Here is a 53,226-nt window from a genome sequence, read left to right as displayed (position 1 = left end):
GGTGGCAGTGATGTTCCATTACGGCAGGTTAAACATGGGGTTATGAGTCTCCCACCATGATCGAGGAAGACCCTGCCGAACCAGTCGTCGTGATGTTCGGTATCTCGCTGTGTGTCAGACGGGCAGGGAGGTATCCCTGCCTGCGCTTCTATCTGGTTCCTCAAAAAAATGAAGCGGTAAAAGTCTGTAACGGCAAAGGGTTATATTTTTTTATCATAGATAAATGTTATGGAACTGTAAAAAACGCTTGCCAACGCAGGGCATTTTATTGCAATGTCATCTTACTGACATCAACCTGCGTTATTTTCTCGGGGTGATGAACGGGAGTTCTAATACGGTCAATAATTATTCCGTGGAATAGTGGAATAGTTGTTGCCACAGTGAGGAACGCACATGGTAATGTCCTTTTGGGGACCCAATCAGCAACTTCTGACATGTCGTTTTCAATATCACCTCTGCTGTCGCCGTCATCAAACGCGATGGTTGATAAAGGGAGGTGAGGGGCTAACTCCCCGTGTGAATTTCTCCCGCAATTCGTCTTGTCTTTATTCTTCTCTATCGCTTCACCGTTTTTTATCCCTCGCGCCCACTTTGCGGGACGATATTATCGTCCGCCGCTGTTATTGGCGGTACGCTACTCATGTCTCCAGTATCGACTTAATAAGGAAGCCAACCTCGTTTGTGAGTGAAACGTCACGCACAGTGGTTATGTGCGGTAAGTGAAACAAACTGTAAGGTGCCATTATGGGAAAACAAAAAGCAGTGATCAAAGCGCGTCGTGAAGCTAAACGCGTTATTCGTCGTGATTCACGCAGTCATCGTCAGCGTGAAGAAGAATCGGTCACTTCTCTGGTTCAGATGGGGGGAATTGAGGCTATCGGTATGGCGCGAGAAAATCGCGATACGTCACCGATCGCCGCGCGTACTATCTCCCAGGAGCATTACTTGTCTGCGATAGAAAATAAACAGTTAATCTTTGCCACCGGTGAGGCGGGGTGTGGCAAAACGTTTCTCAGTGCGGCCAAAGCGGCTGAAGCGCTGATTCATAAAGAGGTTGAAAGGATAATTGTTACCCGGCCGGTGTTACAGGCTGATGAGGATCTTGATTTTTTACCTGGTGACATTACTGAGAAGTTCGCTCCCTATTTCCGCCCGGTATATGACGTATTGCAGCGGCGTCTTGGCGCATCGTTTTTGCAATACTGTTTACGCCCGGAGATCGGAAAAGTGGAAATAGCACCGTTTGCCTATATGCGAGTGCGCACATTTGAAAATGCCGTGGTAATTCTTGATGAAGCACAGAATGTCACGGTAAATCAGATGAAGATGTTCCTGACCCGTCTGGATGAAAATGTCACGGTGATTGTCAACGGGGATATTACGCAATGTGATTCACCCGTTGGGGTGAAATCCGGTTTGCAGGATGCATTGGATCGTTTTCAGGACGATGACATGATTGGCATTGTTTCTTTCCGCACATCGGATTGCGTCCGCTCGCCATTGTGCCAGCGCACTCTGTTCGCCTATAACTGATACCTTCTGCCGTCAATGTAGTGGCTTACGCTGACGGCAGTTTTTCCTCTCTCGCTATTCGGTCATCCGCTCCTACGCTGATACACCTGTACGTCTGAAACGCCAGCGTCTTTTTTCTGTCATCACGCCGTCGCATTGCTTTCTTACCCTACGGATTCCGATATAAAGTCCCAAAGAGGATGCCCGTATGTTTCTGTCTTTCCTGCTTTATTGGCAGGCAGTTTTTACACGCCTGTCCTCCCCACTGTGCTATCTCACGTTGCTGCTATGGCCACGCCGGGTTGCACAAAACGTCTCTCGTGTATTGCGTGGAGCGGAGCGATGAACCGCTCGGTTGATATCACGGTTAGCGGCCTTTGCTTTCACATTGCGCAGCAACCGATTCTGCGTGACATCGATCTGAACGCTCCTGCCGGCACGGTACTTGCGTTGCTAGGCCCATCCGGTTGTGGCAAAAGCACGCTGCTTAAACTGCTGGCAGGGCTACTGCAACCGACGGGTGGCAGCATTGTCTTCGGTGGCGTTCGGGTCGCCGAGGCGCGTTTTAGCGCACCGCCGGAGCAACGTGATTTAGGGATGTTGTTTCAGGACTATGCGTTGTGGCCGCATATGGCGGTGCGTGAGAACGTTGCCTTTCCGCTGAAGATGCGCAGCCTCAATGCGGCGCGCCGTAAAGAGAAAACGGATGCCGCTTTGAAGCGTGTTGGGCTGCACTCCTTGGCCGATCGCTACCCCTCCGCATTGCCGGGCGCTCAACAGCAGCGTGTCGCTTTGGCGCGCGCGGTGGTGGCCGAGCCGCGGATTCTGCTGTTCGATGAACCGCTTTCCAATCTTGATCGCGATCTGCGTGAGTCACTCAGTAAAGAGATGTCGGCATTACTTCGCCAGTTAGGTACGACCACGGTATATGTCACGCACGATCGCGAAGAAGCGAACACCATGGCAGATGCGATTGCCACGTTATCCACAGGCCAACTGGTCTCTGTTTCCACCTTAAATGCAGAGTAGGGGAGTTATACGATGAACATGAACACAGTAAATCTCAGTACAGTTTACCCCAGTAAAAAGTTAACATCAGGAGTATTAACAGGTATGGCGCTTTCTTTGGTCATGGCAAGCAGCAGTGCGCTGGCATTGACGGTGTATACCGCAGGGCCAGGATCGTTAAGCAGCAAGCTGGCTGCCGGATTTGAAAAGAAAACCGGCGTTAAAGTTGATATTTTTCAAGCCACCAGCGGCAAAGTAATGGCCAGGCTGGACGCCGAACAAGCGAACCCGCGTGCGGATGTGTTGATCTCCGCCTCCTGGGATACTGCCACGGATTTGCAGCAGCGTGGCTGGCTGCTGGCCTATTAAAGTAAAAATGCAGCTCAGGTACCTGCACCGTTTAAAACCCCTTATTACGTCGCTCAGGGCATTTCTGCGTTGGGGATTGTGTGGAACAGCAAAAGTGGTACTCCAGAGCCGAAGGATTGGCAGGATTTGGCTCAGCCTGCATTCAAAGATAAGGTGACAATGCCCGATCCGGCACTCTCAGGTGCTTCGCTAGATCTGATTATCGGTTTACAAAATGCACAAGGTGAGAACGCCTGGAAGCTGTTTGATGCCTTGAAGAACAAAGGGATGATCGTGGCGGGCCCTAACGCGCAAGCGTTGACGCCGGTATTGCAGGGGGCCAAGGCTGCCGTGTTTGGCGCGGTGGATTACGTGGCCTATAACAGAGTTGAGCAAGGTGAATCGATCAAGGTGATTTTTCCCACCAGCGGTACGGCGATTGCGCCGCGTCCGATGATGATCCTGAAAAGCAGTCAGCATCAGGAGCAGGCAAAAGCGTTTGTCGATTATGTGCTCTCACCCGCAGGGCAAGAGGCGGTTGCAGAGGCCTGGTTGATGCCTGCGCGTCAGGATATTGATGCCAAACGTCCCCTGTTTAAATCCCTGACATTACTCCCGGAAGGGGATGCCGCCAGCACTTCACGTAACGCTATTCTGGCGCGTTTTGCGAGCCAGTTCGGGCAACGTTAAGGATTAACAGCGCCAGCGCAATGCTGGCGCAGGAGAAAACATGAGAGGTTTTGCATTATTGCCACTGGTTACGGTGGCAATACTTTTCGTGCTGGTGGGTATTCCCGTTATCTTTGTCGTGCTGCAAGCGGTTTTTCCGGGGCTGGGTGAAGGCTCAATGCGTGAACCAATGAGTGCATTTATCGCCGTGGCGCAGGATCCCCGCCTTGGCCGGTTGATCTCTAATACTTTCGGCATTGGTATTGATGTTGCATTGCTAAGTGGCTTATTGGGGATAACGTTGGGAACCTTACGCGGGTTGTTCCATATTCCCTGTGCCCGAGTGTGGGATTTGTTATTTCTGATCCCCTTTTTGATCCCTCCGTATATTTCGGCCCTGTCATGGATGCTTGCACTGCAAGCGCGCGGTTATCTGGAACAGATTTTCTCGTTCAAGTTTAATGCGCTGCTGTTCTCATTACCGGGTATGGCGATAGTGATGGCATTAAATATTTTCCCTGTGGTCTATTTTGCCGTCTCGCGCAGCATGGCGAGTCACGGTGGGCGTATTGCGGATGTTGCCCGGGTACATGGCGCGGGTCCGTGGGCGGCATTTTTCCGTGTTACATTGCCGCTGGCATTGCCTGCGATTGCGGCCAGTTGTCTGCTGGCGTTCGCGCTGGCAATCGAGGAGTACGGCGTGCCTGCTGCGATAGGCCTGCATGCGGGGATTCAGGCATTGACCACCGGGATTGAGCAAAGCCTTGCAGATTGGCCTATCGATCTTTTAGGTGCAGCGGTGCTGTCGTTGTTGTTGGTTGCATTGGCATTGACGGCCTACACCGTTCAGCGCGCACTCACTGCGGGAAAAGACGTTGGCACCATTACCGTGAAGCCAGCGGCTATTGTGATTTGCGATCCGGGGCGCTGGACGCTGCCCTTCGTGACGCTGTTCTCCAGCGTGGCGGTGATTGCTGTAGGCATTCCGGTGAGCACCATGCTGGTAACCGCCTTTTCCGGCACCCTATCCGGTGGGTTATCTGCGGACAATGTGACACTAAGACATTTTAGTGAAGTGCTGAACAATCAAAATCAGGCGCTAAGTGCGCTCTTAAGCAGAATGGGGTTAGCCAGCGACACTGCATTACTGACGGGGATTGTTGGAACGCTGGTGGCCTGGCTGGTGACGGTAAGGCGTGTCCGCGGTGCGGCGCTACTGGATGGCCTCTCGCTATTACCTGTGGCGCTTCCCGGCATTGTGGTTGGCGTGGGGCTGATATTGGCCTGGAACCGAAGCTTTTGGCCGATTACGCCCTACAACTCATGGGCGATTCTCCTGTTGGCGTACAGTTGCTTGTTGTTGCCTTATCCCATCCGCTATGTGAGTGCGGCATTGCGTCAACTTGGCCCCAACCTGGAAGCTGCCGCCCGCGTTCACGGCGCCTCGACGTTAAGGGCATTGCGCTAGGTGGTGGCACCGCTTGTCTTCCCCAGCTTGCTGGCGGCGATGCTGCTGGTGTTTGCCGTTGCCGTTCGTGAGCTGGTGACCTCATTGCTCTTGGCTCCGGCGGGTGTGCAAACCACAGCGATCTTTATATGGCGACAGTTTGAGCAAGGGTCTGTAGGGCAGGGAATGGCGATGGCAACGGTGGCAATGACGGTAAGTCTTGCAACCATGCTATTGGGGATTCATCTGCATCAGCGTTTTCAGCCGGGAGAATGAGAATCTGGCTGTAAGCTAAAAGCAAAAACGCCCCTGATTGCTCAGGGGCGTTCTTTTATATGGCGGTGAGAGAGGGGTTCGAACCCTCGATACGCTTTCACGTATACACACTTTCCAGGCGTGCTCCTTCAGCCACTCAGACACCTCACCGGGGTTGCCGTTCAAGGGCAACGGGGCGGTACTATAGGGAGTCGGCCGCTTTCGGTCAAGCAGAATTTTATGGATTTCACGCATCTGATTACACAGTGAACGCCTGAGGTGATACGGGCTGAATGGAATGCGATAACTCGGTGACTGACGCGCGAAAAGTGCAGATTGACGCATAAAAAAACCGCAGGTGTTTCCACCCGCGGCTGATAAATCGACACTGTAACTTTCCCTATAGGGAAATTATGCCAGCAGCGATTTGATAAAGCTGGTCAGCGCTGCATCTTTGCTGTTGGCAAAGAAGTATTCCTGGAATTTAGGACCAGAAATAGCACCTTTAACCAGATCCTGATCCAGACCTTTCAGGATGGATATCAGATCGTTATAGGTAACTTCTTTCACTGCGTCCAGGATCTTCTTGTTACGCTGTTGAGGAACAACGTGGTCGCTCGGGTAGCCACGGCCACCTTCTTCTTTGAACAGTTGAGTGAACAGGTTTTCCAGGTTCAGCTCAGCGCCCCAACCGAAGCCTTTGGCATACGGCAGAGAAACGGCGTTACCGTTGTTGATCTGGGAGAACAGGTACGCATCGGACGGGTCAACAACCAGACCACAGATCACGCCCGGGAAAGAGTTACAGGCCAGCATCTCGCCCTGACCAGTACCGCAACCGGTTACCACGAAATCAGCAGCACCAGAGTTCAGCAGGATAGCTGCCAGAATACCGTTCTGGATGTAGGTCAGTTGTGCAGCGTCATCAACGGTGTACTGACCGTAGTTGTATACGGTGTGACCTTGCGGTACAACGGCTTTAGTCAGCGCTTCGGCAATGATAGCGTTCTTGGCAGCCTGGCTGTTCTCGTTAATCAATGCAATTTTCATGTTCGTTTCTTTATTGTGACGGACAAACACAAATAATAAAACACTATTTCACTTAGATGTGTGCAGTATACCTTGTCAAAATAAAGCGCAAACCATCCCAGCGCAGAATTGCCTTTGCAGTGGTAAAACCGAGCCTAGGCCACATTTTCATTGTTATACATTACCTGACAAACAACGGGCAGAAGAGGCTCTACTATGCATAGATACAGGTAATGTTCGCCTGACGTGCACTGATGATAATGATACCGACAACGATAACGGGGAGACGGCAATGAGCCAATGGATGCAGCAGATACAAACGCTCCTGGGGGCTGCGAGAGCAAAAGCGGGTTCGGCAGCGAGCAGCGCTAAAAATGGCAATCTGGGCGATATGCTCAAACCTGCGGCGTTTAGTGGCTTGGCAGGGGTGCTGTTGGCGAACAAATCAACAAGAAAGATGCTGGGGTCTCTGGGCAAAAATGCCTTGATCATTGGTGGAAGCGCTGCTGCTGGCGTCATGCTGTGGAACCAATACAAAAAGCGTGTACGCGATACTCACATCGAGAATGCTGATTTTGGCGTTCAGTCATCCAGCGACAACATGCGCGCCTGTCGTTTGATCATGGCATTGGTGTTTGCGGCCAAGAGTGATGGGCATATTGATGCCACAGAACAGCAACGCATAAAAGAGAACGTTCATGAACTTCAACTGGGTGCAGAAGCTGAAACCTGAATACAAGACGCTATCGACCAACCGCTGGATCCTGCACTGTTAGCGAATGGGGTTAAGAATGAGGAAGAAGCGCTGGAGGTCTACTTTTTAAGCTGTGCGGTGATTGATGTCGACCACTTTATGGAGAAAAGCTACCTCAATGCTCTGGCACAGGAACTGAAAATTCCGGCAGACGTTTGCGCGTCGATCGGTAATGAAGTGCAGACAACACGAGCCGCATTGTAGCTGCGCGGAGAGAACGTGGACGGCGGGAAAACCGTCCACATGTAGCGATTAGAACGCGGTGGTATCTTTGAACAGGCCCACTTTTAATTCGTCAGCGGTATAGATCTGCTTTCCATCAACCAACACTTCACCATCGGCAATTCCCATCACCAAACGGCGATTGATAAAGCGCTTGAAGTGAATACGGTAGGTGACTTTTTTAGCCGTTAGCAATACCTGACCGGTGAATTTCACTTCACCTACCCCCAGCGCACGGCCTTTACCTTCACCGCCCAGCCAGCCCAGATAGAACCCGACCAGCTGCCACATGGCATCCAATCCCAGGCAGCCTGGCATCACCGGATCGCCGATAAAGTGGCAACCAAAGAACCACAGGTCAGGCGTAATATCCAATTCTGCTTCGACATAGCCTTTGCCATGATTACCGCCGTCTTCCGTCATTTTGACGACACGGTCCATCATCAACATGTTCGGGGCAGGCAACTGTGGGCCTTGAGGGCCGAACAGTTCACCACGGCTAGAGGCAAGAAGGTCTTCTTTCGTATAAGATTCGAGTTTATCTACCATATTCTCAGTAAGCCTTATTCTAGTTAAGCACGCAGGTTAGCTTACACCTGTAAGCTGAGCAACCCAGAAATATCTGGTTAAACCAGTTTCTCACCGAAAAAACCACGGGAAGCGGCGTCGCTCCGGCGGTGAGAATTGCGCAATACGTTCTTTGATCAAGCCTAACAGATTCGGCTGTTGTTCATCGTCATAGAGCATATTGGTTAATAACGTGATGGCTTCCGGCACCGTTTCCACTGGAATGATGTGGAATTGTCCGGCTCGAACGGCCTCAACCACATCAGCATTCAGACTCAAGTGACGAAGATTGGCCGCTGGAATAATGACACCCTGATTGCCAGTGAGTTCTCGTCGCTGACAAATTTCAAAGAAGCCTTCAATCTTCTCATTGACGCCGCCAATGGGTTGCACGCGGCCAAACTGATCGACCGAACCGGTGATCGCGAGTTGCTGATTAATCGGTTGCAGTGATAATGCACTGATTAATAAGCACAGTTCTGCCAGCGACGCACTGTCACCATCAACTTCACTGTAGGATTGCTCAAACACCAGCGATGCAGAGAAGGGCAACTGTTGTTCCAGCTCCAGTTCGGAAATCAGAAATGCCTGCATGATCATCATGCCCTTGGAGTGTAAATTACCTGCCAGTTCTGCTTTGCGATCGACATCGGTAAATTCGCCATCGCCAGGGTGAACCACACAGCTAATGCGAGTGGGCTCACCAAATGCCACCGGATGACCAGGATATTCGAGTACCGAGAGTCCGTTAATTTGACCAACGACTTCGCCCTCAGTTTCTATCACTATCTGTCCCAGCTCAATTTCGTCATGCATACGCTTTGCCAGATAGCCTTCTCGCCAGCGTTGGGCGGCGATCGCCTCCGTGATGGTTTGAGCGGTGATATGCGCTTCCTGAGCGTAAATGGCAATGTGCTTGAGCTGATGCGTAAGCCATTGCGGACAAAGCGGCAGGCTGCCCTGATCGCCACTGTAACGCACGGCTAATTGCAGCAATGAAGGCCAGGCATCTGCCGTGAGCAAGGGGAGATGATTGGCGGTGCATAATGCATTAATGTATGCACACCAGCGCGACATATCATCTTCGTCAATCAGCGGCAATTCGGATTCAAATTCACCGTAAACGGCCAGGTCACGCAGGTCGGGTTCAATATCGTGTAGATCGCCAAGGCTTTCGCGATCGCCGACCACGATCAGCCGAATGTTCATAGGCATCGGCGGAATGGTGAGGGGTAAAGGACGCCTTTCATCAGGTGAAAACCAATGATATTGGCCTTCTGCAATAATTTGTTTCAGGCGTAACCACAGTAATGGCTGTGCTAACAAGGTTCGTGCGGTCAGGATCAACGTGCCGCCATTGATACGATGTAATAAGCCGGGTTGCAGGCTGATGCGTTCCTTAAAATAACGGACACAGCCGAATAACTGTTCTGCTTCGATCCATGCCTGGAATTCGCATGCCTGCTGGGCCGCGAAATTATCGTCAAGTTGCTGCGCCGGTTGAATCTCAACCCGATCGTGCTCAATACGATAACGGCTACCGTGAGGGGCTGAGATCGGTGGGCACAGATGCCTTACCGCCCCTGTAATAAGTGCGAGGTAATCATGGGTCTCTTCTGCCTTCACCAACATATAGGGCGACGGTGAGCGCGGATGGCAAAATACCTTCAGGCTATCCGCCAGTCGGGGCTGAAGCGCAGCAAAATCCAGCGATTCAAGCTTGTCTGCCCGATCGAACAGAGACTGGTAAGGCGTATGGTCGGGCAGCAGATGCTGCCATGCAAGTTGGTTACTGGTCAAAGTATCAAAGGTAGTTGTCTGAATGAAGAGCGTGATTATACAAGAATAATACCTGCTGCACAGACGAAGTGTTGGAACGTTATGGAAATAGATAATTGATGTGTGATGACGCCACCTCTTGACGTTGATGGCAAAAACGCGAGCCTTGAGAGGAAAATTGACTAAAAACTGTTATGCTAAGGTAAGCGTTATACGATCACTGAAGAATTTATCATGAAATATCAATACTTAGAGAATCTTGAGTGCGGTTGGAAATGGAAATACCTGGTGAAAAAACACCGGGAAGGTGAAGCCATCACACGCTTCATTGAGCAAAGTGCGGCTGATGATGCGGTAGACGCGTTGCTAAAAATGGCGAACCAACCGGTGCTGGTGCTTGCCTGGATTAAACAGTGCATGAACCCTGCGTTGGAAAATCGTCTCAAGCAAACGATACGCGCACGCCGCAAGCGCCATTTCAATGCCGAAAGCCAGCTCACGCGCAAAAAATCTATCGATCTTGAATATCTGGTTTGGCAACGGCTGGCGGCATTGGCAACCCGTCGTAATGCGACGCTGTCAGAAACCGTAGTGCAATTGATTGAAGATGCTGAGTCAAAAGAACGTTATGCGAATCAAATGTCATTGCTAAAACAGGATCTGAAAGCGATCTTGTCTCAAGACGATGGCAACATAAAAAACAGCTGATCGAAAAAGAATTCTTCAAAAAGGAAGTAAAAAAAACCTCGCAATCGCGAGGTTTTTTATCAATATAAGATTATTCAGAAACGAATAACTTAAGACTGAGAAACGACGTCTTTGATGCCTTTAACTTCGATCTCAACGCGACGATCCGGTGCCAGGCAGTCGATCAACGCTGCACGCGGTTTCGTGTTATCGCAGGTAGAGCCGGTAACCGGGTTGGATTTACCCATGCCACGCCTAGAGATCTTATTAGCCGGGATACCCTTGGATACCAGGTAAGACACGACGTTCTGAGCACGGCGTTCAGACAGCGCTTGGTTAGTTTCTACAGAACCGATGCGGTCGGTGAAGCCCAGAACAACAACAGAACCGTCTTTAGGATCCAGATTGCTCAGTTGGCTGTACAGTTGGTCCAGAGACTGACGACCTTCTGGTTTCAGAGTATCTTTACCGAAGTTGAACAGAACGTCAGAACGCAGTGTGAAACGCTTGGTTTCTACAACTGGTGCTGGTGCTGCAACCGGTGCCGGAGCATCGCCCTGACCGAAACGGTAGGAAACGCCAACGCTCATCAGCAGGTTATCAGGACGTGCACCAACGGTGCCAGCATCGCCAATGTTGTTGGTCCACTGGTAGTCAACGCGAGCAGCCCAGTCACGATCGAAAGCATATTCGATACCGACAGCAGCCAGTGGGGACACGCCAGTGTCGCTGTCGCTCAACTGAGTAGTGCCATTTTTGCCGTTTGCGTCAACACGCCATACCATACCGCCCAGACGAGTATATACCTCCAGATCTTGCATTACCGGGTAGCTTAATTTCGCAGCCAACTGAACGCCATGAGCTTTGAAAGCGGCACTGTCAGTTGCACTGTTCTGAGAGCCTGAATATTTCAAACGGCCCAGCCAGTCATAACCTAATTCAAAGCTCAGATATTGGTTTGCCTGATAGCCGACGAATGCGCCTGCGCCCAGTTTGCTCTTGATTGGGTTATTGTTAATGCCGTCGAAGCCATTACCGTAGAAACCGGTGTCGTGGAACTGAGAAACACCCAGTTTACCACCAACGTACCAGGTTTCTTCTTTGGGGGCTGCTTGTGCTACTGTAGCAAAGCCAGCCAGTGCCACTGCAATTGCGATAGCTGTTTTTTTCATTTACGCCTCATTATCATCCAAACCGGCAATCAGCATTAATGCCAATAGGCCTCTGGTTAAATCCTTGACTGAAGCCACTGCTCTTAATTTATAACTTACTGCCAGCCAACTGGCATTATGCAAAGAGCAACTCCAGCGCATTAAAGTCTACAACGTGATACGAAAGTTACAAGTACGATATGATCTGCCTTGTAGAAAAAACCGCGTTTCATACATACTTTCTAACAAATAATAGTTTATTTTGGCGAATTGCAACTTTTATCCGTAATGGTCGACGCGCATCACACCTGCTTATCCGTGGTTTTAGCCTCAAGCAAACCAGGATGACGACACGCAGATGAGAAAACTCTTAATTTACTTAATGGTACAGCGTTGAATGAATTTTTAGGCGAGAAAATAGTCCATCGCCTTCTCCATTTATACACTGTGGTCTCATGATAAATCCGTAGGTGTTTCCTTTTTGAGCAGCTTGCCTCAAACGCACACTTTCTTTTCTGTCAAATGGTGCTCAAGCCAGCATAGGACAACGCTGTAATTTCCCGTTAACAGTGCTTTTTCCATTGCATCCACGGTTTCATTGGGGTTGAGGTGATAAGGTTGAATCACTTTATCTAAGGGCAAACCCGATTGCTGTAACCAGTGGCGGCTAAGTTTTTGTTGTGGGGCCAGCCATAGTAGCCAGCGTGATTGCGCGGCTAATTGTTGCAAAAAAGGAAGTAACAGAAGCGTTGTCATTGGGTGCTCAACACTGTAGTCGATTTCGCTGCCGTATCCTGCAACCGTGTGCCGTGGCATCGGGGCGCTGTGCAGTGAGGCTGGCTGATGACGTTCTGAACGAATAGAGTGCGCACGCATGATGGGTTTCATCCTTAGTGTTACTGAATGCATATACAGTATATCGGCTATGAATGAAAATCAACCTGTTTTTTTTGGAAGCGCTTCGCATAATTGGCATGGCAGTGGGCGGAGATCACATTTTGTGTTTGAAGCCTTACCAACCTTGTGATTAATTACTTTAACACGTTAAGAACACATATACAGACAGAGGATTGATTTTCAATACTAAAGGGTGTTGTATGAATCAGTTATGCAAAAAAAGGATTTTGCAATCAAAAGTTTCTTTCTCCTCATTGGGAGAAATTACCACCCGTTCTCAATTTGGCGGTTATAGCATCGCGGCAAATAAAACGATCTTTGGCCTTATCTCCAACGGAGAGCTTTATTTACGTGCTAACAAGCGCTGTGAGCCTCATTTGCTTTCACTGAATATGCCGCACCTGGTTTATACCAAACGAGGCATGCCCGTTCCGTTGAGTTACTATCTGGTGGGGGAGGTCTTATGGGAGGAACCGACTCAGCTGCTACAATTGGCCAAAATGTCGCTTGAGGGCGCAGAGCAGGATAAATCAGAGCGTGAGCACTGCACACGGTTAAAGGATTTGCCCAATCTGAATCACGATCTTGAGCGAATGTTATGGAAGGCGGGAATCAGAAATGCTGACGAGCTGCAACAATACGGCGCAAAGGAGAGCTACTTGAAGTTAAAAGCTGTCAGTAAACATGCCAGTGTGAATATTTTACTGGCGTTGGCGGGCGCGATTTGTAGAACGCATCAGGCCGCTTTGCCAAAAGGGGTAAGAAACGAGCTGATTGAATGGTATAAACACCATTCAGCGCCGTTGCCTAAAACCTGAAACGTCAACTTGCGCGGTATCTTCAAAGGCAATGATGCCGCGCTATATGTTTTTATGCTTCGCGTCTTCTCTGCACCATTTTGACAGTGCGTAATATCACCGGATAGCTTCTTTCAACGGAGGCCGCTTCAACTGCGTCATTTCTGGCAAAACATCGGTGATCAGACCAATTTGCTGCAAGACCAGTTGCTCCTTGCTGTCTGGATCGGGGGGCAAGTTGCTGTAACTGCTGTTGACGTGTCAACAACCCTTCTCGCTGTGTTTGTACGTCAATGTCAGGATGGTGCAGTGCTGCATCAATATAGCAAATAGCGTCATCCAGCAGTTGTAGCGTCTGCGGCATCACCAGATTTTCTCGGTGGGCACCGAGCGTAGAAATATAGCTCAGCAGCGTATGGTTAAGACACATAAAGCGAAACGCATCATCGAGCGTATTTCTGATGGCATGGGGCTCAGAAGACATATTCGCGACAACAGAGGCCAGCTCCGCATCGCTGTTGTGCGCATCGCGGCGCGCGATTCAGTAACGCAAACTGTTGCTTTTACCTTGATGATATTGTTCAAGAATGGCATCCAGATAACGGCAGTTGGCATTGATGGTTTTATCGATGACCGCAGGTAAACCGCGAAAGCGCCAGTCCGGCCAGATAAAAGTGACGGCAGCCCAGGCAATGGCGCAGCCAATCAGCGTATCCAGAATGCGTGGCCCTGCCACTTCGAAACCCTCACCCAGCAAGTTAAAGCAGAGCAAAACCAATAGGGTAATAAACAGGGTGGCATGTGCATATTGTCAGTTGCGAAAGGCAAAGAACAGCACACCGCTGATAACAATCAGCGTGAGTTGTCCTTAAAGTGAGGGAACAAAATAGAGTACCGGTATCCCAATCAGGATGCCTGCCAGCGTCCCGATGATACGCAGCGCCAAACGCCGCCGCGTTGCATTGTAGTTTGGCTGACACACAAACAGGCTGGTGAGCAGAATCCAATAGCCGTGCTGCATGTGCGTCAGTTGAATAAGCGCATAACCCCCGCAGAGCAGGGCAGACATACGGATAGCGTGGCGAAACAAGGCTGAACGAGGTGTAAGATGACGACTGATGCGCAGCCGAATGTCACTCCAACCGGTCAGCCCATCATCAGCCAGACTTTTTTCCATCTGCTGCTGCGATTCCAGCCATTGCTCTGATTCAATATTCATTAACTGAGCATCAATGGCGCGCAGATTATTCAGCAGATGGCGCAGTGCTTTTCCTTGGACTGTATTTGCGCCATCTTTGGTAAAAAAAGCATGCAGTGCAGCATCTAGATAAACAAACGCCCGCTCGATACGTCCATCGTGCTGATATTTTTGCTGTAACAGAATGGATTGCGCCAATTGGCGACAGGCGCGTGCCTGCATCGTCAATAAACGTTGAAAGCGAAAAAGAATATCACTGTGGCGAAAGGTTTCTCGTAACTGAGCATATTGCACGTGTGAGGAACTGGCGCGTTCGTGAATATCTTGTGCTGCAAAATAGTAGTGCAGTGTGCGGCGGGTGCCACGCTGTCCGCGATCGCCGCGTAGCCGGGTTAACAAAGAGGCTTTGGCTTGATTGAGCGTTGCCACCACATCACTGTTAACCAGTGCCACATCGATTAATGGGTTATCGGTCGAATCATCAATATCGGGATCAAACAGTGTCGCCTTGGCATCCAGATAGTGGGAAAGCTGCTCAAAGCACCGCGCCAGACTGTCCTGCAAAGGACGAATGGGAAAGACAACATGCCCCAACAATGTAAGCAGGTTGTACCACAACGCACCCGCGAGCAGCAAAAGCGGCTGTTGATACCAATTGTCATACAGGGACACGCCCAGCATGGTATAAATGGCAATGAGCAGAGCGCCAAAAGCAATCGTGGCGTAGCGCTGACCCAATGCACCGAGCAGAATAAAACCTGCCGTTGAAAAGGCCAGACCGATGCCGAATAACCACGGGTAAGGAAAAAGCAGTTCTATGGATACCGACGCGATAAAGAAACAAAGTAGCGTAATAAACAAATTGCGTAATCTGCCGGTTAGCCGATCGTCGAGATCGGTCAGCGCAGCAGCCGCCACCCCGAGCGTTAACGGAATGGTAGTGGTTGGTTGACCCATCCACCAGGGCAGTAACGCAGTGCCGGCTAAGGCAATAAAAATACGCGCGTTGTACAACTAACCGCTATTGTATAGGTAACGCCGGAATCCTGAGATGAATGTCAACAACGTCTGCTCCTTACCGACGGTTAGCGATAGCGACGGCGCGCGTTTCTTTCACGTATCGCCTGTGCCTCTTCAATGGAAACCACGCGACGACCTACAGGCCACAGCGCGATGACCGCCAGTTTGAAGTTGGCGATCCCGACAGGAATACCGATAATCGTTAGGCATTGCGCAATGCCGCTGGCAATATGCGATATACACAGCCACCATCCGAAAAGAATAAACCAGAAGACATTGAGGACTGTCCCCCCCGCGCTCAATACGGCATTTTTACGCTCAGGCTCTACCTCATCGATGTGAACAGCCTCATTGCCGTAAGGGAACAGTGATAGCTTGGTGATTTCCCAGCATGATCGGGTCAGTGGCAATGTGAAAATCAGAACAATGCTGATTAGCGTTGCAATAAACCATGCCAGAGTAGTGAAAAATCCACCCAGCACAAAATTAAGAATGTTCAATACGGCTCGCATTGTTGCTCCATGATGTCAGGCGTAGCGAAGGTCTCGTAAATAGGGCATCTATCATTACAAAATACAGACATCTCATGGCATTGCTTCAGCACACATCGCGTATGATGTCATCAGAAAGAATATTACATCAAGCGCAGGGATATCTTAACGTGTTTTAACACTGGAGAAAGGGTCTGTGTCGCAGGTAAACTACCGAAAAGCCTTTTTTTTCATGGCGTAACGAAAATGGAACTGAAAGCAACCTCTTTAGGCAAACATCTGGCGCAACACCCCTACAATCGGGTGAGGCTGCTCAATGCGGGCGTTCAGGTGAGCGGTGAGAAACACGAGTATGTCATTCCCTTTAACCAGTTGCTGGATATTCAATGCAAGCGTGGGCTGGTATGGGGGGCGTTGGAGTTTGTGCTGCCAGAAAACCAGGTGGTGCGACTGCATGGCACCGAATGGCAGGAAACCCAGCAGTTCTACCGCTATCTGATGAAAATGTGGCGTCAGTGGAGTGACGACATGAGCGCGGAGTGTGCCGATGCGTTGCTGCGTCTGGTCACCGATATCGAGCAAATGGCGAACCTCCATGGGTGGGCTTCACGTCAGGCGTTGACTGAGTTACAGACAGATATTCGCGCAACGTTTGCTTCCTTGCCGCTGCCTGTGGCAAGGCTGACGGAGTTTGTGAACTGTTATGACAGATACACCCTCTGTCAGCAGTGGCTCGCTGAGGGGGAGTCGTGTCGAACCGCCTGTAATCAAGCCTGGATGGAAAAAACGCTTTCCTCAGAGCAGGCGTTTTTTGACAGCGTAGAAACGACTCCGCTTAATGTTTCGCAGTGTCGCGCCGTCATCAATGGTGAAGATTCCGTATTGGTGCTGGCGGGAGCGGGCAGTGGAAAAACGTCCGTACTGGTAGCGCGCGCTGCCTGGTTGCTGCACCAAAACGAAGCGATGCCGGAACAAATCCTGTTATTTGCCTTTGGCCGCAAAGCCGCGCAGGAGATGAACGAACTCATTCAGGCGTGCTTACACACGGACGCTGTACAGGCCAAAACATTCCATGCGCTGGTCCTGCATATTATTCAGCATGCTACGCATAAGGCGCCGGTTATCAGCCGATTGGAAAGCAATGGCGCGCTACGACATGAGTTGCTGATTAAAACCTGGCAGCAGCAGTGCGCGGAGAAGAAAGCGCAAGCCAAAGGATGGCGGGAGTGGCTGAGCGAGGAGATGGCGTGGGATGTGCCTGACGGCGAGTTCTGGCTGGATGCGCGTCTGGCTGCGCGCCTGAGTGGTCGTTTGGATCGCTGGCTCGGACTAATGCGTATGCAGGGCGGGAGCCAAAATGACATGCTGGCGCTGGCGGATGATGAGAAGCGCCCGAGATTGCAGCGTGGTTTACGCTTGATGGCCCCTTTGCTTAAGGCGTGGAAAGCAGCATTGAAAGAAGAAGGCGCGGTGGACTTCTCCGGCCTGATCCATCAGGCGGTAAATTTGCTGGATAAAGGACGCTTTATCAGCCCATGGAAGCATATTCTGGTCGATGAATTTCAGGATATTTCTCCCCAGCGTGCGCAATTGTTGGCCGCGCTGCGCAGGCAAAATCTGCGTACCCGCCTTTTTGCTGTTGGTGATGACTGGCAGGCGATTTACCGTTTCAGTGGCGCGGAACTGACGCTGACCACCGCGTTTGAGCATCACTTTGGGCTCGGTGAGCGTTGTGCGCTGGATACAACCTATCGCTTTAACGATCGTATTGGCGAGATTGCCAATACCTTTGTGCAGCAGAATCCGCATCAGTTAAAGAAACCTCTGAACAGCCTGCAAGCTGGCGATAAAAAAGCGGTCATTCTGCTGCCTGAAACACAGTTGGAAGCGTTGTTCGATAAGCTCAGCAGTTACGTCACGCCTGATGAGCGTATTCTTGTGCTGGCGCGTTATCACCATTTGCGGCCAGCCATGCTGGATAAAGCGAGTGTGAGATGGCCAAACCTGCTTATTGAGTTTATGACCATCCATGCCAGCAAGGGGCAACAGGCTGACTATGTGGTGATTGTGGGATTGAACGATGGCAAGGAAGGTTTCCCTGCCTTGCCGCGTGAAAGTTTGCTGGAGCAGGTCTTGTTACCCCAGCCGGAACCTTTTGCTGATGCGGAAGAACGTCGTTTACTTTATGTGGCGCTAACCCGTGCGAAACACCGGGTCTGGTTGCTCTACGATCGTGACGCGCCATCTGTCTTTGTTGAGCAATTACAGCGTATCGGTGTTCCGCTTCAGAGGAAACCTTGATAACAGCGCTGCCAGCAACCGGGTAGCGCTGATGCGCCGCGTTACTTCAGACGCTCATTCAGATAGCGTTGATAGTCAGGAATGGCGATCTCAACGGGCTGTTTAAAAAGGGCTGAGTTAACCAAAAAATCAGCGGTGGAACGGTTGGTTACGACCGGAATATTCCAGACGGTAGCCAAGCGAAGCAGTGCCTTGACGTCAGGATCGTGCGGAACCGCATTCAGTGGGTCCCAAAAGAAGATCATCAGATCGATTTTTCCTTCCGAAATCAAGGCTCCGACTTGCTGGTCTCCCCCCATCGGGCCGCTCAGCATGCTTTTAACTGGAAGCGCGGTGGTGCGTTGGATCAGGTTCCCCGTGGTGCCTGTCGCGTAAAGGTGGTGTTCAGACAGCGTGTTCTTGTGTGTACTCACCCAATCCAGCAGAGCCTGCTTACAGTGGTCGTGCGCCACTAAAGCAATGTGCTTATGTTCAGGAATAGTACGGGTGGTGAGTTCCATGTTACGTCCTTTCATCAGAATAATAAACACAGATTACGAGAACGCTATTTCCCTGAAAAGATGTAGATGAAAAAAATGCGACTAACAACCAACGCATTGATGCAACTGCGGTTAAAATAATCAAAACAGCGGTGCGATTTTATTACTTGTCCTTTTCCTTAGCCCATTTCATAAAGCGATCCTGCGTGTCTTTGTCTGCCTGCCGAAACCAGTATTTGAGGATAAGAAAGGGGTCAATGCTGTCCTGAGCATTGTCTGCGTTATTTTCAGGCCAGGTTTTCGCGCTTTGCTTGGGTGAGGTAAAGGCAGTCACGGATGCATTTTTATTGGCGGCATTATACTGTGCCAGGATGGGTTTCAACTGGTGAGTGAGCTCATTATTACTCAGTTCAAGCCTGTCAAGGCGTGCGCTGATAGGGTTATTGTGGTTATCCACGAGCTGGTAGTGGGCATCGAGGTCGAAACGCTCTCGCGCTTTTGGTGTGTCGAGTACGGGCAACTGGATGGTAATGACGTCCTGATTACGCATATTGAATGCTGCCAACAACAGCGGCGATGAATAAGTGCGTTTTTCACCGCCAGAGGCGGAAATAATTTTCACCACCCGAAACAGTAATTGGTGCTGACCGTTGTCCAGTTCCAGGCTATCTGCGTCTTTTAACAGTGAACTGGACACTTTTTGCCCATCGACGGCGAGCAGTTCAATATCCTGATGTAATTTTAGGGTGGTGGCAGCGCTGGTTATACTGCTCGTGACGAAGAAAAGCAGCACTAAAACACGGTACAATTTCATCAGCTTTCCTCCGGCATCATTTAACGCGCCATTGTTGAGTATTTGGCTAAATGTGTCAAAGTTTTCATTTTTTAACAGTTTTTATCGCTGTTGTGATTTGCCCCCTTGTGCGTTTAATGCTTTGTTTATTTGACGATTCTACGTTTAGGTATGCTAGATTGAATACCCGATTTATCGGCAATGTAAGACAAAAATAAGGTGGCGCAGTGGTGTACACTGTAAAAGAGTTCATGCAATACGAGGTAACAGCAATGAAGGATGCAGAGATTAAATCGGTGTTGGAGAGGGTAAAAACGATTGCTTTGGTCGGTGCCAGTGAAAAAGTCTCTCGTCCCAGCTATGGTGTGATGGCTTATTTATTGGAGCAAGGGTATGACGTAATCCCCGTCAGCCCTAAATTGGCAGGGCAAGAGCTTCATGGCCAACGGGTTTATGCGTCACTTGCCGATATTCCTGCCAAGGTGAACATGGTTGATGTCTTTCGCCAGTCAGAGGCTGCTTACGAGGTGGCTAAAGAAGCCATCGCTATTGGTGCAAAAGTGCTGTGGTTACAAATTGGCGTTATAAACGAGCAGGCGGCGGTGTTGGCAAAAAATGCCGGACTTGAGGTGATGATGGATCGCTGTCCCAAAATCGAGATTCCACGCTTGGGTCTTGCCAAGTAAAAGGTCTGCACTTAATGCCTGTCACCTCGGCCGGTATTAATGCTGTAAGCGAGGCGCTCGCTGCTTGATCTCTTTAGCAAGCTCATCCAGAGAAGAGTGTCTGTCATTATCGGGGGCTTCTTGCATCAACTGTGCTTCCGCAAGATAGGTATGAATGTCTTGTCCTTGTTCATCTTCCATCACAACATGATACCAAGGTGCAGAGCGCAGCGTATCGTGGGCATACAGTTCCTCCCACACCGGGCTTACCAGCGAGTATTCAGGATCGATATCAATCACGACACCAGGGTATCCCAGTAGTTTATGACGAATCTGTTCTCCAATACCAAATTTACAGATAATCATAATGCCTTCTGAGATAATCTGACTCTGTAACCTTACTTCTAATATGGGCGCGAACGCCCAAATTTCAAGTTGTATGTGGAACGTCGATGTAGCGTATTTGCTACCGGAACGAAGTTATTTTACTGTTAATAGTATGATGCATATTGTATTGCCGTGCAGGAAATAAAGGTGTCTGCCTATTGATGATTGAGGAGGCGTTTAGATGTCTGAACACTGTGTGACAGCCTATGTATACGGTGTGGTGCAGGGTGTTGGTTTTCGTTATCACACACAACAGCAGGCTCGACAGCTGGGCGTAAAAGGGTATGCCAGAAATTGTGAGGATGGCAGTGTGGAAGTAGTAGCCAGTGGTGAGTCGCAGCAGGTTGAACAACTTATCATTTGGCTAAAAGCGGGTGGGCCGCGCAGTGCTCGTGTTGAGCGAGTTCTTGTCGAGCCCTGCGCGATGATGGATTACACGGGTTTTTCAATCCGCTATTAGCCGAATATCAGATACATTTTACCGGCTTAGGTAGCCCTGCAATTTTGGTTGCCTGTTTGGCTGGGCTTTTCGGGAAGAGCCGATACAGGTAGCGGCTATTACCTTTTTCTTCGCCGTACTTTTGTGCCATCGCTTTTACCAGCATGCGAATCGCCGGGGAGGTGTTGAACTCCAGATAGAAGTGGCGAACAAAGCGCACCACTTCCCAATGCGCATCTGTTAACGCGATATCTTCCTGCTTTGCCAGTAGTGGCGCGAGAGACTCACTCCAATCAGCGCTGTTAAGCAAGTATCCCTGTACATCCGTTTCTATAAAACGCCCTTCAAACTCCAACATAGTGCCTCGTAACCCCTGTTTTAAGCGAAGTGTAGCAAAGAAAGTCAGTCGGAAGAATGGGGGATAAGGGGGAATAAAAAGGCCTGATCGGCAGAGACGCCAAACTCAGGCCCGTTACATCAGTGGAATGATAAAGGCACAAGCCTCAATCTGCTTAGTCGTTGCGCATGATGCCTAAAATGCTCAACAAGCTCACGAACAGGTTATAGATGGAAACGTACAGGCTAACCGTGGCGCGAATATAATTCGTTTCACCACCGTGAATGATGTTGCTGGTTTCCCAGAGAATGGCACCGGCAGAGAACAGAATGAACAAGCCGCTCAACGCAAGATGCAACGCTGGAAGTTGCAGGAACAGATTGGCAATCACCCCGACGATCAGAACAACAAATCCTGCCATCATCATCCCGGACAGGAATGACATATCCTTGCGCGTTGTTAGAACATAGGCAGAGCAGCAGAAAAAGACCAGGGCCGTGCCGCCCAATGCAAGCATAATAATGTCAGAGGCGCCGGAGGCAATTAGTGAGCTCAGAATTGGGCCCAACGTATACCCCATAAAACCAGTGAGCGCAAATGCTGCCAGAATACCTGCTGGACTGTTAGCGAGTTTGTGGGTCAAAAACATCAGCCCGTAAAACCCTATCAGCATCAACAACAAGCCAGGGGCGGGGAGGTTTAGCACGGTACTGACGGTTGCGGTAAGCGCGGAAAAGCCCAGAGTAAGTGATAAAAGGAAATACGTGTTACGCAGCACCTTGTGAGTGCTGAGCAGTGAGCTTTCCTGTCTGGAAGAGACAACAATACGATTCATGGCAGCGACTCTCTCTCTGTTAAGTGATTATTATGACTCAGGATATCAGCATAGATAGTTGCATAGGGTTATTAAAGACGTTTTACCCTTCTTTACGCTGTGAAGTGCTAATTTTATAAGCATTATGATGATATTACGTCCAGTTAACGCTAAATAGGTTATTTTTAGCACAGTTGAGCGTTATCGGGCTTTACAACCTTTCGGGCTGTGTTTATAGTTCGCTTCGTTGTGGAGGGGTGGCCGAGTGGTTTAAGGCAGCGGTCTTGAAAACCGCCGAGTGTAACAGCTCCGTGAGTTCGAATCTCACCTCCTCCGCCACTCATTCAATAGAATCAATTAGTTACAAATGGTTTTTGATTCTGTACAGCATAAAAGTCCCGTATAAAAGGACTTTTTTTGTTTCTAGCCTACCTGTTTTTTCATCTAATTTCCCCTGATTATCCGCTCATCTCCTCTTGTCCATATCGTCAAAAATTCCTCTTTAGCTGTTGCCAAGCGTTGAAATCGATAGAAAATGTCTTGAGAGATTTCTGCTAACAATTAAGAAGGGACGCGAGTGAAAGCCAGCGAAGTCATGAAAGCGGTAAAACAGTGGTTCAAGCTGAGTAACTATGATGTTTTACAGGAGATAACAGTTAGTGACCTGAAGAGGGAGTTAGTTACTCGATTAGAGCTAGCTGAATATGACTTTAATTTAGAACTGGATGATAGCGACAGGGTGTATCGTCAAATTCATCATTGGTAATGAGGCTAAGATTTTAGCCGGACAGCCTTTGCTGGTTAGCCCTAGCGATAAACCTGCTGCTGTGTATGGTAAAGATTACCCATTACGACAAGCTGTCGAAAATCCACTTTCAGATGCCAAAAGACATATCAGGCATATAACTGTTATGGATGTAGCGAGATATGCACATCGATTAAAAGATCTCAATATACTTAGAAGCTTGGGACGTAATGATAGTGGGCCGCTTACGCCTACATCAAGCAGTGTAGGCATGTGGCGTCTGACAGATGTTGATACGCTGAATCTTTATAAACCGCTTTATCTTGAACTCAACATCCGCGTTCTTACGGATGACGAAGTTATCGAACATATGAAGCTTATGCTTCCTGAATGGCGCAGGACTCATGATCTCTAGAAGCCGCGAACAGCTTCATTTAGGTTTGGACTGAGCACGATCAAAAAAGTGATCAACTGGAGGATTATCCCAATGCTGGATCTGCTGCTTTGGGCGAAGAGAAACAACGAAAAAATCTCCTACGAACAGCTTTCCAGACTTCTCTACCCTAATGACGCTGAAGTCATCAGGGGCGGTGCTCAAATCAAGGATACCGATAAACCGTTCGCTGAAAAAGTGCTCACGGGCGAATTCGATCGGCTGTTTAACCTCTACCTGAGCAAGAATGACCACATGATGGATACCAAGGTCGCTGACGCCATGAAGATGAACGAAAAAGAAGAGGAAGACGAGAAGAAAGGGAAGTAACCCCCCTTCCTACGTGCTGGGGACTATTGCCAAGGCTGGTCCCCATTCTTCAAAACCAGCGAAATCCGCAAACTCCCATTTTCCCCGAAAACCGCTTCCTGCCACTTGCTCAAAAAATCTTGTCTGTCAATCCCTGCATCTTGTGATCTCAATTTTTCCTACTATAGCTCCTGTCGAAACAACAGAGGAAAAGACAAATGAGAAATGAAATCGTAGGAAAAAGATTAATCCGTGTTCCTGAAGTTCTGAGAAGAGTCGGTTTTAGTAGAACCAAGATGTATGACCTTATCAAAGAAGGCCGTTTCCCAGATAAGGTGAAAATAGGGTTAAGGTCTGTGGCATTTGTAGAAAATGAGATTGACGCATGGATTGATAACGCTATTGCTCAATCACGTAATGTATCTAAATAATATAAATAAAATAAAATGAAATAAAAAATATGATGTTGCCAACAATGCAAATGAATGTCAGCAATGACGCCACAAAGTTTTTTATATTGAAAAGCGCAGAGGATTATTATCTTTACCTACAACGTATGCAGGAATACATGGGAAAAAGATTCTATCATAATATTGAAGGCGATGATTATATGGAAGGTGTTTTAAAATCTATAATAGAAAATGGCAATAAAGATTATAACAAATTCTTGAAAAAATATAAGTATAAAACATTGATTAATCACATTTATTTTGATGAAGCGCTGGTTAATTTAAGGCAGATTCATCAGGCAATGAGCTATCTTGCATGTCTAATCAGTATCTTTTATCTATTCAGCCCCGAAAGGGGCTAATAATAAATATGAAAAAGGAATGTGTAAATGGAAAATGATATATCAGTAATAGTAAGTATGTTATGTAAAAGAACGCCTAAAACATTGAGAACAATCCAAGAGAACTTTAATGTTTTTGTTGCTCTGAGTGGCTATTCTATCGAGGAAATCATGGGGGATAAACACTTGTTAGATGCGTTGAATAGGCAGTGAATGAAGCGCTACTTGATGAGGTGGATTTAGAATATGGATCTGTAATCATAAACCTAGTTTATAAGAAGTAGTTTTTCTGTTTCCCCCATTCTGGGGGCTAAAATAAAATGAATTTCAAATAATCATATAAAAGTGAGGGTTAATTATGTCTAAAAATAATGAAGTTAATAATAAATCTACAGTGTTGTTCTTCGATCTCGCTAAAAGATCGTTTGAAGCAAGCTGGAAAATCTTTCAGGAAGTCAATGGTGATGGAGACACTAATGACTATCTGGATGATCCAGATTTTATGAGTCCATTCATTATGAATGTGATGAATCATATACAGAACAACTTTGAGAAGTTCACCGCTCAAGAAGGGAATAGTGGTGATATTAGAGAGGTTAACTTTGAACAAGTTGCAGAAAAGTTGGTGTGGTATTCGGATAGCTTTAGGAAGTAAGTTTTAACGTTGCCCCGCGAGGGGCTAACAACAATCAACCTAACAGAAGAATTAAAAATGAAAGAGATGGTATTAAATGAAAAGAGTGAAACAGCAATATATCTTATTTCAACAATATTACAGGGCTATTGTAAAACGATTTATAGCATATATGAAAAGGAACCTGAAACTGCAATGAATGTTTTAAATGGGGAAATACTGTCAGAGATACTTTATGATGTTTTGATTGCGTATGAGGTTGAAGAGTGTGAAAAGGATGGAATATATAAGGACTTATCAGACATCAACGTTGATGAGATAAAAGAAATGATTTTATATTGGCATAAAGAACATATCATTAAGCTGGTTTTAAAAAACATAAAGCAGGATGACACTGATGGTCCTATTTATTGGAAGTTAAAAATGACAGTGAATCGTCATTAAATAGTGAATATATTCCCTCGTTAAGAGGGAAATAAAATAGATAAAACTGAGGGGTTAAAAATGATTGATGAATTCCATGTTATGTTTATGTATAGAAAAATCCAAGCTGAAGCCGCTACTACTGACATCAAAACACTGAACCAACTGTTGAAGAAGTTCCGCAAGGTAGCAGCGGAGCGGCGTGAAGAATACTATCAGGAGATTGGGGAGAAGAAGGCGCGTAAGCTGAAGATGAGAAAAATTCTCAAGCAGATGGAGCGTGATCGGGTATCACCATAGGATCTACTTGACTGGCGGTAACTCAGATTTGATCTGTATTTTTGTGGATGGGGCTATACTATCATCTGATAGGCAGTTTTGAGTCATAAGAGAACATTACAAACTATATAATGCGTTAAAAACTGAGAAACAGATCACTCCGCTTCCTGCTATACCACCAGCAGGGCTAATTAATTGCTATTGATTGTTTTATATCTTAACTATAAAATATAAAATTCGGTTGTAGTTTCGTTAGATACAGTATTTATTACATCTGTATATCCGTTCGCTCGCTGCACAGTTATCAAGGGGCGTTAGTGAAAAATTTTCTACAAGTCTCAAGAGATGAGTTCTTAAACGATTTATACACCGTTGTCCGTCCGGCAGAACCAATTGATACTAATGAGTTTCTGTTCGGTCGAGGCGATCAGGTGGATACACTCGAAACAGCACTACATGCGCCGGGTCGGCATGCTTTTATTTATGGTGATCGCGGAGTTGGAAAGTCCTCTTTAGTGCATACCGTTGCTTTCAATATGCAAGAAGATAATGATCCTATTTTTGTGAGCTGTGTTCCAGAGTCTACGCTTGCAGGGATCATTGCTGATGCTTTTCGGGATGCGGTCGAACAGATTGATGCTAGTCGTTCGGAGTGGTCTGCGAGCGCATCTATAGGTATTAGTGCCACTTGAGTTAAGATAGAAAACAAAACGCATAAACAACAGCAAGAAAAAGTGGAGATCAATGATGTTTCTTCTGCTGTGTATGCACTGGGCTTATTAACAAAAATTTATTCAAAAGCCCCTTATATTGTCATTGATGAGTTTGATCGGATAATCTCACTTGAAGAAAAAGAGAAATTTGGCACGCTATTAAAACAGCTTGGTGATAAGAAAAGCCCTGTAAAACTCATATTTACAGGTATAGGTGATTCATTAAATGAATTGCTGGGCGGCCATGCTTCAAGCTCACGCCAAATCCAAGAGTTAAATCTTGAGCCACTGTCGTGGAGTGAACACTACGCTATTATTGATAGGGCATTTAGGGAGTTTGATCTATCAGTGCCCGACGATATTCGTTTTAGAATTGCTGGTCTTAGTGATGGTTATCCGCACTACGTTCATCTTATCTGTGAAAATATGTTAATTAAAGCTCATCAGAGTAACACAGATGAAATAAATTTTCATTTGTTTTTAGAAGGTTTAAAAGATGCTGTTAGTTCCGTCGCTGAGTTTTTGAAGAAAGATTATAACTTAGCTACAGCAGGTAGAAGCCCGGATGTGGCGTATCTTCTTTAGGCTGTGGCTGATTCGGCAGATATGCAGCGTAAAAAAGTGATATTTTTATTTCTTACTCTGACGTGATTAATCAACTTGTCTGGAAAAAATTAATAACTAATGTTCCACCTGATGAGAAAAAATTTGGAAGGATATTGTCTCTGTTAAGCAAGGCTGATTATGGAGAGATTGTTATTTCAGTTTTCGGAAATAAAAGGCGTGGCTTTTATAAGTTTAAAGAAAGCATGGTTAGAGGGTATGTAAAAATGCACGCTGAAATGAGAACCATTAAATTAGATTTTGAAAAAAATTTCACAAGCAACGAACCAACTGTCAAGGCGAAACTAAGTACACGTGGACGTAAAACATTTTCGCAAATTGAAAAAGAGATTGAACAGGAAGAAGAGAAGCGAACGCTTCAAAGTGAACGTGATAATAAGCTGTTGAAATCTCTTAGCAGTGAATATGCAAAGCGTTCAAAGTATTAATCATCTTAGTTGATTGAGAATTTACAAGTCTATCAATATTATTTTCTTATGGTGCGAGCGTAACGTCCGCATTTCGCCACTGTCAGGTTCAATCATGATAAAACTCAGAGCTCTGTCAGATAATACTACACCGTATTGTTGGTGCTGCCAATATTGTTGTTATCATTAGTATTTAAACAGCCATTTTCCTTTGTTTATCTGTATACTTTTTGGGGTTTATCGATCTGTATACTGTTTTTAGCATTAAGAACAGCGTTATTCTTTTTCTTCTTACTAAAAACAAAAGCATCAGTATAGATCTCTTTAGTTTCAGTTTCTAAAGCTAAGCTTCATCTTTCTTTTTTTAAGTAATCAGCATAGTTCTTTGGATATTATTCAATCTCAGCATTAAGGCTTCTGGCATTACCTAAATGCTCTTTACGTGTCTCATCAAGTTGATGACTCATACCCTTGGCGAAAATATTCGAGTTAATATACAGGTGTCCATGATGTTCAACGAGAATGCCTTTCTGTTTTAGCTTTTTGAATATGTTGGACATGTTTCCAGATGCGATATTCAACGCTTTACAGAGTGATGACTGTGAAAGGTTGATAAGGTTTCCGAACTCCATGTATTCTAAGATGTAAGTTAATACACGGAATTCATTCTTCGATATATCTAAATCAGAAAAAACACGAAAGTTGGAAGTAAAAGCAAAAACATAGGGCTGTGCAAATGAGATCGCTCTATCTTCTTCTGTTGCAATAACGGTAGTTGATTTTATATCTTTGTTTTGCAGCAAGTGTCTTGCGATATCAATCTTTTGTTCGGTGGTTAATGTTTCAAATAAGCGAAGTAGTTTAGTGTCATTAGTATTCATATTATTCTCTCTTATAGTTTTTATTTTGTTGTTTTTAATACTATGCAGAAAAATAAAAGTCAATAGTTAAACTATAAATAAAATAGGGCTTTTATTATTATGATATTGCTATATGTTAAAAAAACTATGTTCAAACATAGATCTTGCTATGTTCGAACATAGGACGGATCTATGTGCGCATATAGGTATCTGCTATGTTTGAACATAGCAAAAAAAGGTATGAAGCCTTTATTTTATTGGGTTGGGATAGTGCTTATAATTAAATAATTAGTAAGAAGTTAAGAGAGTCCAGTTTACCTTTATTTTTATGTGCGGAGAGTTTTACGTGGGAACATGTGGTTTTCTTGATGCTTATTTTCAGCGAAGTGATTGTTTCGTACAATCACGAAGCGCTGCTTTCTGTTATTAAATTCATAACGATAGTATGGTCGTAAAGAATGAAATTTACTTTTAACTTTATTAGTGGCTGTCGCCGCGATCTTTTATGGATAAATCCATCACTAACAGGGGCAAGTCCTGTTTCAGCAATGTGATTGTTTTGGACAATCACTAAGTGCTGCTTCTTTGAATATAGTTTTCCTATAAGTTTAAGAGCAAATGCTATATGTTATCGCGGTAATGCTATGTTCAAACATAGGATCAATTTTGTTATTTTATGATGGAATGATCTGGAAAAGATCTTTCCTCTTTTTACTATCAATATTAAAAATTAACCTCATCAATATGAAAATACATATCTTAGAGTTAGGGCTTAGCCGTGCGCCAGCACATGAGCGTTAGCTCATAAGATAAATATCTTTTCAAAAGAAAATTAAATTATCACGGAAAACGTTATTATCCAAAAATTAAATTTGATTTTCCTAAAATAAATATGGTATTAAAAAATAAAAAGGAAAATCAAAAAATGAATAATATTAAAATCATTACGCTCTTTCATGCAAATGAAAACATACCATCTATGACCTATATAGTTAAAGACGTTGAAGAAAAAAAACACGGGATAAAACTTACTCTCGAAAATGACAATAACATCTATATTAAAGATTACGATTTTTTTTCCTATCAGAATCAGCAAATGCTTGTGATAAGGAACGTATGGTAAATATATATAGGAGATTAATTTCTGAACTTAGTCAAGTAAGCGAAGAAACAGTAAAATCTCTGATGTCAGAGACCAAAGCCTATAACAGTTAGCATCCCAACACGCCCGTAAGTGTTCTGGATGATGATTATTACTGCGGCAGGGTAAAAGCCAATGCTCCAGATGAGTCCAAACTGATGAACGCGCTTGGCCTACAGGATCTACGTGAAGCCATAGCTGAAGATAACTTCTTATCCGATCTGGAAGCCTCTGGCGGTATCATGCTTCACACCGACATGGGCTATCCAGTAGCTGAATACAAAGGTACAGACATCAGAATAGCTATAGAACCGATAAACCTTGCCCATATGCGAGTTCTGACCAATGGCTATGTGGTAATGTTCAGGAACTGTGAGTTTGGGCATGAGATTGAGGGCGATCTCTATGAGGCGTTATCTCAAGCGGTTGATAGGATGAAGATCGCTGTTGTATTGTACTGAATAAGATTGAAATGCGTGCTTACGTTTTCGATACATTCTTATTTTATCTTTTAAGTTATACACTTATTTTATCTTGTTTTTTATAGGTAAAAATGAATTGATAATGGATTTTAATTCTACAGATATTTTCGATAGTATCAGGATAAGAAGTAAAATAGGTGAGAAATATGTTTTATAATTCAATGTGATAACTAATGACTTTCCTGTTAATTGCATTAATTTTAATTATTAAATTGAAAAATATGTCGTTTTTTTCGAAATCATTAAAAATTTCCGTGGTGAGAGCAATAACTATATGTTGTCTGGTAGGGGGTGATTTGTCAATACTAAAGATAATCACCGCTAGTAAAACTAGGCAGCTTCTACGCTAATTTATGATAAATTATTATTCAATCATTGCTTACCCATGAATATTGAATTCTTTTCTTATTTTTGTATTATCACCTGTTGTGACAATAATCTCATATCTTAACGAGTTCTTATTTTCATGTGTGAAGATAACTCCCCCTCCATCCAAAGTGCGGGAGTTGACTTTATTATCCATCATGTCAGTATTCTTTGAATAATAGCAATGTTTAATACTATCAAAATATTTATCGTACTCGCTTATAAATCTAGTTGGATGGAAACATTTTCGGAATCTATCATCATAGATAATTGGTATGTTTAAAAATATTTTCAGCCTTTTAACGGAATAAGCTTCATATGGAATAGGGGTATTTAGTATATTTCTATCAAACTCAGAGTATATCATGTCATTATAATATATTGCATTACCTTCATTTATAATGAATTTTATCTCAATAGCCTTGATGCTAACGGTTCTATTTAAATTATTCGTTATTTCAAGAGTTACATCATATGAGCCTGCAAGACTTCTTGATTCCTCAAAAAGTTCTGTAGGCAGATTCCCCTCTTTAAGATAGAAACCCTTATTCTTGGCATTACTTGTCGTGGCGATTATATCTAATGCATCACTCTGAGGTTTCAATTGCATGAAGGTGCTGAATGCTGCTAAACCTAGACCAATTACAGCAATGAATGTATTGATGCTTTCGTGCTTCATCAAGGCCTGCTCTTAAATGGTTGTGTAAAAGATATATGTAATATAACTCAATGGCCCATAGAATTAATAGTTTTAATTTCAAAAAATGATGATATTTAAATAGCTGTTCTTAATACTGCTACATTCTGTGCAAGCCATATAGCACAAGGAATCATCAGTTTTACATCTCGAAAGCCTCTGATATCAAGGTTCCATAGCTGTAATGATAAGAAACGGAATTATTAATATCAGTTACTAAGTGATCTACTATTCGGAACAGCTATTTAAAAAATGACGAGAAAGCATTCTCTTTGAGTGATTAGGTATTAACTACTACCATTATATGGCATGTTTGTTCTGATTGTATTGATTAACTTAAAATTCGTATATAAAATATAAAATGGCTCAGATTAAAGATGAGAAGATTTTTATCCTATAACAATCCAGTCTAGATGTGAAAATTTAGATGTATCTACTTTAATCCGCTTATGTGAAGCCTAGGTCAAAATAGTTAGTTTTCCTTGAAAAGGAAATAGGGTCTTAACGTATGCTGAGGCCCATTGTGGATATTTGTATTAAAAAGTTTTTGAAGTTATATGACGTCAGATAAATACTAATTAATCCAACAATCCCTTCGAAACCTTACTCGTCGTTTGGCTGAAATTGTATCGGTCAACAACATTCCCTTTGAACCAGATTTCGAGGGAGTTTATATGCGCCGTGTTGCTGTTCTTCAGCAGGGCTAGACCGGGAATGTAGTTTGAGATCTGAGTCTCGCCTGAGATGCTGGAGTAGGACCACATTTCCTGACCGTCATTGGTGGCTCGCGTTTGTGGTTCCCCGAATGCGTTAATAACATCTTGCTGGGTAGTTTTCCCTTTAACGATTTTGTTTTTTACGTTTTGTTGGGATTCGTCTTTAAGGGATTTGTTACCATAGGTGGTGCAAGCAGTAAGAGGCAGCATCACCAACGCAGCGATAAATAGTTTTTTCATGTTAACTCCATATAAACAGTAAACGTAAAAATAGGCGTAAAAATGCCGGAGCCAGATGCGATATACCTCTGGCTATTTAAATTTGTGTTAATGACTGACGAAGAGAGCCGCTTATCAGAATCCTATGAATTTTTTTATCTAATCAGCTAACGGCATCCTTCATGGTTGTTTTCCCTGATGTTGCATTGATAACAGCAACGTGAAGGCTATAGAACCGCTTTTGTAGCAGGTCTTGCGGCCTGTAGCCTCATCTGCCTGAACCTGCGTATAAATCGGCCTGTAGTCCTATCGTTCACTTTATCCAGTAACGTTTCATCTAGCAAGAAAATGATCGACAAAAAGGATCAATAAGTTTATATTAATAGATATTAGCGATTAATGATGCTCTTTCGAACGGCGCTTTAATTGTTTTAATCGATCGAAAAATAAAACATGGCAGTTAATTTCTATCATTGCTTTGATTTTGATCGGTACAAACGATATGACAGACCTAAAAAATGATTGAATTCTATCAATTGGTTAATTAGGTGGCTTTGCCGTGTTATGCCAGTAAGAACAAGCAGGAACGCTTACAGGCAACCAGAAAGGCATCAAAACATAACAGCATTTTTGATTATCAGGATGGATAGGAAGATGATGAAGACGATTTTACTCGTTACTTGCACAGCTCTTGTTCTGGCGGGATGTGGTGAGAAAGGTGATTTTGAGAAGGCTATCAACGCAAAAATTTCAAAATCAAAGGTGTGCTACTCACTGTAAAACAATGATTTTGCGTTCAACAGAGGTTTTCCGGTAAAGATTAATCATGGCTACCGTTCTGCTGGATACAATGTCAGCGATGAAATCCTGAATGGGCTTGTTGAACAGGGGCTGGTCAATGTTTCACAACAGTCTAACGGCTTTAGTAGCGTTGATGTTCTGGAAGTCACCGACAAAGGCCAGCAAGTTGATTTTTGGAACCGTGAGGAAGGTGCCTGTGTTGGTCATCGTGTTGTAGTGGAGATCAAGTGGAGATCACAAGCTGGACTGAACCGAGTGATGGCGCTGGCGCTAAAACCACACAAGTGACCTACACGTGGAAACTGGATGGCCTGCTGGGCTGGGTTGATAAAAATGCGTTCTCCGGTGTGAAAGGGATGACTGAACCAGAAGAAGCCAAAATTGTTCTGGTGAAAACCAATAACGGCTGGGCCGCACGGTAGATACAGGATAAACGCTATGAACTCTATCTATTGGGTGTTTTTCATTGGCCTGCTGATGAACATACCATCACTGGTCCCGGTGCTGTTTCTCAGGAAGGCATCAAAGAACGTAAAGGTATCGCTGGTGTTCAGACTGTTTCTGCTAAACGCCTTCTTGGTGCTATCGCTGGTGACGGTATCGCAGAACACCACACGAAAATACGGACTGTTCCCTATATGGCTGGTTATTACTGCTATTGTGCTGTTTGTGGTCATTCTGCTACCAACAGTGAAATTTATGCGTAAGCATTTAACCGTAGGTAAAAGTAGGGCTGTGACTATGTCATCATTCCTGATTGTCTACACCAGTAGGTTTCATAGTGTGTTTTTAGATGTGAATGGCAGTGAATACACGCTTAATGGATACAATGTGGTGTGGACGTTGTTCTTCATGTTTGCTTGTCTGTTGGCTTATCTCGGTTGTGCTGGAAGTAAAACATATTCTGGCTCTTATGCGCCGTCATCTGCATCGCACTCCGATTATTTTAAACCTACCAAAGAATATGAAACGCAATCTCAAATTGATTACGATATTGCTGTTAAAGGACGGAGTGTTTTGTCTGATCCCAATCTGAGTATTGTCGAGCAGAGGTGCTATCGGGATGCTCTAGAGAATAAAGATGAATTTTAAAATGCTACTATCAGCTTGGTTAAATTTATAAATCATATTTGCATAGCATGGCAACGTTCATATCAGATGTTTTTAAAAAATATGAATGTTGCACATCGAGTTATAATTTCTTAACGCATGATGCAATAAGGTGGTTTATAGGGGATGCTTTTGAAAAATAATCAAGAATGTAATTTCTTTCTCCGGGTTTTAGGCTTCTTGAGCCTATTGCTGATGACCATGACAACCAATCTGACTGGCCTGTTTTAAGGTAGTCATTTCTTATTTCCTTTAAACCAAATCCCTTTTCTGGTATCTCTAATATTTTTGCTCGTGAAATTTTAAAATCACCGGATAGTTCAAATAACTTCAGTAAAACAGAGTCATATTCGCCTTCACCTAATAAATAATCTTCAACAATAGCACCAATCTAGAATAACTGATATTCTAAAAAATTACTGTTTGCGTTTAGATAATCTAGTAATACATTTACTAATTTTTTTGTCTCTGATGCCAGAGCAAACGGTATAAATATGTTTTATTAAGTTGGGAAACCTTGTCAATAGCATAGGTATCTGGCTAAGCAAGCTATCGTTATGTGTTCTCAGAAAGCCAAGTATTAAATCTGCATCTGCTTCTTCCAAGTTCTCATCTTTCAGAAGCTCAATTAATGCGTTAACCTGAGTGATATCAAGATTCTTGATTACTTCAATATTCATTTCAACTAGTTCAACACCAGAGGCGGTGGGGATTTCTTCGTATTCAGTCACAATCTCTTTTAGTGATGCTTTTATCTGGCTTAAGGTGTCTTTAACATCACCTACTGAATTATCAAAGAAGGTCTTGGATGGATTAACATTAAGTGAAACCTGTCCAAGCAATTGTTGGATTTTAATAAAATCACTGTTTAATACATTTATATCATTATCAAATAGTGTAAAGTCATCCATAAATCTCACTATTTTTTTCGATTTAATTTGTCAATGCAGATCAATGAATTTTAAGAATTCATTACCTATCATTTTTGTCGAATAAATACCACGTGGCATAAAGTCAATGCTTCTACCAGCATTGATTTCTCTGAAAAACTGCCCCAGAGCAACTACATCGGTTGCTGCGACGGTATCTTTTGATTCAAACCAATGAACCACGTCATGGTGATATAAACTATTAAAATAAGATGCTATGTCAAAATGAATGTTGTGTGCATATGCTTGAGAGCAAGAACGCAAATGTTGTTTATATTCATTGTACGATATATGAACTGGTATGCGACTACCATCTTTAAATCTATAACCGAAACTTCTTCTATCACTTACTTCTGGTCTAAATATAACTCGGTTTCGATAAATTACATCATAAATAAAATATTCAGCGATGGGGTCTAATTTTATAGTTCTACGAAGATGACATTTCGGTTTTGTTGCAAAAACTTTATGTTGAGAAAGAAAATTATCTGCCGGGTACGATGGGTTTATTACTTTTTGATATATATATTCAGACATATCAGCCGCATGATTTTTGAATAAAATTAAATTCGTTTTTAATGGGTAAAGTGTCGCGGAGAAATCTGTCTCAAAAAAATCTACTGTTGATGTCATTGGCTAAATCCTTATCAAGCGATCCATGTCTTGCTGAATAGGTTAAAATAACTTCAAGTGAACTCTGATAAATTAATAAATTGTATCTTATATATACTATATTTTTTTAAATATGGAAAATATTTATTTTGTAGATCATGCTAATAATTAATGCTATTAACTATGTCGCTAAGGCACTCAAATTATTTCCAGCCGGGCGGAAAACTTGGTGGTACTAACTTAGGTGCTTTTGGGGGGTTATCAGCCGAGAGTCTAGGCATGTAATCCAACTTGTTATCTGCTTTCTCAGGTATAACCTGACGACTTGGAAAACGTCTGATCTCATCCTTGGTTGGCTTGTAGTCATCGTTGTTAAACCTTGCGCGTCTTTCATACTCAGCGCGTGGCACATAGATCCCCTGCACCTCGTAAAAGACCTAGTTTTCAGCAATACGTTTATCGTGTTCAACATCAGAAGGAACCACAGCGGGCTTCTTCTTGGCCCAGATGAATTTCTCCCTTATATATTCAACCACCAGTAGGGTGAAACGCTTGAACACATTACTCTGACGGGGTTTAACCTGCTTTTTCTTACTTTTTACAGGAGCGCGTTTAATCGCTCTGGAAGTTGAAGAGGATGGGGCTTTCAAATTAGTGCGTGTATGAGGCGTAGGGGCAATCAGAACAGGTTTTTGGCCTTCTGATGATGCCGACTGCGAACCTGTTTCAGGCAATACGATTTCAACAGGTTCAGGAAGCTGCGACACTGTGAAACTTCTGAGGTCAACAACGTCTGAAGATCCAACTCTTTGAAGGTGTTGTATGTGGCCTGTGCTTCCTGTTTCATCTCATCACGAACAGCCTGTTCAGCAGCACGTTTTTGCTGAACGCTCTTACTGTTCCACTTGGCACGATGAACACGTTGCATAGCTGGACGGCTGGTCAACGTCGCCTTGGCAAGCAATAGCGCTTTTTCTTCCACGTCTAAGGTAATAACGGCGTTTTCCAGTGCTTCAGTGTGCTGGGTATCGATAGAACGGTGATCAATACGTTCCTCAGTCCCTGCGGCTTCAAGATAGTCGTTGGCAAGGGTAGACCACGCTTCATGCCAAAGGATTACGTTTTTCTTGTCATTCCAGTTTCTTTCTTTTTTGCCAAAGCCATCAGCGGTGATCGGTTTTAATGTCAACATCACATGAGCATGGGGATTTCCACCAGTGAGATCATGAAAGGCAATATCGGCAATCATCCCCTCATCAGCGAAATTTTTCTGGCAGTATTCAACGACTAATTTTATCTTGTCGTCATAGGGTAGTTCACAGGGAATAGCCACATCAAAATAACGGGCTGTTTGACCATCCTTTTGGCGTTCAACCCTTTCGACTTCATTCCAAAGGGCTGTTGAGCTTTCAATAATATGAGAAGGAGCTGAAACAGGCGCTAATATCTGATGATGGCATAAATCTGTTCTGTGGCTGAAATCGTAGGTATTGCCAGTGCCGTCATTTGTTATTCTGCAACGCGCATGGTAGGCAGCTTTTCTACAGGAATACATGCCCTCTGAGCGCTTCACAATTTTAAACTCCAGATGAAAAATAGCCATAAAATACACACCTCAAATATAACCATGCTGCTGTTAGTTTTTCGCAAGAAAAACTTTATGTTGACCTTGATTTTGTTTTTCGTAGGAAAACGGTTTTGGTTTTAGCCTGCGGTAGGCAACCGTCGGTAGACCCCACACGCTCACGAAGTGAGTGTATAAGTGGGCATTGTTTTTTCTAACAATGTAAAAACCGCTTACTTAATTGATACAAAATATATTAAGGACTGTAAAATGAAGTAAGAATAAAACGCCGAATTCAGCGGCGAAATCTGGATGAAAGGGCGAAGTGTTCCGCGATATTACATTGATGGGTTTTAAATGGTGTCCGAAGGACAATATAAGTATTAATTTATTCCGCCTGAAGGAGTGAAAGTACTAAAACAATAATAGTAACTATGTTGTTAGATGCTTTTCTCTGTTGCACAATTCACAGGTTAACGTGTGAAATCAGAAATGAAAATTAAGAGATAATAACAAAAGCACTAACAAAAAAAATTTAAGTAACGTGGTGAGTATTAGATGAAGTTATTAGTGAATGTTATCATGCCATATGGAAAAATTTCAACTTTTCTCCAATATTAGATTTTTTTAGAATGCACCGATTAATAAAATACATAGCGACGACAATCTGTTCTAATCTTTAGTGAGTATGCTTTTTTCGGATGATTTTTTGTAATGAAAGAGTAAGATTGACAGTGATATATAAATTAATAGGCATTAATGATACTCTAATATCTATAATCAAATTAAAGGTTTTAATATGACAATTTCAATAGAAGGCTCACTCTGGAAAAGTCTGGTTATTTCACTAGTGCCTTTAATTATTGGTACACTTCTCTTCGGTATGATTCTTGAATCTTATAAGAATGAACTTACTTTTCGTAGTGATATAATGAAGGATTATTATAATCCCCTGATCAATAAAAAACGCCAGTGTAATAACATTTCAAGAGGTTTGTCAGCTAATTATTATGCCATGACGGCGAATTACACTGTTATGTTTAATCAATACCAAACTATTGTAAATGGAACTGGTCCTCGTATTACTGAAGAGTATAAGATATTCTTATCAGGGTTGTTACAAAAGGCTAGTGAGTTAAATGAAAAATCTAAACAGTATACTTTAGACTTGAATACTTGTCGTAGTGAATTATATCAACTTCTTACGAATACTTCTTTAGTTACTGGTACCTTTGATGATTATCAACGTATAAATAAAGAGAACGAAGTAGTCTTAGTGAAACTAAATTCAGATATTCAATATCGATTCGATAAATATAAAGAAGTCATTGATGGTGTTGATGTGAATAAAACTCTGAACTCTTTCTTTATTTTTGGTGATATTAGTGATTTACGGAATTCAGGAAAATATACTGATGAGATGATAAATACAGTTCTACACCCGATGCTAGATATGTTTACATATATAGGGCAAAGTGAAGAAAAAATAGTAAGTATTTAGATTTATCGACTAAATATAACTCTATACTTGAAAAAGAGATAAGTGCTAGGTACAAAAGAAACTTTATTTCTCGTATGCTTTTTTGATGGTTTATTCAGAAGATGCCAAACATTAGCATAAAGCGTTCAACTTAATTTGTTAAGTTGCCATGCAGTCTTGAGATTATAACTTAAATTATGAAAAGCTTTCAATCTTAAAATTATATTTATACCATATTTTATCATAATAATAAACGGTTAATGGTTTGGGAATAAATATGAGAGCAATATGTTTATTTAAATAAAATCATCTTGCTGTATTGATAATTATCCAAAATGTGGTAAAGGAAAATATACAACAAATACAAGGCGGTTTAATGTACAAAAACAATGATGAAGCCATTGATTGGGAAGCAAAGCGACTTCTTGATGATGGTATCTATACCGATACAGAACAAGCCTATTTAGAAGCTGAAAAAATAGTAATTAATATGCGGGAACAAGCAAAACAGCACCAGATTAAACAACAGTTCAAGATGAAAATAAAATCAATCAAGAAACAAATTGGTAATGGTTATGCTGACATCCCTTATGTCAACAAGAGAAAACATTGGGGAGAACATAAATAACCAGAAAAGATATTAAACAACAAATTGCTTCAGCACAAGAACGTCTATACTTCTTGGAATCCCAAAAGAAATAGCAAACAAAAAAAGAAAACACACGTCAGAAAATTATTTTCGGTGCAGAGGTTGCCAAAGTCTTAGGATGTGATATTGGTTATGTAGATAAGGAATTGGTCTTTGGGATTTTACTTAACATACCCAATCTTCATGAGAGTGATGTTCAGGTTTATAGAGCACAGGGCCAAATCTATATCGAAAGTGTTATAAATAAATCCAAGACCTAATCATGTTTTTCACGTCAAAACGGTGAACCGGGCTAAAACTTGCTTTTAGGTCGGTGAACTGTTGAGCAAGCCCCAGAGGGCGCGGTAGTTAATTTCCTGAGTGCTGCCGATATCTAAGATGGATCAATGGATAAGGTCGATCCTGACTGTCAAATTCGGAGTGTCCAACCTGGTCAAACCCAATGCGTGTATAGAAGCCTACTGCCTGTTGATTTTGTTTATTTACATCTATAGTTAATTCGGGGGATTGGGCCAGAGCTGTGTGTACCATCGCTTTGCCTACTCCTTGTCCGTGATAATCCGGATCTACAAAGAGTGCTTCCATATGCCCGTCGTGCAAATACATGAACCCAATGATACACCCTGAAGATTCACAAGCAAGTGTGAGTTCTACTGTGGGAAAGAAGGTGAAAAGTTCCTTTTCTATAGCCAAACGATCTTCAAATGCTAAAAAGTGATGAGTAGCATTAATAGCCTTATTCCATATTTCCATTATACATGAAATATCTTGAGGGGTGGAGATGCGGAATTCAATCATAATTTAATAAACCATTTGATTATAGATTATATCACAACTACGATTTCAATTAATAATTTTTTGTTAGCTCATTATGAATCTGTCCATAAATATTGTGGATTCATTTTTAAAGTATATTAAGCTCTTGACCACCTCTTTATTTTTGCTAATTAATATTTACGTGAAAATAAAAATAACAAACAAGAAAGGATTTTCCTTACTGGAAATAACATTGGTTTTAGGCATTGGCACAGCAATGGCATTCATGAAGTTTCAGGACATGAAAAGCGATCATGAAAATATCATGGCGAATACCGTAGGTTCACAAATGAAACAGATGGGGGAGGCGGTTAATCGTTATATCAGTATCCGATATGAGAAACTCTCAACGCTCTCATCTAGTAGCAGCCAGACCAGCGATCCGGGACCAAGAACCTGTTCGGCTAATGGATGTGAAATCACTTACCAAACGTTGGTTAATGAAGGGTTGCTGCCAGCAGGGTATACCGGTATCAACGTGCAGAAGTCCTCTTACAAGATGCTATTAAAACGCGCTAGCACCACACCTAACTATGTCATTAACGGGTTAATCATTACAACGCTGCCGTGGTCAGAAGGAAACCGTATTCGTTATGCCTTGTTAGGCAAAGCCATGCAAGCTGCTGACATTGATAGCGGTATGACGCAATCAGCATCAGTTGCATCTGGCACGGGTGGCCAATGGACCGAAAACCAAAGCAATCACGCCAGAATAAACGCTGCGGGTTTGTTGGCCTACCGCGTTGGATAAGATTCCTCAATGTATTCTGTTTATCTGCGTCGTGATGGCATATTGCCAATGACGGGCGATCTCAATATGGGAGGGCAGAGTATCAACAACGCCAAAAACATTAACGCGTCAGGTGATGTCAACGCGGTTTCGTTCAACGGTTCTTATGGACGCTTTGCCAAGAACGTCACCGTTTCGGAAGATTTGACGGTGACGGGTTTCTCTGCTTTTGGCAAAAACGTATCTATGAACAGCTACCTTACCGTTAAGAATGGCATTGATTCGAACAGCTATGTTGCTGCCAAGACTAACAGAAGCAGTATCCAAATTGGCTGCGGTGGCTCCAGTAATCAGAATGCGGTGCTGATTAACGTAGCAGGCGGGGCCGGTGATGGTTATCTCTCCCTCAATGGTGATAATAACTCATCTGTTAAGCTGGATGTATGGGGAAGTCAAAAGATACGCGGTGATCTTACTGTGTCAGCATCGAATGATGGGAAAACCTCTGGCGCAATCAGCGCATCAGGCAATATAGCAGGCAGATACATCCAACCTACATCAACAGCCACTGTCGGGGATACATGCACACCTAATGGACTCATCAGCAAGGCTGCTAGCGGTTCGCCTGTGTGCTGTATTGATGGTAAATGGAAGGGCAACGAGGGCAATACGGTCGTGTCATCAGGCAACATTAACAACAATACAGCGTTTACCTGTAGAAGTGGTGCTTCCGGTAAAATATTGGTTCACGCTTACGTCAATTGGGTTGTCTATTACGCTGTGTATTAAATGACCGCAAATCTCTATGCTAATGGGGTTCTGGTTGAATCTGATAAAACGGCGGCCTTTGAATACGACCATGGCAGGGCATCCGGTTCTAGTGTGACGCTGTTCCATGCCGTAGACACTACTGCGGGCAGTGATTACACATTTTCTGTAGACGCATCGAGTGATAACCTCGTTAAGATAAGTTATTCGTGCGTGAGTGCTTAATTAATATTTGAGCATAATAAAAATCCTTCTGTTAACCACTTGCTAGAAATGAATAAATTAATTATCTCCTAAGTATGATTTAATAAACTTCAGGAGATATTATGCCATCCAACAAAACAAAAGTATTATGCCTATTAGTAGCCAATGGTTTTACTGCGCAAGCATCATCAATCGATAGTGTTTTTAAGGCTCAGGTAGGCAGTGTATATTAATTGAAATATAACCCAATTTATAGTGGCGCTAACGTCCTAAAACTAACGCTAAGCCATGTGCCAGATAAATCATGTGCGACATTAGCAACGCAGTTAGCAGGAAAGTATTTTGAAGTGTTAATTAACAGTCAATATGTGCCTTTGACTCCGCCTGCTTCTGGAACTACATGGAATAGAAACACTGTCGTGACGGATAAAACAACAGCGTTATGTAAGTCAGCGAAAGATAACACAATTGTAGTCAATCACTTTGTTTATCCGAAAACCTACGCACTTTATCAATCTGATGGGGACATCGTTCATTCCTCTGGTGGTTCTACTGAAAAAGAAAAAATCGTTAATGACAGCTATGAGATTTATAGAAAAACCATGCAGACCAGAGAAAACCATCAGCTATCGACTAAATAAGGATAAATGTTATGATAAGAAACAAAAAGGGATATTCAGTATTGGAAATTATTTTAGTTCTTGGAATTGCTTCAGGGATTGCCTACACCGCATTTAGCTTTTATCGCAATGAAAAGCATGATGTGGCAGTCAGGGAAACAGTTCAACAGGTTCGTACCATCTTCGATACGGCAGATGCTTACCTAATGAGTGCCAAACCGGATGGAAGCGTTCAGGAAATCTACCCTATCTCCATGCAGATCTTAAAAAACACGTTGGCTTTTCCCCTTAACCTTGTGGAACTGCGAGAAGGTTCAGAGGCAGAAGTAGCAGCAAGCACGGCAATATCGACCTCTGCATCCAAATCTGCCAGTACGTCAGCACAGTAAATCAGCATCAACATCGGCATCTGTGAGCGCCAGTAAGTCGATATCTTCGTCTATCTTAAATTCGGTGTCGGCATCACAATCAGCGTCAACCAGTGCGTCATTATCGGCTTCAAAATCAGCATCAATTTCTACAAGCACAAGTCAGTCAATAAGTGCTTCAATGAGTAGTAGCATCAGTGCCAGCCAATCAGCATCGATCTCTGCATCAACATCGGCAAGTTTGAGTGCTTCAACCAGTGCGAGTATATCGGCGTCAAAATCAGCAAGCACAATTGCCAGCCTAAGCGCTTCTCAATCAGCATCATTATCTACCAGTAGGTCAGCGTCAGTATCAATTTCAACAAGTGTCAGTGTTTCATCCAGTATCAGTGCGTCAATATCAGCGTCTGCTGCTGTTATAACGCCACCGGATGGATAGTACACGTTAGATCAATTAAGTATTTACGTGGCAATGATCGGCAGTGACAGGGCAATGTCTTATGTCGAGTTCCCCAATGGAGACTTTCTTGAACTTCATATTCCTTTTTCTGTGCCAAGTCAGGTTAATAACCGTGTGCTTGATTTTAGCAATAGAGATAACATTGAAAAATATAGCGTATTAAAACCCGTAGTGGCTTATATTTCATCACTAAAATATATTTCCAATAGCCAACTAAAAAGCTGGGCTATAGGTCAGTATGGGCTTGGTTGGGTTTATGACCAGAATGATCCGATTTGGTGATGGAATTTATTAATAGATTTGGTAACGATAATTTAATCAGATTAGTATGACGCTCTTTCATGAGCGTCATACTAAATTATGCTACATTTTAACTGGATTAACTAAGTTACCGCTGTCGGTGCCGTAGTATTTCTTTGTAGTCATTCCTTGTTTGTAGTAATCATTCAGAATTCTTAGGACGTTTCGACCTTGCTTTTCGTCTTCAATGACAATCTTCCCATCTGGATTGATAGTGAATTCCTCATCTTGAAACATTTTAAGCACACCATTCATTGATTGCACTTCGCTTTTGTTCAATGTTGTGTGATTACCTTTTTCCGCTATATGAGCAAGTGTTTTTCTTAACGATGGTTTATGAAGAATAGCCTGTTCAATAACATCCAAACCCTCTACCAAACTAAGCCCCTTGATTGTATTTATAGTTTTTTGTGCAGCTTCGGTAAACTCTGCCTCTAACCCTACGATAGCCTCAAAACTCTTTTTGTGGAATACATAGAACTGCTCATTTATATATATACAGTCAATTTTATCGTCAAAATTTATAGCGCTACCATCAAATGCTCTTAACTCTTTATCTGATTTGTCAAATAGCGCAAATATACGCTGAGTAATATCTTGCGGCTCATTAATAGTCACTTTCTCTTTACTTATTTTTCTGAATGAATAAGTAAGTTATAAGCCATTTTGAACTTTGATAGAGTAGGCCCACAAGTCATCCTGAATATCTGCTAGAGAGGTAAGAACACTCAGTTTATTACTTTTATGTCTTCATTTATAATTTTTGAAAATGAAATGGCATTATTCATTGCATATGCATAAATTTTATTATCAATATCATCGTCAATTACAGTATAATTTTTCATCCCAATGTCATCTTTAGATGCATGAGTAATTATTTGGTTTGACAATGTACATTTGAAAAAATTAGCAATATCAGGAGCTATAGGGGCTTTGATAACTTTGAAGTCATTTTTATCGGTGACTTTGGCACTTTTACCCATGCCCGTTTTAAGATGTCTAGTGACAAAATATAAAGTTATTTTGGCTTTTTTGTCATTTTTGAATTGCTCCGCATACTCTAATAAATCTTCAATCTTCAACATTTTTATTCCTTGTGGGATTTAGCATAAAAAGTTTGGGGCCTACATCTTCTATGTCAAGAAGATCATCTTCTTCTAAATACTTCGATTTGGTTAAAATCATTCCACTTCGCTTCTTATTACTCTCAATATCTAAGTAATTAATTTGATATAGTGTGTATTTGATGCTTATTGTTGGGTTGATAAGTATCATGCTAGAGTTTATATATATTAATGCTGTAACTATTAGCAGGGTCGCTATAGGGACAACATTAGATAACTTGGATAAATCTTGAAAGACGAATGGTATTATATATGTGAAAAGATAACTAATTGATTTATTGCTTTTGTTCTCTATGTCCAAAATTCTAATAGTTCTTCCACTTGTTTCGCATCGACGTTTTATATTTTTTAAGAAGATGCTAAGACCTACAATACCAAATAATGATAATGCAATTAAAACGCTTACGGCACCGAAGTACTTTAAAAAAATAGTTACAGATTTAATACTTATATCTTTCCAATTTAAATATTTTCTGTAGGTGTAAAGTTGTACAAAACACATGATAAAAAATAAGGGAAGATAAGATACGATGAATAGAGAAATTCTAGCACCTAAGTGTAATTTGTTTACTCTCATTACTATCCCGTGTTAATAACTAATCGCATAAAAATCTTGGTTCATACAGTATGATAATGCATCAATTTTGGTGTATCCCTATCACGCAGTTAATATAAAACACCATGTCTTATGAATCTTCACCGCTCACTGGCGTGGGACTTAGAATGTCATATGAATTGCCATATGTTAAGCTGACTTGCTTCGGCAATGTTTGCTCTGACATCACTGCGTGACCTAGAGCCAGAGCTATGAACGTCAACTTTTGAAAAAATAGTCAACTATCAGGTCTAATTAAGAAGTTAGATTACGCGCATTACAGTGAAAATACCAGATTGGTTATGAACCATCCTTGATTTTTTTCCATTTATCCCTTCCGCGTAAACTCAAACGGCCTAACCATCCCGTTGCTGTTAGCATCCAGAAAATCAGCCCACCATTGCAGCATCAGGCGGCGTTGCTCAAGGTGTTTGGCCTTATAGGTATAGGCTGCACGGACGTTGTTCTTTTCCATGTGGCTCATCTGAAGTTCTACCACGTCTCCAGGCCAGATACCTGATTCAATTAACGCACTACATGCCAGCGTTCGAAAACCATGACCACCCAGATCGGTTTTGGTGTCATAGCCTGTTTTGCGTAGTGCTTTGTTGACGACGTTTTCACTCATTAGGTTCATCTCATTATAACAACCAGTCAGGATAAACATCGTTCCCCGCTACGCGTCTGGAAAGCCCTTACCTACACAATAACACGCCCAATTATCCATCAGAGCCACACTCTTAGGCCACAATGTCCCACGCTGATAACCGGCTTCCGCTTTGTCTGCCAATTGGTGTGCTAATGCATGTTCGATAACTTCTCGTTGGTGCTCTGTGGTTTCGTCTGCCCAATCTCGAAAGGTGAATCTGAAACCATGCTGTGTCAACCCTCTATGCCCCATACGTTTTAATACCGCCAGTAAGGACATATCTGAAAGCTGTCCACCGCGCGAGGAAGGGAAGACGAGGTTATTCTCTGCATCTGCAAACCGTGGCAGTTCATTGAGTAGTTGGATCGCAGCGTCAGATAGAGGGACACGATGCTCTCTCCCGGCTTTCATCCGTGTGCCGGGTATGGTCCATGTCTTACTATTGAGGTCGATCTCATCCCACTCTGCGCCACGTATCTCACCTGACCGAGCAGCCGTTAGTATTGAAAACTCAAGCGCTCGTGCTGAAATGCCATGTCGCTGGTGAAGGTCATGCATAAATGCGCTAATGTCGCTATAAGGCAATGCGGCATGATGTTTTTGGTTTTGAACCTTGCTTGGCTGGGGCAGGAGCGGTTTCAGCATGCCTTTCCATGCTGCAGGGTGAAAAACTCCTTGGCTTTCGCGTAATCCATTACAACTTCAAGGCGTCCACGAAGGCGGCTTGCCGTTTCATTTTTGGTTAACCAGATAGGCTCCAGTATTGCCAAAATGTCCGCTTTGGAAATATCAGAGATAGTTTTTTGACCGATCACGGGATAGGCATAGGTTTCCAGTGTCGAGCGCCACTGATCGATATGTTTCTTGTTTTTAAGCTCACTATTTTTGATTTCCAACACATCTTCGCAACAGTCTGCGAACGTCTTTTGCTTATGAGCAACTTGTTCCTGTTCGGTTTTGACTCCATGTTTTTCTTGTAAGGGGTCGATACCGTCACGGATTTGCTTACGCAGTTCACGCGCTTTGTCTCGCGCTTCTGCTAATGAGACTTCAGGGTAGGGGCCAAGGCCCATGTTCAAGCGTATGGGAACCGTTCTGCCAAGTGCGTTAACCCTGACGCCCATTGCCACGCAAAGGATCCATGAGCGGGACTGGCCTCTGATGCGAAGATATAACCCGTCAACCCCGCCGACAGCATAGCTGCCTTCTATTTTTAATCTGGAAACGACAAGTCCTGGGAGTTCTTTGGCCTTCTTCGGCATAATGCAAAATCCTGTCATACAGCCCGCCATGCATACGGTACTGCATAAAATGTCTGATTGAGAAGAATCTAGCAATACGTCTCTGAACAAAAATAAAATGACAACACATTGTTTATATTAATAAAAATTACCCTTAATGGACGTCTCAGAACGTCAAAAAAACGGACACCTCATCCGCCACTTTTTCCAAGCGCTTATCTGTATTTCCTCACATTGTTTTTCCCTGTTGCTATCCACTTGATATATCTCATTTTGTCGGTGAATTATTATTCATTTTTATTGATTAGCGGCAAATCAAGTGTCATCTAGTTTGTATTTTTCTACCGTAGTACTGCTACGGCTGCTACAAATAATAGATAAAGATCTAAAAGATATCCCCCATTCCCCCCAAAAGAAACGAGCTCAAAAATTCGAACCACTTGAGGCTGAACTGCCTGAATGGATATCGCCTGACCTGTGGCGTAAGTGGGTTGAGTTTCGCCAACAGATCAAGAAATTCATCAAGACCGAGCAAGGGCTGGCCAGGACGCTCCAAAACTCGACGACCTGCGTATGGCCGGGGCTGTTTGAGCCCCGGGGAAAAACGCATGCAGGAAAAACTAACGCAGCAGAATCGCAAACTGTCAGAGACATTCGCGCAGCCAGGTAACAGCAAGGTTAAGGTCTGGACCCTGTGGGAAACCATGGGGGAGATATATTCAAACCGCTGGACCGCCAAGAACGGGCTTACCCCCTCGAACCTGTAGATGGCCCAGGCAGGAGCCTTGAGCTGACAGCAACTGGCCAGAATTTGCCGCCTGCGTGCAGAACGCTGTTCCCAGGGAAAAATTTGGCCACCGGACCTTGGTGAGTTTATGGCACTGACCGTAGAGAGCGGGGCAAACCCGTTTGGGGTGAACGTTGCTGACGTACTTGCGCAATACAAACGCTGGCGCAACGAGTCATACCTTTACTCAGTAGTGCAGAATACCAGCCAGTGCTGTATCACATTTGTATCAGGAATGCCTGCGTTGTAAGGCGATAGGGCTGATTTAACGAACCAATCGAGTTATGACCAACGACCAATTTGTTAAACACAACCATATGGATAATCAAGCCTATTCCATGGTCGACGCGAGGGAGTATTAAACCGGTAAACCTGACGTTTTGAGAATGAAAAAAATCTTAACGTAAAAGCAGCCTTGGTTTCAGACTGCTTTTTACTTTAATTTGAAAATCAGGTTTTAACGAGAGGGATTATTTCCATTCCATTTCGCCTTTGGCGACTTTAGCACTTAGTTCGAGAGAACTTTCCCCACCCAAACCAGGATAGTGTTTTTTCATAGCCTTGATCAGTTCTTCTGAGTTTTTAGCCTTTGGGTTTCTTCATCAAACACACGAATGTAGTTTGCAGTAAAATCAACCGCGGCAACGCCCTCAGGAATTTTCCCTGTGAAATGCCCTGGGATTACCTTGGCAGGGGAAAGTGATTTAATCTTTTCAAGGGTTGTCAGCCAGTCTGCGTGCGATTTTGCTGTCTGGGTATCAGCCATCCAGACATGCTCTCCAGATACGACAGGGATCCCGCCTGCAACAGTTTTGATTGACGGTATCCACACAAAAGTACGGTCAGGGGTAGGGCCATCGAGACCTATAACTTGCAGTTCATGCCCCTCAAGTTGGAGCGAATTGCCTTGAAGAGGTTGAGGTACAATAATTTTACCGGTGCGTTTGAGCCTAACTGTGGCCCCCATACCTTAAGTTTCTAGTCTTTAGTTTCCTGAATATGCGCGATGGTTTGTGGTGTGGCAACGATTTTTGCCTGTGGGAAAGCCGCCTGAAGAGTATCAAGACCAAAGTAGAAATCTGGATCTCCATGGCTGATATAAATTGTCGTCAGGTGCTTCTGGGATGCCTTGATTTTGTCCACCAACTTACGGGCCTGCTCTGCTGAAAACTGAGCGTCAATCAAGATAGCATCATTTTTTCCTTCAACTAGAACGGAGAATATGGCAAAAATAGCCTGCTCCCCGGGATTAAAAACAGAGGTTGTGAGAGCTCGATGTTCCTGTTTGTTGGCTGAAGCCGATGAAGTTTCTGTTCCTGCCGATTTAGATACGGCAGCATGACTTTGGAACCCTACCATCGCGGTCGCCAGGGCGAAGGCACATGCTGGGAGTGTATATTTCGATAACGTCATATCAATTCACCTTTTTCAGTGTAGGGAAATTATTCAAAAATTGCTTTCAGGCCATGTGATTCAGCTATAAATGATTCTTTTTCAAGGCCATAAAATTTGATGTAGTAGGTCTGTCCACCGTCAGAGGCGCTTTAGTTGCGTGCATTATCAATCACTTTTCGCTTTAGAAGTGATATGGCTGTGTATGAGGCAGTACAACAGTAATATTATGAAGAAGTATTAGCGCTTACTTTTAGGTTAGATCATATTTGTAAGCTTTGCTTAATGTTGGCTTTCTAAATGTCGCTGTATGTCTCTTGATAAACGCTGCTGCTGTTCCAAATCATGAGCCCCAAATTTATTATCCGGGAAATTATTATCAGTGCTAAGGATATTACCACCGCGCTTTATCTCTATTCGTGACAGAGCGTAAAACCGCTCTTGATCGATGCCCGAGCCCCGTTTGTTTATCTCTTCGGTTATGCGGAGTACTGTGTGTCCATTACTATTGTATGTGCCTAGAGCTTTACACAGATCGTCATTGTTGTACGCAGATATTTGCTTGGCAGCACATCCGGATAAAACCAGTGTCATTGCTAAGGCTAATTTCATGAGCGTCCCTTGTTGCAAGAGCCTTGGGCAAATGCAACTAATTGGATTGATGTGACTGATATGGCCATGGTGAGTTCTTCTACCGTTATCTTGTTCATGTCTTCAAATGGTATCTGGATGTCTGTTTTCACAACAGAAACAAAGGGTAAACCAACTATTTTTAGTCAATAACGCATCATGAGCTATGACATTAATTAGTATATCTTAGCTACTTTGACGAAAGGAAAGAACATCATGCAGGGCATTTTCAGCGGCACTGGCACTCAGGTCAAACCAGTGTTGTGGGCAGTGGATACGGGCATGAGAGACTGAGAAAAAGGCCTGCGCCCGCGTTCGGATAAGAGGGCGTTGAATGCAGGAGCTTAGCGATGTCATCCTATGGAACCAGTAGATCCATACAGTCGAGAAAAGCGGATTAACAGGAAGAATAACGAGAAATGGCTGGCATCATGAAAAGGTCATTACAAATAAAGAATTATATTCTCACAAGTGAGGATTAAATCGTATCTTCCTTAATCAAATTATTGATTGTAAGCCCAGTGCTGTACTACAGCGCTGGGTTTTTAAGGAGAATAATCAAAAATACAATGTCCATTGTCACAATCCGTAATAACATAGATTGATAATTAAACTGTTAAGTTGATACTATTCTCGATGAAACTTTGGCATTGAAATAATCAGAAGAACTTGTTTGAATGCTTCATCAATAATAGGATGGTTTTCAGATATTTTCCCCTTTTCCCCTTTTGTTCTTCCGCCACTAATTTGAGGACTTCAAATACGTGACCTTTGGGAGATAAAACATCAACGGTTCTCATTATTAATAGCAAGCTATTAGTGACTTTTTGCACCTCAAGTGCGTGTTTTAAGTTTTTAATTTCATTCTCAACGTCCATCTATTTCCTCAGTCCGAAGGTCATCAGCCACTCCTTCGGGGTAAGCGCTTGTGCAAAACAATAGCTCAAGCGGGCTGATATGTTTCCTGTGGTGTTTAAAGTTTTTATTTTTACGTTAGTAGCTCAACTGAAGTCTGTACAAATTGATATGCCCATTTTGTGCGGGCTTTCTCATTTATGGCGCATACATGATAATTAATGGTCGAAAAGGTGGCAGCGGCAATGCCCGGACGACTGTTGATTCGCCGGATTCTATTCAGTCAACGTCCTACGCAAAAATCCTGTTGGCGCTGGGTGAGGGAGCGTTTAATGGCGGGCTTGATGGCACGCGTGTTTTCATGGACGGTACACCGATCACTGATGCCAATGGTAACGCTAACTTTTCGGGGGTTACGTGGGCGTTTCGTTCTGGTACGCCCGATCAATCCTCTATTCCCAGTTTGCCTGGCGTTGAGCATGAAATCGCCGTCAGCACAGTATTAACGGCCAGACAGACTGGGTGTATTACGACATCCAGATCAGCGATCGCTTTGGCTTTGGCTTTGGCAACCGCATCAAGGCTGAAAACCTCTCTGTTTCGAAGTGGGCGATGTACCAAATTGGGCAGTATTGCGGCCAGTTGGTTCCTGACGGCGCGGTGGTGACAGCACGGGGCCACGTTTTTTGTGTGAGGTGTATATCCAGTCGCAGGAAGAAGCCTGGACCGTGCTGAACGATTTGGCCGCAATTGGCACTTTATTTGGATTCTAGCATTATGCTTGATAGGAGGTTAACGCGTTGAATGATCGTACGTAAACTCAAACAAATACTGTGCTCATATTATAAGAGAAATAAGGAACCATTCTTGGAATTTTAGGATTTAAGCCGCTTCCTGACATTATCATGAAAAGTGCTAGCAAGTCACCATAGAGTGCTGAGCTATGATGAAGAATAAAGGGTTCACCTAGGATGCTTTTAAACTGACTTAAAGTATCAATGAAAGCCGTGTAAGGCTTTTCATTCCCTGAAACTCCAGAGCGATTGTGCAGCGAAGCGCTAACCTCATCAATTATTTCATGTAAGTTGACTAAGCCTTTAATGTAGTTGTCTCGGTCATTGGTTGTACAGTTATCAGCTAAAGTCCCATAAACATCTTTTGTATGCTTATTATGTATGATAAACGTTTTTCTCTTAACTCACTAAAATAATTGATAATTTCACTCAGCATATCTTTCATTCTTCCTTGTGATGCACCTCGCTCTTCTCCGCTATTTGCATGCTTCAATTTAGATAATGTTTCAGAAATATCCCTTCTTTGGGGATCATTCTGATCTGGCTTATGATATGCATTTAATTCGGTAACGTAAGAGTTGGTGATTCCTTTGTTGTATATTGCTGCTTCAGGATTTCTTGATACATCTTCACGCATTGCACGCATAAATAAGCTTTCATTAAACGTTGAACCGATTCTGTCCATTATATTATCCTTTATTTTTAGGGGGTTATATACACGGTAATTATGGTGTATGGTATTTAGTGAACGTTACTATAACTTATTTCTATTACTAATAGACTTCCCTGATATCATGTCAGAAAAAAATGATAATAAATATCAAAAAAAACATTATGCTAGCAAGTCGATATCAGAAAATGAGGAATCCAATCCGACGGTAATGTACCGTAATGTTTACTGCTACACAGTAGCAAACTAAATGAAAAGTCCACACGGGCCGACTATAAGATTGGACGTATATTCAGGTGTAAAATCGTTTTTATACCATGATTTATGTCAATGAAACGTTGGTGTTTGAAGAAGGTGCATCTTGTAAATTATTGATATATAATGGTTATAGATGCTTTTCTATACCAATGAATGATGTTAATTGAGTGGTTTAAATAGGTTATTGTGGCGTCCTTGAAAACTGCTGAGTGTAACAGTTGCGTGAATTCGAATCTCATCCCCTCCTCCTCTCATTTAATAGAATCGATGCGCTATGAATATGTCCTCGGTTCTATCCTGCATAATATGCAGCATCAAAGCGCCTTGGCAGGGACTTTTTGGTTTGTACTTTATCTGCTTTTTATCATTACCTACTCTGATTATCTATTTATCCGACCAGAGCGCGGTGTCTAATTATTTGAGTTTACTACGGCTGTCCCGTCTATCATGCACAGGTAGTTTTCGTTGATAAAATCAGTAAATACCGTCATTCGTGCTGGATAGTGTCCGGCAGTGAAAAATTCGCGAAAAATATCCCGGACCGCGGGGAAATCGTGTCGGTGTTTTAGGTAAAGCGTCAACTGAACCATATCATCCAGGTTTGCATCGACCGACTGAAGTGTTTTTTGCAAAGCTTTCAGGGATGCGTTTGCCTGAAACACCGCATCCTCTTTCTCATGACCGCCACTGTGGTGCGCCAGGAAAATAAAACCTCCTGCCACCACGCATGCCGGGCAAGTATCATCCTTCGTATGGGATGCTGCTCTTAAAATCATCACTCTGTACTCATGATTAATTGTGTTAAAACTGTATGTATATGGGTCTTCCCCTATCATGGTGGCACACACCCTCAATCAAGTATAATTATCTACACTTGTACCTTCCCAAAGGAGGTATTTATGCGCCCCACATCCCTAAACCTAAACTTATCACCGC

Annotated in this window: 51 protein-coding genes, 2 tRNA genes and 16 pseudogenes; 35 read left to right on the top strand and 34 right to left on the bottom strand. The window is 43.5% G+C overall.

What is annotated here, in order from left to right; translation table 11 throughout:
• Positions 1 to 744 precede the first annotated feature (744 nt).
• The 4 genes and pseudogenes from phoH to CS369_RS21405 all read left to right on the top strand — a co-directional run bounded on the left by phoH (position 745) and on the right by CS369_RS21405 (position 5,260).
• Positions 745 to 1,533 carry a phosphate starvation-inducible protein PhoH gene (phoH, locus tag CS369_RS21420; RefSeq protein WP_196908627.1) on the top strand — a complete coding sequence of 263 codons (789 nt, stop codon included), beginning with the start codon at positions 745 to 747 and terminating at the stop codon, positions 1,531 to 1,533.
• A gap of 321 nt (positions 1,534 to 1,854) precedes the next feature.
• Entirely contained in the window at positions 1,855 to 2,541 is a 687-nt protein-coding gene (locus CS369_RS21415; protein ID WP_196908626.1) for an ABC transporter ATP-binding protein, read from the top strand.
• 84 nt (positions 2,542 to 2,625) lie between these two features.
• Positions 2,626 to 3,558, top strand: a pseudogene (locus CS369_RS21410) (ABC transporter substrate-binding protein).
• Between the two features lie 40 nt (positions 3,559 to 3,598).
• Positions 3,599 to 5,260: pseudogene (locus tag CS369_RS21405) on the top strand (ABC transporter permease).
• A gap of 60 nt (positions 5,261 to 5,320) precedes the next feature.
• Here CS369_RS21405 and CS369_RS21400 read toward each other — a convergent pair.
• A tRNA-Ser gene (locus CS369_RS21400) sits at positions 5,321 to 5,410 on the bottom strand.
• Positions 5,411 to 5,650: 240 nt separating this feature from the next.
• Positions 5,651 to 6,289 carry an RpiB/LacA/LacB family sugar-phosphate isomerase gene (locus CS369_RS21395; protein ID WP_196908625.1) on the bottom strand — a complete coding sequence of 213 codons (639 nt, stop codon included), beginning with the start codon at positions 6,287 to 6,289 and terminating at the stop codon, positions 5,651 to 5,653.
• Between the two features lie 271 nt (positions 6,290 to 6,560).
• On the opposite strand from CS369_RS21395, the pseudogene CS369_RS21390 reads away from it, so the two are divergent.
• A pseudogene (locus CS369_RS21390) lies at positions 6,561 to 7,226 on the top strand (tellurite resistance TerB family protein).
• 48 nt (positions 7,227 to 7,274) lie between these two features.
• On the opposite strand, the gene fabA reads toward CS369_RS21390, so the two are convergent.
• Complete coding sequence (fabA, locus tag CS369_RS21385) at positions 7,275 to 7,793, bottom strand: bifunctional 3-hydroxydecanoyl-ACP dehydratase/trans-2-decenoyl-ACP isomerase (protein ID WP_196908624.1); 519 nt, start codon at positions 7,791 to 7,793, stop codon at positions 7,275 to 7,277.
• 90 nt (positions 7,794 to 7,883) lie between these two features.
• A complete protein-coding gene (locus CS369_RS21380; protein WP_196908623.1) occupies positions 7,884 to 9,611 on the bottom strand; it encodes a Lon protease family protein in 1,728 nt (575 codons plus the stop codon).
• 213 nt (positions 9,612 to 9,824) lie between these two features.
• Here CS369_RS21380 and matP point away from each other — a divergent pair, with 213 nt between their 5' ends.
• A complete protein-coding gene (gene matP / locus CS369_RS21375; RefSeq protein ID WP_196908622.1) occupies positions 9,825 to 10,298 on the top strand; it encodes a macrodomain Ter protein MatP in 474 nt (157 codons plus the stop codon).
• Between the two features lie 89 nt (positions 10,299 to 10,387).
• Here matP and ompA read toward each other — a convergent pair whose 3' ends face one another.
• Complete coding sequence (gene ompA, locus CS369_RS21370) at positions 10,388 to 11,449, bottom strand: porin OmpA (RefSeq protein WP_196908621.1); 1,062 nt, start codon at positions 11,447 to 11,449, stop codon at positions 10,388 to 10,390.
• 358 nt (positions 11,450 to 11,807) lie between these two features.
• Positions 11,808 to 12,304 (bottom strand): annotated as a pseudogene (gene sulA, locus CS369_RS21365) (SOS-induced cell division inhibitor SulA).
• A 221-nt stretch (positions 12,305 to 12,525) separates the two neighbouring features.
• Here sulA and CS369_RS21360 point away from each other — a divergent pair.
• Complete coding sequence (locus CS369_RS21360) at positions 12,526 to 13,143, top strand: TfoX/Sxy family DNA transformation protein (RefSeq protein ID WP_196908620.1); 618 nt, start codon at positions 12,526 to 12,528, stop codon at positions 13,141 to 13,143.
• A 291-nt stretch (positions 13,144 to 13,434) separates the two neighbouring features.
• Here the strand turns inward: CS369_RS21360 and yccS are convergent.
• Together yccS and CS369_RS21350 are read right to left on the bottom strand one after the other, a co-directional pair.
• Positions 13,435 to 15,334 (bottom strand): annotated as a pseudogene (gene yccS, locus CS369_RS21355) (YccS family putative transporter); the annotation flags it as partial.
• 71 nt (positions 15,335 to 15,405) lie between these two features.
• Complete coding sequence (locus CS369_RS21350; protein ID WP_196908619.1) at positions 15,406 to 15,852, bottom strand: YccF domain-containing protein; 447 nt, start codon at positions 15,850 to 15,852, stop codon at positions 15,406 to 15,408.
• 225 nt (positions 15,853 to 16,077) lie between these two features.
• Between CS369_RS21350 and helD the strand changes: the two genes are divergently transcribed.
• Complete coding sequence (helD, locus tag CS369_RS21345) at positions 16,078 to 18,132, top strand: DNA helicase IV (RefSeq protein WP_196908618.1); 2,055 nt, start codon at positions 16,078 to 16,080, stop codon at positions 18,130 to 18,132.
• Between the two features lie 41 nt (positions 18,133 to 18,173).
• Here the strand turns inward: helD and CS369_RS21340 are convergent, their stop codons facing one another.
• Together CS369_RS21340 and CS369_RS21335 are read right to left on the bottom strand one after the other, a co-directional pair.
• Complete coding sequence (locus CS369_RS21340; RefSeq protein ID WP_196908617.1) at positions 18,174 to 18,632, bottom strand: methylglyoxal synthase; 459 nt, start codon at positions 18,630 to 18,632, stop codon at positions 18,174 to 18,176.
• Positions 18,633 to 18,774: 142 nt separating this feature from the next.
• Positions 18,775 to 19,425, bottom strand: coding sequence for a DUF2057 family protein (locus tag CS369_RS21335; RefSeq protein WP_196908616.1), 651 nt, complete (start codon positions 19,423 to 19,425; stop codon positions 18,775 to 18,777).
• 251 nt (positions 19,426 to 19,676) lie between these two features.
• Between CS369_RS21335 and CS369_RS21330 the strand changes: the two genes are divergently transcribed.
• Complete coding sequence (locus CS369_RS21330) at positions 19,677 to 20,090, top strand: CoA-binding protein (RefSeq protein ID WP_196908630.1); 414 nt, start codon at positions 19,677 to 19,679, stop codon at positions 20,088 to 20,090.
• 36 nt (positions 20,091 to 20,126) lie between these two features.
• Here CS369_RS21330 and hspQ read toward each other — a convergent pair whose 3' ends face one another.
• On the bottom strand, positions 20,127 to 20,435 hold the full coding sequence (gene hspQ / locus CS369_RS21325; protein ID WP_196908615.1) for a heat shock protein HspQ: 309 nt from the start codon (positions 20,433 to 20,435) through the stop codon (positions 20,127 to 20,129).
• Between the two features lie 202 nt (positions 20,436 to 20,637).
• Here hspQ and yccX point away from each other — a divergent pair, with 202 nt between their 5' ends.
• Positions 20,638 to 20,916 carry an acylphosphatase gene (gene yccX / locus CS369_RS21320; RefSeq protein ID WP_196908614.1) on the top strand — a complete coding sequence of 93 codons (279 nt, stop codon included), beginning with the start codon at positions 20,638 to 20,640 and terminating at the stop codon, positions 20,914 to 20,916.
• Positions 20,917 to 20,923: 7 nt separating this feature from the next.
• Here the strand turns inward: yccX and tusE are convergent, their stop codons facing one another.
• Entirely contained in the window at positions 20,924 to 21,253 is a 330-nt protein-coding gene (gene tusE, locus CS369_RS21315) for a sulfurtransferase TusE (protein WP_196908613.1), read from the bottom strand.
• A 154-nt stretch (positions 21,254 to 21,407) separates the two neighbouring features.
• Entirely contained in the window at positions 21,408 to 22,067 is a 660-nt protein-coding gene (yccA, locus tag CS369_RS21310; RefSeq protein WP_196908612.1) for an FtsH protease modulator YccA, read from the bottom strand.
• Positions 22,068 to 22,297: 230 nt separating this feature from the next.
• Here yccA and CS369_RS21305 point away from each other — a divergent pair.
• The 13 genes and pseudogenes from CS369_RS21305 (at position 22,298) to CS369_RS21250 (ending at position 27,424) form a co-directional block, all read left to right on the top strand.
• Positions 22,298 to 22,385: transfer RNA gene (locus CS369_RS21305), tRNA-Ser, on the top strand.
• Positions 22,386 to 22,623: 238 nt separating this feature from the next.
• Positions 22,624 to 22,812, top strand: a complete 189-nt coding sequence (locus tag CS369_RS21300) for a DUF6387 family protein (protein WP_196908611.1) — start codon at positions 22,624 to 22,626, stop codon at positions 22,810 to 22,812.
• 28 nt (positions 22,813 to 22,840) lie between these two features.
• A complete protein-coding gene (locus CS369_RS21295) occupies positions 22,841 to 23,206 on the top strand; it encodes a hypothetical protein (RefSeq protein WP_196908610.1) in 366 nt (121 codons plus the stop codon).
• Between the two features lie 48 nt (positions 23,207 to 23,254).
• Positions 23,255 to 23,554, top strand: a complete 300-nt coding sequence (locus CS369_RS21290; RefSeq protein ID WP_307833740.1) for a DUF6387 family protein — start codon at positions 23,255 to 23,257, stop codon at positions 23,552 to 23,554.
• A 197-nt stretch (positions 23,555 to 23,751) separates the two neighbouring features.
• Positions 23,752 to 23,964, top strand: coding sequence for an AlpA family transcriptional regulator (locus CS369_RS21285; RefSeq protein WP_196908608.1), 213 nt, complete (start codon positions 23,752 to 23,754; stop codon positions 23,962 to 23,964).
• 29 nt (positions 23,965 to 23,993) lie between these two features.
• Positions 23,994 to 24,344: a hypothetical protein gene (locus CS369_RS21280; RefSeq protein ID WP_196908607.1), complete on the top strand. Its 351-nt coding sequence runs from the start codon at positions 23,994 to 23,996 to the stop codon at positions 24,342 to 24,344.
• A gap of 27 nt (positions 24,345 to 24,371) precedes the next feature.
• A pseudogene (locus CS369_RS24240) lies at positions 24,372 to 24,607 on the top strand (hypothetical protein).
• 74 nt (positions 24,608 to 24,681) lie between these two features.
• On the top strand, positions 24,682 to 24,978 hold the full coding sequence (locus CS369_RS21275) for a hypothetical protein (RefSeq protein ID WP_196908606.1): 297 nt from the start codon (positions 24,682 to 24,684) through the stop codon (positions 24,976 to 24,978).
• Between the two features lie 57 nt (positions 24,979 to 25,035).
• Positions 25,036 to 25,401, top strand: a complete 366-nt coding sequence (locus CS369_RS21270) for a hypothetical protein (RefSeq protein ID WP_196908605.1) — start codon at positions 25,036 to 25,038, stop codon at positions 25,399 to 25,401.
• 60 nt (positions 25,402 to 25,461) lie between these two features.
• Positions 25,462 to 25,680 (top strand): DNA-binding protein, encoded by a 219-nt coding sequence (locus CS369_RS21265; protein WP_196908604.1) that lies wholly within the window; start codon positions 25,462 to 25,464, stop codon positions 25,678 to 25,680.
• Between the two features lie 296 nt (positions 25,681 to 25,976).
• Entirely contained in the window at positions 25,977 to 26,351 is a 375-nt protein-coding gene (locus CS369_RS21260) for an ATP-binding protein (RefSeq protein WP_196908603.1), read from the top strand.
• A gap of 42 nt (positions 26,352 to 26,393) precedes the next feature.
• Positions 26,394 to 26,957, top strand: a complete 564-nt coding sequence (locus tag CS369_RS21255) for a hypothetical protein (RefSeq protein ID WP_196908602.1) — start codon at positions 26,394 to 26,396, stop codon at positions 26,955 to 26,957.
• A gap of 62 nt (positions 26,958 to 27,019) precedes the next feature.
• On the top strand, positions 27,020 to 27,424 hold the full coding sequence (locus CS369_RS21250) for a hypothetical protein (RefSeq protein WP_196908601.1): 405 nt from the start codon (positions 27,020 to 27,022) through the stop codon (positions 27,422 to 27,424).
• Between the two features lie 194 nt (positions 27,425 to 27,618).
• On the opposite strand, the pseudogene CS369_RS21245 reads toward CS369_RS21250, so the two are convergent.
• Positions 27,619 to 28,284: pseudogene (locus CS369_RS21245) on the bottom strand (DNA-binding protein).
• 1,278 nt (positions 28,285 to 29,562) lie between these two features.
• On the opposite strand from CS369_RS21245, the gene CS369_RS21240 reads away from it, so the two are divergent.
• Positions 29,563 to 29,865 (top strand): hypothetical protein, encoded by a 303-nt coding sequence (locus tag CS369_RS21240; protein WP_196908599.1) that lies wholly within the window; start codon positions 29,563 to 29,565, stop codon positions 29,863 to 29,865.
• Between the two features lie 400 nt (positions 29,866 to 30,265).
• Here the strand turns inward: CS369_RS21240 and CS369_RS21235 are convergent, their stop codons facing one another.
• Both CS369_RS21235 and CS369_RS21230 read right to left on the bottom strand, forming a co-directional pair.
• Positions 30,266 to 30,931, bottom strand: coding sequence for a hypothetical protein (locus tag CS369_RS21235; RefSeq protein WP_210769505.1), 666 nt, complete (start codon positions 30,929 to 30,931; stop codon positions 30,266 to 30,268).
• Between the two features lie 596 nt (positions 30,932 to 31,527).
• Complete coding sequence (locus tag CS369_RS21230; RefSeq protein ID WP_196908597.1) at positions 31,528 to 31,905, bottom strand: hypothetical protein; 378 nt, start codon at positions 31,903 to 31,905, stop codon at positions 31,528 to 31,530.
• Positions 31,906 to 32,541: 636 nt separating this feature from the next.
• Between CS369_RS21230 and CS369_RS21225 the strand changes: the two are divergent.
• Positions 32,542 to 33,107: pseudogene (locus CS369_RS21225) on the top strand (DNA-directed RNA polymerase subunit beta).
• A gap of 16 nt (positions 33,108 to 33,123) precedes the next feature.
• Positions 33,124 to 33,777 (top strand): hypothetical protein, encoded by a 654-nt coding sequence (locus CS369_RS21220; protein ID WP_196908596.1) that lies wholly within the window; start codon positions 33,124 to 33,126, stop codon positions 33,775 to 33,777.
• A 434-nt stretch (positions 33,778 to 34,211) separates the two neighbouring features.
• Here CS369_RS21220 and CS369_RS24235 read toward each other — a convergent pair whose 3' ends face one another.
• From CS369_RS24235 to mobQ, 3 genes and pseudogenes are all read right to left on the bottom strand, one after another.
• A complete protein-coding gene (locus CS369_RS24235; protein ID WP_244665166.1) occupies positions 34,212 to 34,706 on the bottom strand; it encodes a hypothetical protein in 495 nt (164 codons plus the stop codon).
• Positions 34,707 to 34,736: 30 nt separating this feature from the next.
• A complete protein-coding gene (locus tag CS369_RS24230; protein WP_244665165.1) occupies positions 34,737 to 35,357 on the bottom strand; it encodes a hypothetical protein in 621 nt (206 codons plus the stop codon).
• A gap of 182 nt (positions 35,358 to 35,539) precedes the next feature.
• Positions 35,540 to 36,939: pseudogene (gene mobQ, locus CS369_RS21210) on the bottom strand (MobQ family relaxase).
• 760 nt (positions 36,940 to 37,699) lie between these two features.
• On the opposite strand from mobQ, the gene CS369_RS21205 reads away from it, so the two are divergent.
• From CS369_RS21205 to CS369_RS24750, 3 genes and pseudogenes are all read left to right on the top strand, one after another.
• Positions 37,700 to 38,401: a hypothetical protein gene (locus CS369_RS21205; protein WP_196908595.1), complete on the top strand. Its 702-nt coding sequence runs from the start codon at positions 37,700 to 37,702 to the stop codon at positions 38,399 to 38,401.
• Between the two features lie 355 nt (positions 38,402 to 38,756).
• The gene (locus tag CS369_RS21200; protein ID WP_196908594.1) at positions 38,757 to 39,008 is read left to right on the top strand and encodes a hypothetical protein; all 252 of its coding nucleotides are present in this window, start codon (positions 38,757 to 38,759) and stop codon (positions 39,006 to 39,008) included.
• A pseudogene (locus CS369_RS24750) lies at positions 39,005 to 39,289 on the top strand (conjugal transfer protein TraD). The gene CS369_RS21200 and the pseudogene CS369_RS24750 overlap by 4 nt, the downstream one beginning before the upstream one ends.
• Before the next feature lie 88 nt (positions 39,290 to 39,377).
• Here CS369_RS24750 and CS369_RS21190 read toward each other — a convergent pair.
• The gene (locus CS369_RS21190) at positions 39,378 to 39,827 is read right to left on the bottom strand and encodes an acetyltransferase (protein ID WP_196908593.1); all 450 of its coding nucleotides are present in this window, start codon (positions 39,825 to 39,827) and stop codon (positions 39,378 to 39,380) included.
• A gap of 166 nt (positions 39,828 to 39,993) precedes the next feature.
• Here CS369_RS21190 and CS369_RS25400 point away from each other — a divergent pair.
• The 3 genes and pseudogenes from CS369_RS25400 to CS369_RS21175 all read left to right on the top strand — a co-directional run.
• Positions 39,994 to 41,184, top strand: a pseudogene (locus tag CS369_RS25400) (shufflon system plasmid conjugative transfer pilus tip adhesin PilV); the annotation flags it as partial.
• A 596-nt stretch (positions 41,185 to 41,780) separates the two neighbouring features.
• A complete protein-coding gene (locus CS369_RS21180) occupies positions 41,781 to 42,188 on the top strand; it encodes a hypothetical protein (protein ID WP_196908592.1) in 408 nt (135 codons plus the stop codon).
• 11 nt (positions 42,189 to 42,199) lie between these two features.
• Positions 42,200 to 42,556, top strand: coding sequence for a hypothetical protein (locus CS369_RS21175; RefSeq protein ID WP_196908591.1), 357 nt, complete (start codon positions 42,200 to 42,202; stop codon positions 42,554 to 42,556).
• Here CS369_RS21175 and CS369_RS21170 read toward each other — a convergent pair.
• Positions 42,545 to 42,694, bottom strand: a complete 150-nt coding sequence (locus CS369_RS21170; protein WP_196908590.1) for a hypothetical protein — start codon at positions 42,692 to 42,694, stop codon at positions 42,545 to 42,547. The genes CS369_RS21175 and CS369_RS21170 overlap by 12 nt on opposite strands.
• A gap of 3 nt (positions 42,695 to 42,697) precedes the next feature.
• Positions 42,698 to 42,826, bottom strand: a complete 129-nt coding sequence (locus CS369_RS24745) for a hypothetical protein (protein WP_280514840.1) — start codon at positions 42,824 to 42,826, stop codon at positions 42,698 to 42,700.
• Positions 42,827 to 43,001: 175 nt separating this feature from the next.
• Here CS369_RS24745 and CS369_RS21165 point away from each other — a divergent pair, with 175 nt between their 5' ends.
• The gene (locus CS369_RS21165) at positions 43,002 to 43,277 is read left to right on the top strand and encodes a hypothetical protein (RefSeq protein ID WP_196908589.1); all 276 of its coding nucleotides are present in this window, start codon (positions 43,002 to 43,004) and stop codon (positions 43,275 to 43,277) included.
• Positions 43,278 to 43,358: 81 nt separating this feature from the next.
• On the opposite strand, the gene CS369_RS24210 is transcribed toward CS369_RS21165, so the two are convergent.
• The 5 genes and pseudogenes from CS369_RS24210 to CS369_RS21145 form a co-directional block, all read right to left on the bottom strand.
• On the bottom strand, positions 43,359 to 43,913 hold the full coding sequence (locus tag CS369_RS24210; protein ID WP_244665162.1) for a Kiwa anti-phage protein KwaB-like domain-containing protein: 555 nt from the start codon (positions 43,911 to 43,913) through the stop codon (positions 43,359 to 43,361).
• Between the two features lie 110 nt (positions 43,914 to 44,023).
• Positions 44,024 to 44,380, bottom strand: a complete 357-nt coding sequence (locus tag CS369_RS24205; protein WP_244665161.1) for a hypothetical protein — start codon at positions 44,378 to 44,380, stop codon at positions 44,024 to 44,026.
• Positions 44,367 to 44,996 carry a hypothetical protein gene (locus CS369_RS21155; protein ID WP_196908588.1) on the bottom strand — a complete coding sequence of 210 codons (630 nt, stop codon included), beginning with the start codon at positions 44,994 to 44,996 and terminating at the stop codon, positions 44,367 to 44,369. Before CS369_RS21155 ends, CS369_RS24205 begins: the two co-directional genes overlap by 14 nt.
• Positions 44,997 to 45,342: 346 nt before the next feature.
• Positions 45,343 to 45,678 (bottom strand): annotated as a pseudogene (locus tag CS369_RS21150) (tyrosine-type recombinase/integrase); the annotation flags it as partial.
• A 12-nt stretch (positions 45,679 to 45,690) separates the two neighbouring features.
• Positions 45,691 to 46,925 (bottom strand): annotated as a pseudogene (locus tag CS369_RS21145) (tyrosine-type recombinase/integrase).
• Between the two features lie 587 nt (positions 46,926 to 47,512).
• On the opposite strand from CS369_RS21145, the gene CS369_RS21140 reads away from it, so the two are divergent.
• Complete coding sequence (locus tag CS369_RS21140) at positions 47,513 to 47,671, top strand: hypothetical protein (RefSeq protein WP_196908587.1); 159 nt, start codon at positions 47,513 to 47,515, stop codon at positions 47,669 to 47,671.
• A gap of 490 nt (positions 47,672 to 48,161) precedes the next feature.
• Here the strand turns inward: CS369_RS21140 and CS369_RS25395 are convergent.
• From CS369_RS25395 to CS369_RS21120, 4 genes and pseudogenes are all read right to left on the bottom strand, one after another.
• Positions 48,162 to 49,050: pseudogene (locus tag CS369_RS25395) on the bottom strand (MBL fold metallo-hydrolase).
• Between the two features lie 315 nt (positions 49,051 to 49,365).
• Positions 49,366 to 49,695 (bottom strand): hypothetical protein, encoded by a 330-nt coding sequence (locus CS369_RS21130; RefSeq protein ID WP_196908586.1) that lies wholly within the window; start codon positions 49,693 to 49,695, stop codon positions 49,366 to 49,368.
• A 213-nt stretch (positions 49,696 to 49,908) separates the two neighbouring features.
• Positions 49,909 to 50,092: pseudogene (locus tag CS369_RS21125) on the bottom strand (IS5/IS1182 family transposase); the annotation flags it as partial.
• A 280-nt stretch (positions 50,093 to 50,372) separates the two neighbouring features.
• Positions 50,373 to 50,591, bottom strand: a complete 219-nt coding sequence (locus CS369_RS21120) for a hypothetical protein (protein ID WP_196908585.1) — start codon at positions 50,589 to 50,591, stop codon at positions 50,373 to 50,375.
• A 188-nt stretch (positions 50,592 to 50,779) separates the two neighbouring features.
• Between CS369_RS21120 and CS369_RS21115 the strand changes: the two are divergent.
• Positions 50,780 to 51,320: pseudogene (locus tag CS369_RS21115) on the top strand (hypothetical protein); the annotation flags it as partial.
• Between the two features lie 68 nt (positions 51,321 to 51,388).
• Here CS369_RS21115 and CS369_RS25390 read toward each other — a convergent pair.
• The 3 genes from CS369_RS25390 to CS369_RS21100 form a co-directional block, all read right to left on the bottom strand.
• Positions 51,389 to 51,670 (bottom strand): hypothetical protein, encoded by a 282-nt coding sequence (locus CS369_RS25390; protein WP_374191101.1) that lies wholly within the window; start codon positions 51,668 to 51,670, stop codon positions 51,389 to 51,391.
• A gap of 35 nt (positions 51,671 to 51,705) precedes the next feature.
• The gene (locus CS369_RS21105) at positions 51,706 to 52,047 is read right to left on the bottom strand and encodes a hypothetical protein (RefSeq protein WP_196908583.1); all 342 of its coding nucleotides are present in this window, start codon (positions 52,045 to 52,047) and stop codon (positions 51,706 to 51,708) included.
• Between the two features lie 653 nt (positions 52,048 to 52,700).
• Positions 52,701 to 53,126 (bottom strand): RidA family protein, encoded by a 426-nt coding sequence (locus CS369_RS21100; RefSeq protein ID WP_244665158.1) that lies wholly within the window; start codon positions 53,124 to 53,126, stop codon positions 52,701 to 52,703.
• Between the last annotated feature and the right edge of the window lie 100 nt (positions 53,127 to 53,226).

The organism is Candidatus Symbiopectobacterium sp. 'North America' (assembly GCF_015762685.1).
In the GTDB taxonomy this organism is placed as follows: Bacteria; Pseudomonadota; Gammaproteobacteria; order Enterobacterales; family Enterobacteriaceae; genus Symbiopectobacterium.
This window is presented reverse-complemented; position numbering and strand designations above follow the sequence as displayed.

Excerpts from the sequence above, each read along its gene's own strand:
- CS369_RS21155 (WP_196908588.1), bottom strand. The coding sequence starts at position 44,996 with ATGAGAGTAAACAAATTACACTTAGGTGCTAGAATTTCTCTATTCATC.
- CS369_RS21415 (WP_196908626.1), top strand. The coding sequence starts at position 1,855 with ATGAACCGCTCGGTTGATATCACGGTTAGCGGCCTTTGCTTTCACATT.
- CS369_RS21280 (WP_196908607.1), top strand. The coding sequence starts at position 23,994 with ATGATGTTGCCAACAATGCAAATGAATGTCAGCAATGACGCCACAAAG.
- CS369_RS21220 (WP_196908596.1), top strand. The coding sequence starts at position 33,124 with ATGAACTCTATCTATTGGGTGTTTTTCATTGGCCTGCTGATGAACATA.
- CS369_RS21275 (WP_196908606.1), top strand. The coding sequence starts at position 24,682 with ATGTCTAAAAATAATGAAGTTAATAATAAATCTACAGTGTTGTTCTTC.
- CS369_RS21235 (WP_210769505.1), bottom strand. The coding sequence starts at position 30,931 with ATGAAGCACGAAAGCATCAATACATTCATTGCTGTAATTGGTCTAGGT.
- ompA (WP_196908621.1), bottom strand. The coding sequence starts at position 11,449 with ATGAAAAAAACAGCTATCGCAATTGCAGTGGCACTGGCTGGCTTTGCT.
- CS369_RS21270 (WP_196908605.1), top strand. The coding sequence starts at position 25,036 with ATGAAAGAGATGGTATTAAATGAAAAGAGTGAAACAGCAATATATCTT.
- CS369_RS21265 (WP_196908604.1), top strand. The coding sequence starts at position 25,462 with ATGATTGATGAATTCCATGTTATGTTTATGTATAGAAAAATCCAAGCT.
- CS369_RS21140 (WP_196908587.1), top strand. The coding sequence starts at position 47,513 with ATGCAGGAAAAACTAACGCAGCAGAATCGCAAACTGTCAGAGACATTC.
- CS369_RS21205 (WP_196908595.1), top strand. The coding sequence starts at position 37,700 with ATGACAATTTCAATAGAAGGCTCACTCTGGAAAAGTCTGGTTATTTCA.
- CS369_RS21285 (WP_196908608.1), top strand. The coding sequence starts at position 23,752 with ATGAGAAATGAAATCGTAGGAAAAAGATTAATCCGTGTTCCTGAAGTT.
- matP (WP_196908622.1), top strand. The coding sequence starts at position 9,825 with ATGAAATATCAATACTTAGAGAATCTTGAGTGCGGTTGGAAATGGAAA.
- CS369_RS21360 (WP_196908620.1), top strand. The coding sequence starts at position 12,526 with ATGAATCAGTTATGCAAAAAAAGGATTTTGCAATCAAAAGTTTCTTTC.
- CS369_RS21105 (WP_196908583.1), bottom strand. The coding sequence starts at position 52,047 with ATGGACAGAATCGGTTCAACGTTTAATGAAAGCTTATTTATGCGTGCA.
- CS369_RS24205 (WP_244665161.1), bottom strand. The coding sequence starts at position 44,380 with ATGTTGAAGATTGAAGATTTATTAGAGTATGCGGAGCAATTCAAAAAT.
- CS369_RS21395 (WP_196908625.1), bottom strand. The coding sequence starts at position 6,289 with ATGAAAATTGCATTGATTAACGAGAACAGCCAGGCTGCCAAGAACGCT.
- CS369_RS21130 (WP_196908586.1), bottom strand. The coding sequence starts at position 49,695 with ATGAAATTAGCCTTAGCAATGACACTGGTTTTATCCGGATGTGCTGCC.
- hspQ (WP_196908615.1), bottom strand. The coding sequence starts at position 20,435 with ATGATTATCTGTAAATTTGGTATTGGAGAACAGATTCGTCATAAACTA.
- CS369_RS24230 (WP_244665165.1), bottom strand. The coding sequence starts at position 35,357 with ATGACATCAACAGTAGATTTTTTTGAGACAGATTTCTCCGCGACACTT.
- CS369_RS21350 (WP_196908619.1), bottom strand. The coding sequence starts at position 15,852 with ATGCGAGCCGTATTGAACATTCTTAATTTTGTGCTGGGTGGATTTTTC.
- CS369_RS21175 (WP_196908591.1), top strand. The coding sequence starts at position 42,200 with ATGATAAGAAACAAAAAGGGATATTCAGTATTGGAAATTATTTTAGTT.
- CS369_RS21100 (WP_244665158.1), bottom strand. The coding sequence starts at position 53,126 with ATGATAGGGGAAGACCCATATACATACAGTTTTAACACAATTAATCAT.
- yccA (WP_196908612.1), bottom strand. The coding sequence starts at position 22,067 with ATGAATCGTATTGTTGTCTCTTCCAGACAGGAAAGCTCACTGCTCAGC.
- CS369_RS21240 (WP_196908599.1), top strand. The coding sequence starts at position 29,563 with ATGAACGCGCTTGGCCTACAGGATCTACGTGAAGCCATAGCTGAAGAT.
- CS369_RS21330 (WP_196908630.1), top strand. The coding sequence starts at position 19,677 with ATGAAGGATGCAGAGATTAAATCGGTGTTGGAGAGGGTAAAAACGATT.
- tusE (WP_196908613.1), bottom strand. The coding sequence starts at position 21,253 with ATGTTGGAGTTTGAAGGGCGTTTTATAGAAACGGATGTACAGGGATAC.
- CS369_RS21200 (WP_196908594.1), top strand. The coding sequence starts at position 38,757 with ATGTACAAAAACAATGATGAAGCCATTGATTGGGAAGCAAAGCGACTT.
- helD (WP_196908618.1), top strand. The coding sequence starts at position 16,078 with ATGGAACTGAAAGCAACCTCTTTAGGCAAACATCTGGCGCAACACCCC.
- CS369_RS24235 (WP_244665166.1), bottom strand. The coding sequence starts at position 34,706 with ATGGATGACTTTACACTATTTGATAATGATATAAATGTATTAAACAGT.
- fabA (WP_196908624.1), bottom strand. The coding sequence starts at position 7,793 with ATGGTAGATAAACTCGAATCTTATACGAAAGAAGACCTTCTTGCCTCT.
- phoH (WP_196908627.1), top strand. The coding sequence starts at position 745 with ATGGGAAAACAAAAAGCAGTGATCAAAGCGCGTCGTGAAGCTAAACGC.
- CS369_RS21230 (WP_196908597.1), bottom strand. The coding sequence starts at position 31,905 with ATGAAAAAACTATTTATCGCTGCGTTGGTGATGCTGCCTCTTACTGCT.
- CS369_RS21120 (WP_196908585.1), bottom strand. The coding sequence starts at position 50,591 with ATGGACGTTGAGAATGAAATTAAAAACTTAAAACACGCACTTGAGGTG.
- yccX (WP_196908614.1), top strand. The coding sequence starts at position 20,638 with ATGTCTGAACACTGTGTGACAGCCTATGTATACGGTGTGGTGCAGGGT.
- CS369_RS21190 (WP_196908593.1), bottom strand. The coding sequence starts at position 39,827 with ATGATTGAATTCCGCATCTCCACCCCTCAAGATATTTCATGTATAATG.
- CS369_RS21335 (WP_196908616.1), bottom strand. The coding sequence starts at position 19,425 with ATGAAATTGTACCGTGTTTTAGTGCTGCTTTTCTTCGTCACGAGCAGT.
- CS369_RS21340 (WP_196908617.1), bottom strand. The coding sequence starts at position 18,632 with ATGGAACTCACCACCCGTACTATTCCTGAACATAAGCACATTGCTTTA.